The sequence below is a fragment of the Sphingopyxis sp. C-1 genome (genome assembly GCF_001047015.1).
GTDB lineage: Bacteria > Pseudomonadota > Alphaproteobacteria > Sphingomonadales > Sphingomonadaceae > Sphingopyxis.
On sequence record NZ_BBRO01000002.1, the window covers coordinates 1,245,005 to 1,302,675 of the forward strand.

Genomic DNA, 57,671 nt, shown 5'->3' on the forward strand with positions numbered 1-57,671 from the left:
GCTGCGAGCGGCGCGCTGCCCGAGCAGGACGAGGCCTGCGTCGCCGCGGGGATCGAAGCTGCAATGTAGTATCGGCTCAGTCGGCCGGATTATGCTTTGCGAGGAAGGTTTCGATCGACGTCAGTAATGTCATGCGATCGGCCTGACGTGTGAAATAATGGTCGGCAAGCGGCACCGATACGAACTCGACCGACTTGCCGGCCTTCGTCATCGCCCCATACATGCGCGACGACTGGCCGTGATCGACGGTGACGTCCTTCTTGCCGTGGATCAGCAGCAGCGGGGTCTTGATCCGGGCAATCGCATTGATCGGCGACACTGCGGCGAAATCGGGGGTCATCTTCTGCCACTGGCTTCGATAGAGGCGTTCGCGCATCAGCCCACCGAAATCATTGACCTCGCGGCGCAGATTGGCGACGCCGTTGATCGAAATCGCGCAGCGATACAGGTCGGGATCCTTGGCGATCCCCCACATCGCGGCATAGCCGCCATAAGAGCCGCCGACGATGCAGACCCGTTTCGGGTCGGCGATGCCTTCCTTAACCGCCCATTGCACGCCGTCGGTGACATCGTCCTGCATCGCAAAGCCCAACTGGCCCTGCCCCGCCTTTTCGAATGCAGCGCCATAACCGGTCGATCCACGGAAATTGGGCTGGAGTACCGCATAACCGCGTTCGGCGAGGAACTGCGCCCAATAGTCATAGCTTAGCTCGTCATGCCCCCAGGGGCCTCCGTGCGGCATGACGATGAAGGGCAAATTCTTGTCGCGCCGACCGCGCGGCATCGTCAGCACGCCCTCGATCTCCAGCCCGTCGCGCGCCTTGTACTGGACCATCCGCCCACGCGACAGGCGCTTGCCGCCGATCGTGTCGTTCATCGCCGCCAGTTTGGACAGATCGCCCCTCGCCGCGTCGAAATAAAAGAGCAGGCCCGGATTGTCGGGCGTGCTGAACCGCACCAGCATCTTGCTTTGATCGGCGCTCAGGCTTTCGATCCGGACCTTCGATTGCGGCGATGCTTCCTCGAGCGACTTTTGATGCGCGGCAATCGCGGGGTCGATCCAGCGGAGCGGTGCCTCGCGGTCATTTGTCCTGACACCGAGCAGCTTCGACCCGTTCGATCCCAGCACGACACTTTCGACATCGGCCTTGTCGGCGGCATAGACCGTCCGCACATCCTTCCCGGTCGAAATGTCGACTTCGACGACCGCCGACCGGCCGTCCTCGATCTCCTTGATGACGAAGCCGTTGTTGCTGCCGGGGACGAAATGGAAGGGAACGGTCAACTCCTCTTCCGCGCTAAGCTTTGCGCGATCGATCACGCGCAACGACCCCTCGCCGTGCGGGCGGAACAACAGCGTCGATTGCGTGTCCGAATCGCGATAGCCGATGCCGAAACGCACCTGGCCCAGATGGTCGGCGCCCCAGTCCCCGATATTCGTGCGCGGCCTTTCGACGACCCGCTTGCGCGCCGTGGTGACATCGACGCGATAGACCGTCGGCCAGAAACCGGGATCTTCGCCATAAATCGAACTCTGCGCCGCGACCAGGATTTCGGTGCTGCCATCAGCGGGGATCCAGAGGACATCGGACGCATTCTGCCCACCGATGTCCCAGAGCAATTTGGTGATCTTTCCCGTGGCCCGGTTGATGCCGATCACGCGCGAGATGTACCAGCGATCGGCCTCGACCGGCATCAACGCATAGAGCCCCACGACGATATTGTCGTTTCCGACCCAGCGGATCCATGCGACCTGCGTCTGGTCTGGTACGGTGATGCCGACGGCTTTTGACCGGTCGCCCAAGAGGGGCATCATCATGATGCGCTGTTCGCCCCCGCTGCCGAACAGTCCCGCGATATGGGTGCCGTCGGGCGACAGGTCGACATCTTCGACAAAGGGAAGCTCGGCAAAGGCGCTGGTCGGTAGCGGAGTGAAAGCGGGCGTGGCCGGCGGGGTCTTCGGATCCGCCGCAGCGAGCGCGCCCGACGAAAAAAGAAGCAGCGCCGCCGCCAGAATATAGGCGCCCCGCGACGCTCGCGTCATGTCCCGCTTTTGCGGATATCCAAGCCCCAAAACATCCTCCCCCCGAAAGACGAACAGCAATATTGTCGGCCGATACTTTCTCCATGCGCGAAAAAAAATCAAATGTTACGGGTTACGTAGCCGTGTCCTTATGCGTGCGTACCGACTGGAGCGCATGAATCGACCCTCTTGGCCGCGTAGTCCGATTGACGCCGCGAAAGAAACTTTGACGACGCGCTGGAAACGCTTTGCGGTTCAATCAGATCTACCATCGGCGCGCGGCCGCCGAAGCAAGAAATTTTGACCGACATGCAGCAGACTTTCTTGATATATTAGTCAATTAGATGCGCCGCAGATTCGGTTTTGGTACGCATTGTTTTCATGATATTTTGCAGCTGCTGTTTCTGATCACCTTCGGGGAAGGGGGATTGTGATGCCGGGCCCATTCAAATTCGCAGTCATTGCAGGGATCGGCTTTTCCCTGACGAGTTTCACGCCGCTGCCCGCTTTTTCGAACGCCGCATTGGAAGCGCTCGATCCCACCCGTCTTGCGACCCTGTTTTGCGGCGCGCGGCGCCCGGGTTCGTCGCTGGCGCAAAATCTGTTGGTTGCGTCGGCGTTCGCGGCGCCCGCCAGCGAAGGCAGGCCGATACCGCTCTTTCCGGATCTGGCCACTTCGCGCTTTCCCGTCACGACGGACACGGACCAGGCCCGGCGTTATTTCAGCCAAGGGCTGCTCCTGACCTATGGCTTCAACCATGCGGGTGCGGTGCGTTCTTTTCGTGAGGCGCAGCGGCTCGACCGCGATTGCGCGATATGCTGGTGGGGCGAGGCTGTCGCCCTTGGTCCGAATATCAACGCGCCGATGGACGAGCGCGACCGCGACGCCGCGCTGGGCGCGATGGATCGCGCGATGGCGCTACGAAGCTCTGCCACGCCGATGGAGCGGGCGCTGATCGAAGCCGTCGCCAAACGATATTCGCGCGATCCCGCGAGCGACCGCGCCGCGCTCGACGCGAACTATGCCGACGCGATGCTCGATGTCGCGCGCCGCTTTCCCGCCGATGACGATGTCGCGGTGCTCGCTGCCGAAGCGGTGATGGACACCAGCCCCTGGAATTATTGGGAGAGCGACAAGAAAACATCGGTCGGCCGGAGCGGCGAAGCCGTGCGGCTTGTCGAAACGGTGCTGAACCGCAACCCCGCCCATGTGCAGGCGAACCATCTCTACATCCATCTTATGGAAGCGAGCGACCCGCAACGTGCAGAGGCGGCCGCCGACCGGCTGGCGAGCCCGGCGGCGCCCAGCGCGGCCCATCTCGTTCATATGCCGGGCCATATCTTCCAGCTACGCGGGCGTCATGCGGACTCGATTCGCGTCAACGTCGCGGCCGCGCGCGCCGACGAGGAATATATCCGCAGCGCCGGCGACAACGGGCTCGTGCGCTACGGCTATTATCCGCACAATATCCATTTCATCGTGACCTCGGCGCAGATGGCGGGCGATATGCGCACCGCGATTCGCGAGGCACAGCGGCTTAGAACCGTCCTCGATCCAGCAACCTCGGCGCAGATCGCGTGGATTCAGTCGATCGATGCGGCGCCCTATTTTGCGATGGCCCAATTTGCCGACCCGAAAGCCATTTTGGCGATGCCGGCCCCTGATCCGCGCCTCGCTTATCCTACTGCGATGCGGCATTTCGCGCGAAGCATTGCCTATGCCGGGCTTCGCAACCGTAAAGCGTTCGACCGCGAACTCGCGGCGATGGCAAAGATACGGGCGTCGGATGCGATGAACGCCATGATCGAACAGGGCGTACCGGCGGGGGATCTGGTGTCGCTCGCCGAATTCGTCGCGCGCGGGCGCTTCGCGAGCGCGATGGGCCGTACCGACGAAGCGATCGGCTTCTACCGGCAGGCGATCGCGATCGAGGCCGGGCTTCCCTATCAGGAACCATCTTATTGGTATTATCCGGTGAAGCAGTCGCTGGGTTCGGCACTTTTCCGCGCGCGGCGCTATGGCGAGGCCAGCGAGGCTTTTCGCGCCGCGCTGGCGCAGACGCCGAATAATGGCTGGGCGCTCTACGGACTCGGCCGCAGCGAGGCCGCCCAAGGGAACAGGCTGGAAGCGGCCGCCGCAGACAAGGCCTTGTCGAAAGCGTGGATCGGCGACAAGGCTTGGCTCCGTATGGACCGCCTATAAGTTGCGCCCCCGCGGAGCCGGCCGACCCTGCCGCTCCCATTTTTGCTGATGTCCCGCCGCCGGCCGGCACGATACTCTCCCCTCAAAATAGCGAGAGGAGGATGCGATGGACCTGGGTCTGGCCGGTAAGAAGGTGATCATCAACGGCGGTGCGCACGGGTTGGGGCTTGCCTCGCTCAAGATTTTCGCGGCCGAGGGCGCCGATGTCGCCTTTTTCTCGCGCGACGCCGACAAGGTTGCCGCGGCGGTCGCGGCGATCGACGCCGCGGGGCCGGGCAAGGTGCTGGGCGAACAGTTCGACATGACGGACAATCCCGACGGCTATCGCGCCTGGCTCGAAAAAGCGCGCGACACGCTCGGCGGGTGCGACATTTTCATCCACACCGCCAGCTCTTCGGGGCAGGGGGCGACCGGCGACTGGCAGCGCGGGCTCGACATGGACATCATGGGCGCGGTTCACGGCGTCGAAGTGCTGACCGAAGCGCTTGCGGCGTCGGGGTCAGGATCGATCATCTTCATGTCGTCGACTGCGGCGGTCGAGACCTTCATCGTGCCGCAGGCGTTCAATGCGCTGAAGGCCGCGCTCATCACCTATGGATCGCAGTTGAGCCAGGCGCTCGCGGCGCAGAATATCCGCGTCAATATCGTGTCGCCCGGCGCCATCTATTATCCGGGCGGCAATTGGGAGGTCATCAAATCGGCGGTCCCGGCGCTGTATGACGCAACGCTGGCGCAAATGCCGATGGGCCGCTTTGGTGAGGCGGAGGAAGTCGCGAAGGGCATCGTCTTCATGGCGTCGCCCGCCTGTCCTTATATGACCGGGGCGCACCTTGTCATCGATGGCGGCTTCACCAAGCGCGTTCAGTTCTAGGCCGCGGGCGATGAAACTTTATCAGTCGCTCGGCCCCAATCCGCGCGTGGTGCTGATGTATCTGGCCGAGACGAACGTGCAGGTCGATCGCCGGTTCGTCGACATCATGGCGGCCGAGAACCGCCAGCCCGATTTCTGCGCGAAGAGCCCGCTGGGGCATACGCCGGTGCTCGAACTCGACGACGGGAGCTGCATCGCCGAGAGCGTCGCGATCTGCGAATATCTCGACGAGACGCTGGGCAGGAATGCCTTGCTCGGAGCAACGCCTGAGGAGCGCGCGCAGACGCGGATGCTGGTGCGGATCGTGGACCAGCTCGTCGTCGTGCCAATGACCGCGGGCTTCCGCGGCGCCGAGGGGCTGCCGATGTTCCAAAGCCGGCTGCTCTGCCTGCCCGATGCCGCCGCCGACTTGAAACGGCTGGCCGCCGACGGGCTGGCGCAGGTCGACCGGATACTCGGAGCGGGACAATGGCTTGCGGGCGACCGCTTCAGCCTGGCCGACATCCTGCTTTATTCTTTCGTCGAGTTCGGCGCGATGGTTGGGCAACCGCTCGATCCCGCATTGACCAACCTTGCTGCCTGGCGTGGCCGCGTTGCCGCCCGTCCCAGCGCAGCCGCCAGCGCCAACCCCCAAATGGGCATCGGAGAGCCTGCATGACCGAGACGACGATCGACCGCGACACGCTGCGCGACATCTATACCCGCACGATGCGCGTTGCGCGTGCCGACGAGAAATTCCGCTCGCTGTTGATGACCGGCAAGCTGGCCGTGATCTATTACACCGTGCGCGGGCAGGAACTGGTGTCGGCGGCGGCGATGGCGGCGCTCAATCAGGATGATTATCTCGTCACCACCTATCGCGGTCAGCATGACCAGATCGCCAAGGGCGTGCCGCTGAATCCGCTGTTTGCCGAAATTGCCGGCAAGGTCGGCGGCACTTGCCGCGGCAAGGGCGGGTCGATGCATATCACCCACCCCGAAACCGGCGTGATGGTGACCACCGGCGTCGTCGGGTCGGGACTGCCGATCGCCAACGGGCTGGCGCTGGCGTCGCAGAACCGCGGCGATGGCAAGGTGACGATGGTCTGTTTTGGCGACGGCGCGACCAATATCGGCGCATTCCACGAGGCGATGAACATGGCGCAGCTCTGGAAGCTGCCCGTGATCTTTCTCTGTCAGAACAACCGCTATGGCGAACACACCGCCTTTGCCGACCACACCAAGGTCGATTCGATCGTCACGCGCGCCAAGGCCTATGGCATGAATGGCGTGAAGGTCGACGGGAACGACGCGATCGCAATGTATAACACCACCAAGGCGGCGGTCGAGCGCGCACGGGCGGGCGAAGGTCCGACGCTGATCGAGGCGATGTGCTACCGGATGCTCGGCCATTTCTTCGGCGCCGACTTCTCCTATATGCCGCCCGAGCATCTCGCCGAAATGGCGGCCGAGGACCCGTTGCCGCGCCTCCGCCAATTGATGCTCGACCATCAGTTTACCGAAGCCGAACTCGACGCGATCGTCGCCGACCTTGACGCGCAGATGGATGCGGCGGCCGAATTTGCCGCGAACAGTCCGCTGCCGGGGCCGGAGGAAATCCGCAAAGATGTCTTCGAAGAGGAGATTGCGGCATGAGCGCGCAGATCACGATGACGCAGGCGATCAACCGCGCGATCGACGAGGCGATGGCCGAGGATGAAGGCGTCATTCTGCTCGGTGAGGATGTCGCTGCGAAACAGGGCGGCGGCGTATTCAAAATCTCGGCCGGGCTCACCGAAAAATATGGCGAGAACCGCGTCCGTGCCACCCCGATCTCCGAACAGGCGATCGTCGGTGCGTGCGTCGGCGCCGCGCTCGCGGGGTTCCGTCCGATCGCTGAGATCATGCTGATGAACTTCGTCACGGTGGCGATGGATCAGATCGTCAACCATGCCGCGAAGCTGCGTTTCATGTCGGGGGGGCAGACGAATGTCCCGCTGGTGATCCGCACGACGACGGGCGTCGGTGTCGGCTTCGGCGGCCAGCATTCGGACATGCTCGAAGCCTGGTTCGCGCATGTCGCGGGGTTGAAGATCGTTACGCCGTCGAACGCCGCCGACGCCCAAGGGCTGATGCGCGCGGCGATCGCGTGCAACGACCCGGTGATCTTTATCGAGAATATCCTCTGCTACGGCCTGAAATCGGACGATCCGGGGCCGGGGCATATCGTCCCGCTCGGCAAGGCGGCAGTGACGCGCGAGGGCACCGACTGTTCGATCATCACCTATGGCCGCACCGTGCTCGACGCGCTCGAAATTGCGGGCAAGCTGGCCGAGGAAGGCATTTCGGTCGAGGTGATCGATCTCCGAACCATCGCGCCCTATGACGAGGCGACCGTGACCGCGTCGGTCGAAAAGACCGGCCGCGCGGTCGTGCTCCACGAAGCGGTGAAGCAATATGGCACCGGCGCCGAAATCGCCTCGCGCCTCAATGAGAAACTCTTCGGCAAGCTCAAAGCCCCGGTGACGCGTATCGGCGGGGCCTTTTCGGCGGTGCCGATGGCAAACGCGCTCGAACAGGCGTGGATCCCGAACAAGGATGCGATCGCCGACGCGGTACGCGCCGCGGTCAATTGGAAGGGGTGACGACGATGGCGGAGGAATTGCGCATCCCGAAGATCGGCATGTCGGCCACCGAAATGACGCTCAATGAATGGATGTTCGGCGATGGCGAGCGCGTCGAGATCGGCGATATCATCTACACGGTCGAGACCGACAAGACGACAGTCGAGATCGAGGCGCAGGTTGCGGGGACGATCCGCCCGACGGGGGTCGAGGGCGAAGTCTATCCGGTCGGCGCGCTCGTCGGCACGATCGAATGACGCCGCTCGAAGCCAGCAAGGCGATGTACGCTGCGGTCGCGCGCGGCGAGTGGGACACGGTCGCCGACTTCATGTCGGACGATCTCGTCATCCATGAGCCGACCTCGCTTCCCTATGGCGGCGAATGGCGCGGGCGCGATGCGCTTCAGAAACTTTATGCGCATGTCATGGGCTATTGGGAGGACCCGGTCGTCCAATGGCAGGAACTGGTCGGCGGCGAGAAATATGCCGTCGCGCTGCTCCATTTCACCGTCACCGCGAAATCGAGCGGCAAACGGTTCGAGACGCATATCGCCGAAGTCACCGAATTCGACGACGCGGGCAAGATGGCGTCGATGCGCATCCATTATTTCGACACCGCGCATATGGTCGAGCAGTTGAAGGCATAGATATGAGCGAAGCGCCGCACGTCATCGTCCTCGGCACCGGCGGGGCGGGCTTCACCGCCGCGATCGCCGCACATGAAGCCGGCGCGCGCGTGTCGCTGTTCGAAAAGGGCGATCAGGTCGGCGGGACCACCGCCTGGTCGGGCGGGATGATCTGGATTCCGAACAATCATCACGAAGCGACGCTGGGCGTCGAGGACAGCCGCGAAAAGGCGCTGACCTATCTGATGTCGATGTCGCACGGGCTGATGCAGCAGCATATGATCGAGGCCTTCCTCGATCATGGACCCGAGATGGTAGCTTTCCTCGAAGCGAATACGCCGGTGCAGTTCCGGCCGATCCCCGAATTTCCCGATTACCATGCCGAATTCCCGGGCGGGATGCCGCATGGTGGGCGTTCGCTCGATTGCCCGCTCTATTCGTTTCAAGAACTGGGCGACTGGGCCGACAAGGTCACGCTCTCGCCTTATTATCCCATGCCCTATTTCTCGATCTATGACACGCCGCTGGGGCAGGCGAAGCCGCAGCCGCTGACGGCGGAGGAGTTGCAGCGCCGGATCGACGCCGATCTGCGCGGCAGCGGGCAGGCGCTTGTCGGCCGCTTGCTGCGCGCCTGCCTCGATCGCGGTATCGAACCGAAAACCGGCCATCGCGCGGTGCGCCTACTGATGGACGAGGAGCGCGTCGCCGGGGCGGCGTTCGAGACGCCCGATGGGCCGATCGCGGTCGCCGCCGATGCGGTGATCCTCGCGACCGGGGGCTTCGAATGGGACAAGGATCTGCTCCGCGCCTTTCTTCGCGGCCCGATGACGCATCCGCTGAGCCCGCGGACGAATAGCGGCGACGGGCTCAAAATGGCGATGCGCGTCGGCGCGATGCTCGGCAATATGCGCGAGGCGTGGTGGATGCCGGTCGCCGAGGTGCCGGAAAGCGAAAGCTCGACGGGCAAGACGCTGGTCGCGGGGCAGCGCAGCCTGCCGCATTCGATCATGGTCAATCGCGCGGGCAAGCGCTTCACCAACGAAGCCGCCAACTATAATGCGATCGGCGCGGCGTTTCACGACCAGGACGTGAGCGCCTTCGATTATGCGAACCTGCCGTGCTGGCTGATCTTCGACCAGCAATATATCGACCGCTTCGGCTTTGGCATGATCAGCGGCGAGCGCGGGGTTGCGCCGCCGCAATGGGCGATCCGCGCCGAAAGCCTGCCCGAACTCGCCCAGCGGCTGGGCATCGATGCCGATGCGCTGGCGGCGACGGTCGAGCGCTTCAACGATCATTGCGCGACCGGGCGCGACCCCGATTTCGGGCGCGGCGATGCTGCGCATGACCAATGGTGGGGCGATCCCGGCGGTCGCGGCTCGACCGCTGCGACGCTCGGCCCGGTCGGCAAGGCGCCCTTCTTTGCCGTCGAGATAAAGAGCGGCGCGCTCGGTACGAAGGGTGGACCGCAAACCGACGTCAATGCGCAGGTTCTGAGTGTCGACGGCGGGCCGATTGCGGGGCTTTATGCCGCGGGCAACGTCATGGCCTCGGCCATGGGCATGACTTACGGCGGCCCCGGCGGGACGATCGCGCCGGGAATGGTGTTTGGCTATCTCGCCGGACGGCACGCCGCGCGCGTTTCGGCGAAGCAATTGGAGGGTGCGGCATGAAGAAAATTCTCGTTCTCGGCGCCCCGGCTGATCAGGGCATTCCCCTGCTGACCGCGTTGAAGGCGAGGGGGCTAGAACCGACCGCCGGCGTGCGCCGCGCGGGCGCGATGGCGGCGACACCGCATCCCGATGTGCTCGAGGTGGCCGCCGATCTCTATGATGTCGCCAGCCTGACCGCAGCCTTCAAAGGGCAGGACGCACTGGCGATGCATCTGCCGTTCGAATTCGACCGCGACCGCGCCGCGACGATGGGACGCAACATTGCGGCGGCGGCGCGCGCGGCGGGGCTGCAGAAGATCGTGTTCAACACAAGTTGCTTCGTTGCCGATCACGACCTCGACCTCTCAGCGCACGACGGACGGCGCGATATCGAGCGCGCGATCCACGACAGCGGCGTTCCTTACGTGATCATCGAGCCGATGGTGTTCATGGACAACATCACCCGCATCTGGTCGCGGCCCGCGATCGTGAACAGCGGGATCTTTGCCTATCCAGCGGCCGAGACGCTGAAGATAAGCTGGGTCTGCCTTGAGGATGTCGCGGCCTATATGGTCTCCGCGCTGCTGCACGAGGATCTGATTGCCGACCGGATCGCGGTGGGCGGGCCGGAGGCGCTGGTGGGGGCCGAGGTCGCCGAGCGGCTGAGCGCCGCGGCAGGGCGTTCGGTGCGGTTTCAGAGCCTGTCGCCCGATGAATTTGCGGCGCGGATGAGCGAACTCGTGACCGGCTCGCGCGAGGTGCAGCCGGCGAGCATCTATGACGGGATGGCGAAATTCTATCGCTGGTACAACGATCAGCCGGTGTCGCCGGTGTCGCTCGATACGGTGCCGGCGGCGCGGTTGCTCGGCGTGACGCCGACGCCTTTTGCGGAGTGGGCCACGCGGCAGGACTGGTCGCCGGTGAAGGTTCCCGCCTAATTCGTCATTGCCTCGCTACGCTCGCAATGACGCGGATGTTCACGGCAACTGCCCGCCCACATATTTCCCCAGCGTGCGATGGAAATGCCGGATCCGGCTTTCCTGATAATGGCCGAGTTCGATCACGCCATTGGGCGATGATTTCATTCCCTCCTGAACATAGGGGAGGTTTTCCATATCCTGATCGAACACACCCGCTAGCGCGGCGCCGATCAGGTGGCTGGCGCTGGCGAACGGCTGGTCATCAGGGATCAGGTGCATCGGTGCTGACTTGGGAGCCTTCTCGCCCTTGGGTGTGCGCATCAGGATGCGGACCTCCATCAGGCTGTGGTCCGTGTCGCCCCACGGCCGCCAGCGATAGACGATGTTCGGCACCAGCCCGCCCCACGGCGCCCAGTTCGGGAAGACGTTATAGGTGAAATTGTCGAGCATCTCGCTGTCGGTCGCGTTCGAATAATCATGCCCGTTCATCGCCGAAAAGGCGTCGCGGTTCGCCTGTGCGAGCACCTTGCGCGCGAGCATCGGATCGTCGGCGTCAAAACCCTTCAGGTCGGCCGGGTCGCCGGTCGCGCGCCGCGCGCGGCTGTCGCCGCCGCCGATGAACTCCTCGAGCGATTTCAGGACATAGAATTGATCCTTGCCCTTGATATGCGGCGACATCGCGCCTGCCGGCGTAATCGCGCGATTCAGGAAATCGCCATAAAGGTCGTAGCGCGTGTTGGCGTCGGCGGTGAAGCCCAGAATCTGTGGATGCGTGACGATGCTGTGCCATGCTTCCATGAACGCCTCGGCAACCGCCTTCCAGTTGGCGGGGATAACGCGGCCGACCCAGGCCGCGGTATGGCATTCGTCGAGCCGCCAATTGTCATAATGTTCGACGCCGGGGCCAACCCAGTCGCGGAAGCTCGGCAGATCATGGTTCTCGGTAACCAGGATGAAACCCTGCCAGCGGTCGACCTTCAACTCGGGCAGACTCATGTCCTTGTCGTCGAGATGTTTGAAGTCCCACGCGCACGGCGCTTCCTTGAAACGGCCGTCGTGGTGCCAGGAAAAGCCGTGGAATGGACAACGCAGGTGCACTGCGGGACCGCTTTCGGTACGCAGCTTGCGGCCGCGGTGGAGGCAGACGTTGTAGAAGGCCTTTATCGAGAGGTCCTTCTGACGGACGAGCAATATGCTCTTTTCGTTGATGTCATAGACGACCGTGTCGCCGGGGCTCGGCATATCCTCTTCGCGGGCCGCGAATTGCCAGATGTTCGGCCACATCTTCTCGCGCTCAAGCTTGGCCCAGTCCTCGCTGACATAACGCTCGATCGCGATCGGCTCGTCGCCGAGTTCCTGGTTGGACTCGGCGAACAGATAGTCGGGAACGCGCCGCGTATCGGCATTCAGCATGTCGGTGTAGCTGGTGCCCGGGCAGCGGTCGTCGCGGGTCTGGTCCTGGGGAGGCGAAAGGTCGTTCATCTGATACTCCGAAAGGGTCAGGCGATCTGGTCGAGCGGCATCTTGCATGCCGCGGCGATCGAGCGGTGGACGCCGTGCAGCGCGGGCTCATTCGCGCCGAGCACGACGCGGAAGTCGTCGGGCGCGGTCATCAGGTTCGAATAACCGCTGCTCGCGACGCGATAATCCTCGGTCTGCACGACCGTGGCGGTCGCGTCATAGGCCAGCTCGCACATCGCGCGGTGCTGCTCGTTCTCGACCCCGAAGGGCGCATAGACCGCGAACTGGCAGAACATCTTGCCCGCGCCGTCGGGGAACAGGCGAAAGACCTGCGTGAAATAGACGCCCGGCGTCACCGCGCCGAAGAAGATAACGGTGTTGGGGAAGAGATAATGGACCCCGCCATAATCGGTTTCGGGCCATTCGCTCTCGTCCTTGCCGACGAGATTGCCGATGGAAAGGTCGGGGAAACTGACGCGGTGGTGGCGGCCGATCGGTTCATAGACATTGCGGTCGCTATAGTGCGTGCCGCCGATGGTCGAGGCGTGGAGCATCTTGAAATGATAGCCCTCGCCATAAGTGTCGAGCGCGAATTTCCAGTTGGAATCGGCGGTCAATATGCCCTTCTTCACCGGTTCGGCGCGGTGAAGTTCGAGCTGCGCCAGCACCGGACCGAAATCACCGAGATGCGCCGCCGCGTCGATTGGCTCGCCATCGGGATTGGCACGGACGAAGATCAGCCCGAGATGCTCGGCGCAGGGGAGTTCGATCAGGTTGCGCGCGCCGATCTCGCAATTCGCGAAGCCTTCCTTGCCCGGTTGCCCGACAAGCTGCCCGGCGGGGTCGAAGGTCCAGGCGTGGAAGGGACAGACAAGGCGCGGTCGCGAGCCCTGCCACGGTTCCTTCTCCTCGACCAGCTTCGCGCCGCGATGCGTACACATGTTGAGGACGGCGCGCGCGACGCCGTCCTTGCCGCGCGTGACGAGGATCGACGGGCCGACCGAGTCGAAGACGAGCGTGTCGCCGGTCTTGGGAATGTCGCCTGAAAGTCCCGCGACGATCGGCTCGTTCCGGAAAATATGCTCCATCTCGGCGGCGTTGCGCGCTTCGCTCATATAGATGGACTTGTGCAGCGGCAGCGGCGCCTCCGCGCGGTCGGTGCGGTTCTCGGCGACGATCGCGACCAGCTTGCGCAGGCCCGCGCGCGCATTGCGCTTGCGGACGGCGAACCAGTCCTGCGGTGCGATCTTCGGATCGGACTCGGCCATGGCACTCCCTCACATTTTGCCCAGTATGACTCCGGGTCTCGAAAGGCTTATCGCACAAAGCCCGGCGCTTGTGCGCTATCGCTTTTGAGGGGACAGACATGTTCGAGGGGAGAGACATGGCCGGACCAGGAACGCTCGCATCGCTCGGCGACATCATGCAGCTAGCCTTTGTACCGTCCGATTTCGACGCGGCGGTCCGGCATTGGACCGAGGTGATGGGCGCCGGTCCCTTCTTTCTCCTGCCCAATGTGTCGCTTCCCGGCGGGCGCTATCGCGGCGAGGCAAGCGATCCGATGTTCACCATGGCGCTCGGCTATTGGGGCGACATGCAGATCGAGCTGATCCGGCCCGAGAATGACGCGAAATCACTTTATCGCGGTGAGTATGCGGTGGGCGAGGGGCTGCACCATGTGTGCGTGTTGGTCGACTCGATCGCCGAAGCACGGACGCGCTGCGGCGAGGTCGGGGCAGAGATTATTTTCGAGGCGCCGGTCGGCGAAACCGGCGGGGTGATTTATGCCGATCCCGGTACTGGGCCAGGGACGCTGGTCGAACTGCTCGAACCGCAGGCGGGCACGCGCGAACTGTTTGCAATGATGCGCGAGGCGGCGAAAGGCTGGGATGGCAGCGAGCCGCTACGGTCTTTGGGCTAAGTTCGGCGAAAAGCATCGTCATTGCGACCCCGGCGAAAGCCGGGGGAAGCAATCCAGGCGGTTTACGCCAATCTGGATTGCCGCGTCGCTTCGCTCCTCGCAATGACGCGTTTAAAAAGAAGCGCGTTTTAGCTGTTTGCGCCGAGATAGCCGAGTTGCCCGGCCTTGAAGATCGTTTGCGCGCGGTTGACCGAGTTCAGCTTTTCGCCCGCGCGGTGAACATGATAGCGCACGGTCGCGTGGCTCAACGAAATGATCATCCCGATCTCGCGGTCGGTCTTGCCGATTGCGGCCCAGCGCAGGCACTCGACCTCGCGCTTCGACAGTTCGCAGTCCGACGGAATACGCCGCTTGGTTCGCATCGCCGAGGCATAGCCTGCGATGAAGCGCCGCGTGCCTGCACCCAATATGTGCCCGATCTCGGCGAACTGGTCGGTCAGGTCGGTGATGGTATGATCCATCGGATGATAGCTGTTGGCGGAAATCTGCCCGAAAGGCAGGTGGACCGGGACGACGATCGCGGCCTTGTAGCGTTCGTTCGCGGCAAAATAGCGCGCGAGATTAATGTCGTCGAGATAGGGGTTGGGGTTCGCCGTACGGAACCCGTCGCCGTTGCACCAGAAAGGCTCGCTCTCATAGCGGCACGAGCGCGGTAGGGGCGAATGGAGGGCCAGCCTATGGTCCTCCCACCAGCGCTCGCCATCGCCGAGCCATCCGAAGAGGTCGGCGGCAAGTACCGCGCCATCGGCGTCGACCATCGTTTCCTTGGACGCGATATCGTCACAGAGCGCGGCGCGGAGGCCATGCGATGCGGCATAATCGCGCAGCACAACCGCCGCATCGTGGATATCCTCCACGCTGCGGACCGTTACCGCTTCGACGAGCGCCCGGGCATTCATTGGTGGTGCGAACCCGTCGTCCGGCAGTTTGACTGCCTTTTCTCCCATAGGCGGGACTATTTCACACTGATCGGCAAGTCGCAATGCATGTGTCATAGGCGTAGCACCGTCTTTGCTATGATGTTCTTCTGGACTTCGCTCGAACCGCCGAAGACGGTCCAGGCACGACTGTTGAGATAGCGGGCGGCCGCGACCTGCGCGTCCTCGTCGCCGATCGCGGGCGGCGCTTCGTTGCCATAGAGCGGGCGCACGGTCGGTAATTGCAGCCCGTCATAGCCGTGCAGGTCCATTGCGAGCCCGTCGATACGCTGATGGATTTCGGACGACAGCAGCTTGACGAGCGAGGTCTGCGGACCGGCCGGGCGGCCTTTCGCAATGTCGGCGAGGATACGAAGCTCGGTGGTTTCGAGCGCTTCGGCTTCGAGTCGCAGTTTCGCTATGCGTGTCGCAATCTGGATGTCGCCGCCGAGAGTGCCATTATGGCCGCTCGGCGCGACGCCCGCGAGCTGTTCGAGATGGTCGATCGCACGGATCAGCCGCGGCGCGTGGAATGATCCGCCACGCTCGTTTTCGAGCAGGAATTTCGCGATCGTCCAGCCTTGTCCTTCTTCGCCGATGCGATTGTCGACCGACGTGCGAGCGCCGTCGAGGAAGACCTGGTTCACCTCATGATCGCCCGCCATCGTGATGATCGGGGTGACGGTGACGCCGGGCTGGTCCATCGGGATCAGCAGGAAACTGATGCCCGCCTGTTTCTTCACCTCGCCGTCGGTACGGACGAGGCAGAAGATCCAGTTCGCGTGATGCGCGTGGGTGGTCCAGATTTTCGACCCGTCAACGACATATTCGTTGCCGTCGCGCCGCGCGCGGGTACGGAGCGAGGCGAGATCGGAGCCGCTCTGCGGTTCGGAATAGCCCTGGCACCAATAGTCGGTGCCGGCGCGGATGGCGGGCAGGAAACGGTCCTTCTGCTCCTGCGTCCCAAAGGCGCAGATCACCGGACCGACGAGGCGAAGGCCGAGTACCGACAGCGCCGGCGCGCCCGCGATCGCGCATTCCTTTTCAAAGATATAGCGCTGCATCGGCGTCCAGCCGGTACCGCCGCAATCCTGGGGCCAATGATAGGCGACCCAGCCCTTGTCGTTGAGGATGCGGTGCCAGACCAGGCCAATGTCGGGTTCGACGAACACGCCGGGCGTGCGCCTGGCGCCGTCGCGGACGTGGGCCGGGAGCGAGGTGCGGAGGAAGTCGCGGACCTCCTCGCGAAATTCCAGTTCGTCCTTGGTAAGGTCTAGATCCATAAGTCCACTAACGTTCAAGGATCGCCACCGCCGACAGGCCGGGCGCTCCATAGACATGAGAGTAACCGACCTTCGGGTCGTTCGGCACCTGCCGCCCGCCGCCGCGGCCTCGCAATTGCACCGTATTTTCGTAAACTTGCCTGAGGCCCGACGCGCCGATCGGTTCGCCGCACGCGAGGCAGCCGCCGTCGGTGTTGACCGGCATCTTGCCGCCGATTTCGCTCCAGCCCTCGGCCAGCCATTGTTCCTGCTCGCCGTCGGCGCAGAAGCCGTTCTCGGCCATGTGCATGATTTCGGCGCCGCTCTCGGTGTCCTGCAATTGCGCGACGGAAACATCTTCGGGGCCGATACCCGCCATTTCGAACGCCGCCTTGCTGGCAATCTGGGTCGGCTTGCCGCCGCCATTGACGCTGATCGACGGCGCGAACACCTCGAACGACCCTTCGGGGCGGGTACGGAAGGCGACGCTGGCGATGCGCACTGCGTCGGAGCCCAGTTCGCGTATCTTTTTGCCGCTGGCGAGCACAAGTGCGACCGCGCCCTCCGCGGGCGAGCAGAACATATATTTGGTCAGCGGATCGTTGACCATCGGCGCGTTCAGGATCGTATCGAGATCGACGGGCGATCGCCGCCAGGCATGGTCGCAGAGCGTGCCGTTGCGAAATGCCTTTTCGGCGACGAGGCCAAGCGTGCGGCGACTGATGCCGTGGAGCGCCATGTAGCGCTGGATCTTGAGCGCAAAAAATTGCGTCGTCAGCATCATGCCCGTCTCGCCATACCATTCGGGCAGGCCATATTCGGCGGGCTTGGCATTGAAGGCGCCGCGCGGATGCTTGTCGAAGCCGACCGCGAGCGCGATGTCGCACGCCCCCGCCGCGATGGCGTTGCGCGCAGCGGTCAGCGCGCTGCCCCCGGTCGCACAGCCATTCGCGACGTTGATGAAGGGCACGCTTGTCAGACCAAGTTCGTTGACCATGATGTCGGCGGACCCCGCCGCGGCCGATCCGCCATAGGCGAATTCGACGTCGCTCCATTCGATCCCGGCATCGGCAAGTGCTTCGCGTACGGCGAACACACCCTGATCGCGCCCCGAGCGACCGTCGGTACGGCCGAAGGGATGGATACCCGCCCCGATGATATGGACGTCGTCACTCATGGCAGGCGCTCCGGACGGAAGGCATAGGTCGACCGCGCGTCGTCGAAGGGGACGACGGCGAACTCCATCGGCATGCCGATGACGAGGTCGGCGGCAGTGGCATCGACGATCCGCGTTTCGACGATCACCTCGCCGGGCAGTTCGACATAGCCGATAAGGAAGGGCTGAAAGGGTTGCGGGCCGCTGTACGGCTCCTTCGGTTCGAAGCCTTGCGTGGTCCACGACCAGAGCGTCCCCTTGCGCGACAGCGCCACGGGCTCGACAAGTGCCGCGGCGTCGCCACCGGGAACGGGGAAGATGATCTCGCCATCGGCGCGGCGCGCGCCGATCAGCCGCGGTTCGGCCTCGTCGGTCCACAGGCCCGGCGCGATGGGGGCAAGCGCGCTCATGCGGCTCTCGCAAAGCTGCGCAGGCAATGATCCTGGTCGCCGAACAATTTGTCGAGCAGCATTACCCGCTTTAGCGCATGGCCGATCGCCAGCTCGTCGGTCTGGCCCATCCCGCCATGCATCTGCACCGCTTCGAGCCCGATCCGTGTCGCCGCTTCGCCGACGAAGGCCTTGGCACCCGCGGCGATCCGCGGCCAGTTCGCGTCCTCGGTCGTCGGGTCGAGCATCGCGGTGCGCAGCATCATCGAGCGCGCCTGTTCTAGCGCGGCATAGCATTCGACGAGGCGGTGCTGGAGTGCCTGGAAGCTGCCGATCGCGGCGCCGAACTGTTGGCGCTCGCCGACATAGGCGAGCGTGTCGTCGAACATCGTCTGCGCAAGCCCGACCATTTCGGCGGCGGCGAGCATGCGAACGTCCCCGATCACGCGCTCGAACTTGGCCTTCGGCAGGTCGAGGATTTCGGCCGGGGAGCGATGCAGGTCGAACGTGGCGGCGTTCGAACCGTCGATGACCGGATAGTCCTGCTGCACGATGCCGGCAGCGCCCTTCCTAATCCTGGCCACCTTGTTGCCGGCAAGGGTAACGAGCAGCGTATCGGCGAGCGGTGCGCCGAGGACGAAGGTCTTCGCCCCGACGATCTGGCCACCCTCCGCCCTGGTGCCTACGGCTTCGGTTTCATATCGGCGCGCGGGTTCGGCAAAGGCGACCGCAGCGAATTGCGTGCCGACGATCAGGTCGGCGACCAGAGCCGTATCGCCCGCAGCCGCGGCAAGCCGGACGGGCAGCACGCCGTTCTCAAGCCAGGGATCGATCGCGACCCCCTTGCCCAGCGCCTCGGCGACGAGTGCCAGATCGACCATCGTCCCGCCGATGCCGCCCATCGCTTGTGGAGCGGCGAGCGCGAGCAGGCCGAGATCGGCAATGTCCTGCCAACGCGCGCGCGAATAGCCGTTTTCGCCTTTGCGCATCGCGTGTCGCGCGGCGACGTCGACCGGGCCGAGAAAGCGCCCGATCATGTCGCGCGTGAGCTGCTGGTCTTCGTCGAGATCGAAATTCATACGCGGCGCCCGAATGTGATCGGCAGGGCGGTGAGCCCACGCAGCAGCATGTTCGGCGGCCAGCTCGGCGTGTGGCCGTCGGCGAGGCTGAAGTCGGTGAGGCGCTTCAGCAGTTCGGAATAAGCGACCGCCATTTCCTTCCTGCTCAACATATTGCCGACGCACATATGGATGCCCTTGCCGAAGGCGAGATGGCTGCGCGCATTGGCGCGTTCCATATCGAACCGGTCGGGGTCGGGATATTTGGCGGGGTCGCGGTTCGCTGCGGCATAGCGAAGCTGGACCATCGCGCCCTTCGGGATTTTGACCCCGCCAAGCTCGGCGTCCTTCAGCACCATGCGCCACATGCCCGCGGTCGGGCTTTCGATGCGCAGCACCTCTTCGACCAGGTTGATGATCGCGCGCTCATTTCCTTCATCTGCGGCGGCGACCGCCTTTGCCATCTGGTCGGGATTTTCGATGAGCTGGAGCAGCCCGCCCGCGAGCGCCGAAGTCGTCGTCTCGTTCCCCGCGACCATCAACTGCTGCATGATCGAAAGGATTTCGGCATCCTCGAGCGGTCGTTCGCCATCGACCTCGGCATGGACAAGGTCGGATAGCAGGTCGTCGGTGCGATTGGCGCGGCGTTCGTCGATCTTTGCCTTCACATAATGCTGGAACTCGACGACTTCGCGCGCGCATTCGAGCTCGCGGTCCTTGGGGATCATTCGGCCAAGCCGATCGACGAAGGCGTCGGACCAGCGCTTCACGCGGTCGAGGTCGCCCTCCATGCCGATTTGGCTCGCGATCATCGCGACGGGCAGGGGGATGCCGAAATCGCGGACGAAATCGGTTTCGCGCCCGGAATCCTTGGCGTCTGCCATCTTCTCGATCAGGTCGATGACGACACCGCGCATATCCTCCTCGATCGCGGCGACGCGCTTCATCGAAAAGGCGAGGTTGACGAGCTTGCGGAAGCGCGTGTGTGTCGGCGGGTCGGCGGTCAGCAGCGTATCGACCTGCGGCCAGCCCTCGGCGAGAATTGCGGCGACATCGCCGTCCTCGGCCATCGCGCCCGACAGCGTGCCCTGAAAATTGTTCGAGAATGTCTCGACGTCACCCGTCGCCTGCGCACAAAGATCATAGGAAAGGACGAGGAACATCCCCTCCGACAATTGCACGACGGGGCTTTTGGGCAACCAGGCTCGATAATAGTCGAACGGGTCCGCGATGACTTGCGGGTCGAAAAAACTGCTTGCGGCGATATCGTTCACGCGCCTCTTCCCTCGTTCTTCTCTTTATACGCGCAACTATATGCAGCCGCTCCGCGCGCGCGATGCACAATTTCGTTAGGAGTGGTTGGGGCCGGCGGCGACATGGGTGAGCGCATTCGCAAGCAGCCGTCGAAGGTTCGAATCGGCATAGGCGGCGGGTCCGTCGCCCGGCTGGAGATAGACGAGGCAGCCTGCGCCCACCGGCTTTTCCCATGCGATCACGTCGCTTTCGGGGCGATGATCCCAACCCGCGTTGCTGAACATACGGCCCGCGACGGCCTGCGCCGCCGAATAGAAATTGTCGCGGACGAAGGCGTGATCGGCGCGGAGCAGGGGTTTCGCGGCGCCCCAGACAGGCGCCAGATACAGCTCGTCGCAGAGCGGAAAGCGCGGCGGCAGACCTGCGGTCACTGGATGATCGGGATCGAGGACGACGGCGTCATAGCGGACCTCGTGGCGATAGCCCGAGTCGAGATGGGTTTCGCCATGCGCCTCGCCGGGATCGTAGAGGAAGCGTCCGCCGAGCATCTCGGCCCATTCGGGCCATTCGGCCCAGCCCGCGATCGCATGATGCATCGCGACCGCACCGCCGCCGCGCGCGAAATAGTCGGCGATCGCGCGGCGATAAGTGAAAGAAGGCGGCCGCGTTGCCGCTTTTCCGCCCTCGAAACGATATCCGGGCATATCGTAGAAGAGAATTGCATCGGCGTTGATCGCCGCGCCCTCGGCGACCGCTGTCTCGGCCTCGGGATGGATCAGGTGCGTGACCGCCCAGCCCTCGAAGCTCGCGAGCAGTTCGGCGAAGGGTTCGGCTTCGTAGGGATGGCCGCCCGACAGGACGAGAAGGCGGCGTGGCGCGCTCATGCGATTTTGAGGATCATCTTGCCCTGATTGCTTCCCGCGAACAGCCGCATGAAGGCATCGAAGCTATTCTCGATACCTTCGTCGATATGCTCGTCGGCGACCATCTTGCCCTGTTGCAGCCACGCCGCCATCTCGGCACCGCCTTCGGCGAAGCGCGGGATATAATCGGCGACGAGCAGCCCGCGGATAGAAGCGCGGTGGACGATAAGCTGCCAGATGTTGCGCGCACCGATCTTTTCGACGCTGTTATACTCGCTGATCAGGCCGCAGAGCCCGATGCGCGCGCCGTGGCGCAGATTGTTGAGGCCCGCGTCGAGGATGTCGCCGCCGACATTCTCGAAAATGATGTCGACGCCATCGGGGGCTTCGGCGCGGACCGCCTCCGTGAGTGCCTGAAGATCCTTGCCGCGATAATCGATCGCCGCGTCGAAGCCGTAGCGTTCGACCAGCTTGGCGCATTTTTCCGGTCCGCCCGCGATGCCGATGACCTTGCTCGCGCCCTTGATCTTCGCGATCTGCCCCACAAGCGATCCGACCGCGCCTGCCGCGCCGGTAACGAGCACGACATCGCCCGGCTTGGGTTCGCAGACGTCGATATAGCCGAAGTAAGCGGTCATCCCGACTGCACCGAGCACAGACAGATAATTGGTGACCGACGGCACGAGTGCGGCGTCGATCGGCTGGGTGAAGCCGCCGACTGTGCCGACCGAATAATCCTCGATTCCGTTGAGGCCCATCACCCACTGGCCGGGCGCGAAACCTTCGGCCTTGCTCGCTTCGACGATGCCGATGGTCGAGGCGCGCACCGGATCGCCGAGCGGGATTGGCGGCATATAGCTCGGCGCATCGTCCATCCAGCCGCGGATCGCGGGGTCGAGCGAGGCATAATGGTTGCGGATCAGAAACTGGCCGTCGGCAAGCTCGGGCGTGGGTTCACTAACGAAAGAGAAGTCTTCCGGCACAGGTTCGCCATTGGGGCGGCGTACGAGCAGGAAGCGGCGGTTGTCAGGCATATGGGCTCCTCAGGCCGGGACGATGGAGACCGGAATCGCGCTTTGCAGCGACTGGCCGGTGATGGGGTCGTAAGCGACGCTCTCGCTGACGAGGCGGTTGGTCGAGGCGCCATGTTCGTGGACGCCGTCGGGGCCGATGTCGGGGCCGCCGAAGGCATGCGCCATCGACACGACGCCGGGGCGCATGTTTTCGGCAGCGCGCGCGACCGCGACGACTTCGCCCGCCGCCGACCGGATGCGGACGGTGTCGCCGTCGGCGCAGGGGATCAGCGCGAGATCGTCGGGATGCAGGAAGGCGGGGTTCGTGGTGCGCTTGGCGCGGAGCGCGGGCAGATTCTGCCCCGTCGAATTGAAGCGATGCCGGCTGCGCCGCGATACCATGCGCCAGGGAAAATCGGGTGTCGGCTGGGCGGCGCCGGCGTAGGCGATCAATTGGTCGGGCATCGCGCCCGCGGTCAGGTCGAAGCGTCCCGGCGCGTCAGGATCGCCTGCCTCGACCACCGGGTGGCGGTCGGCATAGATCACCGCCTTGCCGTCCACGGTATCCGCCCGCACGATGCTCGGCGCGACGGAGCAGCCCGCGACCATCAAGTCGAGGAAAGTCTCTTTGCTGGGCCGCTGATCCATCGGGCAGGCTCCGCCCGCAAGCGGCATGCCGGTGCCCAGGCGGTGCGCGAGTTCCCAGAGCATCTCCCACTCCTCGAGCAGCCCATCGGGCGCTTCGATCATAGCTTCGGTATAGCGGGCGTAGGGAATCTCGTACCACCATTCGCTGAGATTGCTGATGTCCTCGCGTTCTAGGCACATTTTGGGGGCGAGGATGTAATCGGCGCGTTTCGCGGTTGCGGACTCGGCGTTGACGTCGATCGAGACGAGCAGCTCGAGCCCGTCGATCGCGCGCGTCATCTTGTCCTGATCGGGGAAGGCGACCACCGGATTGCCACCGATGACGATCAGCGCCCGCACCTGGCCTTCACCAGGCGTCAGCATTTCGTCGGCGAGGACATTGCACGGCATTTCCATGCCGAGGTGCGTCAGGCCGCGGATACGCGAGGCGGGGAAACCCTCGCCATAGAGCGCCATCGGCGGCGCGACCTGCGCGCGGCGCGGCGTCACCGGCGTGAAGACGCGGGGGATCGAGCTTTTCTCGCCCTCACGGCAGAAGCGCCCGCAGATGATGTTGATCGACGAAACCAGATATTGGGTGAGCGTGCCGTTGCCCGCCATCTCTGGCCCGGTGCCGGTCGAGACGACGCCCTTGGTCCCGTTCGCGAACATCCGCGCGGCGGCGATCAGTTGGCCTTCCTCGACTCCCGCACGCGCCGCGGCGACATCGGGGGTGAAGCCCGCGACCGCGCGCTGCAACTCGTCGAGACCGTCGACGTAACGCTGAACAAAGGCCTTGTCATAGAGCCCCTCAGACAGAATGACGTGGATGATCCCCGCGAGCAGCGCGGGATCTTCGCCGGGCCGCACGGGCAGGTGGATATGCGCGAGCGCGGCGACGTCGCTCTGCCGCGGGTCGGCAACGATCAGCTTCAGCCCGCCTTCGAGCGCATCGCGCAGGCGCCGCGAGGGCGAGAAGGGGGGCAGGCCGCCCGGCGGGCCATAGTGCGAGACGATCGGATTGTTGCCGATGAAAAAGGCGACGTCGGCCTCGCTGAACGTGTGCATCCCGCCCATCCAGCTCCCGTAACGCATCGTCGTATAGACCTTCGCAGGCTGGTCGAGCGTCACCGAAGTGTAGATGTTGCGCGTGCCGAGCCCCTGCGCGAAGGACATCGCGCTGCCGACCCCGGCGCTGTTCTGGAAGGCGTAGGTACCGCCATAGACGGCGACGGCGTGGGGGCCGTGCTCGGCGACGATCGCCGCCAGTTTCGCGCCGACCTCGTCGAGTGCATTCGTCATCGATATGTCTTCGAACACGCCCCCGACACGCTTTTGCGAAACCGTCAGCCGCTGCGGGCCATTGTGCGCCTCGGCGAGCTGGCGCCCCTTGATACAGGTATAGCCGCCGAACACAGGGTCGTCGGGATCACCTTGCACCTTGGTGACGCGGCCTTCGTCGACGGTGACGAGCATCGCGCAATTGGCGTGGCAGAAACGGCAAAAACTGCGGCGGACTTCGGGCATCGTCTCTCTCCCTGATCACACCCTACGCCTCGGCGCCCTTCAATCGACTGGCACTTTTGGCGGTGGTTGCAGGCCAAGCGCGGGCGCAGTTTCGGTGCAAATAATGGGGAGAGTATCGATGCCGACATCGCGCCAATGGCTGCTGAACGGACATCCGCGCGGGCGCGGAATCGAGGATGGCGACTTCCGGCTCGTCGAGGCCGAAGTCGGCGCGCCCGGCGAGGGCGAACTGCTCTTGAAGACACTCTATCTCGGCTTCGATCCCGCGCAGAAGGGCTGGATGGAGAATATCGCCGACTATGTCGCGCCGATGGCGATCGGCGATGTGATGCGCGGCAGCGGGATCAGCGAAGTGGTGGAGAGCAACCATGCGGGCTTTGCCGTCGGCGACCTGGTGATGGGCTCGACTGGCTGGACCGAATGGCATTTTTCCAGCGGCGAAGGACTGGTGAAGATCGATACCCGGTTGCCGCCGACCGCGATGCTATCGGTGCTCGGGACCACGGGTGTCACGGCCTATTGCGGGCTGTTCAAGGTCGGGCGGCCGGTCGCGGGCGACACGGTGCTGGTGTCGGGCGCCGCGGGGGCGACGGGGTCGGTCGTCGGCCAGCTCGCCAAGATCGCCGGATGCCGCGCCGTGGGCATAGCGGGGGGCGAGGACAAGTGCCGCTGGCTTGTCGAGGAAGCGGGCTATGATGCCGCGATCGATTATAAGGCTGGTAACGTCCGTGGACAGATCAAGGAACATTGCCCCGGCGGCGTGAATGTCATCTTTGACAATGTCGGCGGCGCGATCCTCAACGATATGCTCGGCGAGATCGCCACCGGCGCGCGCGTCGCCGTGTGCGGCGGGATCAGCCGGTACGAGATGGGGACGCTGCCGGCGGGGCCGCAGAATTACTTCAACCTGATCTTTCGCCGTGGGTCGATGGCGGGCTTCATCGTGCTCGACTGGGCGAACGAGTTTCCAGAGCTTCGCAAGCGGCTCGAAGGCTTCGTGCTCGATGGCCGGCTCAATTATCGCGAGGATTTGCAGCATGGGTTCGAGAATGCGCCCGAAACGCTGAAGCGCCTGTTCAGCGGCCAGAACCGCGGCAAGCAACTCTTGAAACTCTGAGGAGATCGCTATGGGCAGGCTGGCAGGAAAGCGCGCGGTCATCATCGGCGCGGCATCGGCGGGGAATATGGCGCAGATCACGGCGCGGATCTTTGCCCGCGAGGGCGCGACGGTGATGGTCGCGGGACGCAAGCAGGAACCCCTCGACGCGCTCGCCGCCGAAATCGGCGGCCATGCCGCGCTCTGCGACATCACCGACAAGGCCTCGGTCTTCGCGCTCGCCGATGCGGCGAAGGCGACGATGGGCGGGGTCGATATTGCGATGAACGCGAGCGGCTGGGGACTGCTCAAGCCGCTGCTCGACGTGACCGAGGACGAGCTTGCGGCGATCGTCGCTTTGCAATTCACCGGGGTGCATCATTTTCTGCAGGCGTTTGTCGGCGCGATGCTGACGAACGATCCGACCGGGGGCTCGATCATCCAGATTTCGTCGGCCACGACGCGGTCGCCGATCAGCAATCATGCGGCCTATATCGGCACCAAGACGGGGTCGGAGGCGTTGGTCCGCTGCGTCGCGAATGATTTCGGCGCTGCGGGTATTCGCGCAAATATCGTGTCGCCCGCGTTCACCGAATCGCCGATGACGCAGGGCGCCTTTGCGACGCCAGGGCTCGTCGACGCCTTCCTGCCGCGTTATCCGCTCGGGCGGCTCAACACGTCCGAGGATGTTGCCAATGCGTGCCTGTGGCTTGCGAGCGACGAGGCGTTTGTGACGGGAGAGAATCTCCAGCCCAACGGCGGGCTCGCGCTGCGCGGCAATCCGCAGGAAGGCGATATCGCCGCCGCGGTCGGCGCGGCGATGGCGAAGCTGCAGGCGCAATAAATCCCATCGTCATTGCGAGCGCAGCGAAGCAATCTAGGGCGGCTTGTCACGCTCTGGATCGCTTCGCTGCGCTCGCAATGACGGGGTTTTGTCTCGAGATTGGCTAGCTGATCTGCCGCTCGCGCCCTTCCCAATAGGGCGCACGCAGTTCGCGGCGGAGGATCTTGCCCGACGGATTGCGCGGCAGCGCGGGAATGAAGTCGACCGACTTGGGGCACTTGTAGCCCGCAATCCGTGTCCGCGCCCAGCCGATGATGTCGGCGCTATCGGCGCTCGCACCGTCGCGCAGCACGACGCAGGCCTTCACCGCTTCGCCCCATTTGTCGTCGGGAACGCCGACAATCGCAACGTCGGCGACCGCGGGGTGGCCGTAGATCGCATTCTCGACCTCGGCCGGATAGACATTCTCGCCGCCCGAGATGATCATGTCTTTCACCCGGTCGTGGAGGTAGAAATAGCCGTCCTCATCGGTGTAGCCGGCGTCGCCGGTGCGTAGCCAGCCGTCGCGGTCGATCGTCTCCGCGGTCGCTTCGGGGCGGCCCCAATATTCGCGCATATTGGCCTGCGTCCGGATCGCGATCTCGCCGATTTCACGCGGGGGCAGGGGGTTGCCGTCGGCGTCGATCACGCGCATTTCGACGCCGCGCAGCGGCTTGCCGACCGACCGCATCCGCTCGTTGCCCGCCGGGTCATGATCTTCGGGCGGCAGCGCGGCGATCGTTCCCGACGTCTCGGTCATTCCGTACATCTGGACGAAACCGCACTGGAAGATGTCGATGCACTGGCGCAGCAGGTCGAGCGGGATCGGCGAGGCGCCATAGGCGATATGGCGGAGGCGCGAAAAATCGACGTCGCGCGCGCGCTGCTGATTGACGATGATCTGCATCGCTGCGGGCACCATGAAGATTTTCGAGATGCCATAAGCTTCGATCAGGTCGAGTACCCCGCCCGGATCGAATTCGCGCGTGATCACCCCCGTCGCGCCATTGGTCATCACGGTGATGCCATAGCCGGTGCCGCCGATATGAAAGCAGGGCATCGCGACGAGCCCGACATCATCGGCTTCCCAGCGTTCCCAATCGGCTTGCAGCGCGGGGTCGCGGTCGAGTTTCGATCGCAAGACCGACCCGTTGGTGAGCACCGCGCCCTTCGGCTTGCCGGTGGTGCCCGACGTATACATCTGGATCACCGCGTCTGCTGTGCCGCGCGGCACGTCGGGGTCGGTGTCGGCGAAGCTGTCACGCCAGGTCCGATAATCGGCAAAGCCGCCTGCGGCGCCTTCGGTGGCGATCACATGCTCCACGCCCGGAAAAGCGTCGCGGTTTGCAGCGACTAGGTCGGTGAACTCGGGGCCGACGAACAGGATGCGCGCGCCGCAATTGTCGATGATCCACGCAATCTCGGGAACCGCGAGCCGCCAGTTGACTGGCGTCATCACGCCGCCTGCCTTGGCGACCGCCATCACCAGCTCGAAATAGATATCGCTGTTCTTGCCAAGATACGCGACGCGGTCGTCGGGTTTCAGCCCGAGCGCGATCAGCGCGTTCGCGCCCCGGCTGCTGTTCGCGTCAAATTCGTCGTAGCGCGTGGCGCGCCCTTCGAAATGGAACAGGATCTTGTCGGGCCGCTCGCGGGCGTTCCGTCGCGCGACATCGGCGACCCGTTCAAATGCTGCGACCTTGGGTTCCACCTGCTCTTAGCTCCTGCCTAACACCGTCATTGCGAGCGAAGCGAAGCAATCCAGAGCGGTTTACGCCAAGCTGGATTGCCGCGTCGCTTCGCTCCTCGCAATGACGACGGTGGTTTATGCTGCTTCGCCCAGCGCCTGCCGATAGAGACTGGAGTCCGCAGCATAGAAATTGCAATGGAAACCCGACGGCACGCGGAAGGGGACCTGGATCGTCGCGATCGGTCCCGCTGCAATGTCGAGCGCGGCAAATATCGCGAGTTCGCTCGTCGCTGCACCGGCACGGTGAACGAGCGTCATCGCATAGCCATCGCCTTCGCCCTGCGCGCCCACTTTGGGAGCGAAAATCAGTTCGCCGCACGAGGCGCCGTTGCCGAAGTGATAAACATCTTCGGTGCCGCTGACGGTGTCGAAACGCAGCACGCCGTCCATCCCTTCGGCACGCCCGTCGCGGCTGTTGAGGTTGATGTTGGCAAAGCTGTGCCGCGACGCGCGCGTGACGAAGCGGTCGTCGGGACGCGGAAACTGGATATCGCGGTCGTTGAGCGTCTCTTCCTTGATCCAGCTGCCCCCCGAATTGGTGCGCGGATCGATCGTCCAGCGGCGCAGGCTCTGCTGCGTGTCGCCGTGCGTCCGTTTCACGCCCGTTTCGTCGGGGAACAGCGCTGTCCCGTTTGCCGCTGCGACATCGGCGATGATCTTGCCATCCTGTTCCCAGACGTTGAGCTCGTGGAACATGTGGCGCGGCTCGTAATCGAACCAGCGCACATCGCTCGCCGATCCTTCGCGCGGCATCACGGCGAATTTGGTCGGACGATTGTTGACCCACGCGGTCATCGGGCCGCCCTTCATGAACCGGCCGAGATCGACGTCGATCGGAATCACCGGGAAGACGACCCAGTTTTCGGTCAGAAAGAACGTGTGCATCAACGCATTGTGCGGCATGTCGATCAGCTCGGCCTTGCGCACGCTGCCGTCGGCAGCAATCACGTCATAACGAATTTGCGCGGCGCCCATCGGGCCGTTGATCATCGCGCCGATATTGACGAGTTCGCCGGTATGATGGTCGATCTTGGGATGGGCGGAGAAGGTCGTGGTGATCGTCCCGCCATAATGTTCCTCGCCCAGCGTCTCGAGCGTGCGCGGATCGAGCTCGACCGCGGGCGCGCCCTCCATCAGCGCGAGCAGCTTGCCGCCATGCACGATGATATTGGTGTTGGCGGTGTTGTATCGCTTTCCCTGCGTCGACGGGTCGGCGGTCATCGGATTGCCGAACAGGCCGAAAAGGCGTTTGCCCGCGGCCTTCTCCATCTCGAACTTCTCGGTCCGCACCCAGCGGTTGAGCATCGACGCGCGGCCACCTTCGATATGAAAGGCATAGACCATGCCGTCGCCGTCGAACCAGTGATACTCGCCCTCGCGCGTCGGATAGAGCGGCTCGGGACCGTTGCGGTAGAAAACGCCGACCAGATCGTCGGGAATCTCGCCATCGACGATCAGGTCAGGGGCGGTCGCCTCGAACCGCACGGGCTGGTGATGCCCCGAAAGAAAAGGGTGGTCGAAAAAGGCCTGCGTCATCGTGAATCCCTCTGATCATCGAACAAGGGGCGGTGCATTGCGCCGCCCCCCGTCCCCCTTTTTTGGGTTCCCCCTTGCGATCCCGCCGTGCCCGTGGCGGGGCCGTATCTTCGTCAGAAACGGAAGCCGAGCTCGACCCCGTAGGTGCGCGGCGCCTGTGCTGCGCCGAAGGTGAAGAGACCCGCGACCGGCAGGGTCGACGACAGGCCCTTGTGGTTGGTGAGGTTGCGGCCGAACAACGCCAGGCTGACTTCGCGATCGTCGCCAAGCAGGAAGGTGTAGCCGATCTGCGCCGACAGATTTTCGCGATCCTCGGTGAAGCAGCGATTGTCGTTGGTCACCGCGCCCGGGACGACCGGGCGGTTCGGCGCGATGCAGGTCACATATTTGCTCTGATACCGCAGCAGCGTCGACGCATCGAAGCGGCCCGAGCCGATTTCCTTCGAATAGTTGAGCCCCGCCGACCATTGATATTTGGGCGCGCGGCGCAGCGTCAGCGTCGACACATCGTCCGCAATGCCGTCGGCCGGGCTGCCGGGCGTCAGGCCGACGATGTCGTTGAAGAAATTCTTATATTTGGCATCAGTGTAACTGAACGAAGCGTTGAAGCTGAAAGAATCCGTCATCTGCGCGATGATTTCGGCTTCAAACCCCTTGATGTCGGCCGAAGAGGCATTGCGCACGACCGTTTCCTGCGGGCTCGACGAACCCGGGGGCGAGGGCTGCACCACCTCTTCCTGCTTATTGTCATATTTGGTGTAATAGAAGGCGAGGTTGGTGCGCAGCGTGCGGTCGAGCCAGTCGGCCTTGAGCCCGACCTCATAGGCGTCGACCGTTTCGGGCTGATACGGCCCGAGCGACGTCGGCGATGCCGCGCGGCCGTTGAACCCGCCCGAGCGGAACCCGCGTGAGAAGGACGCATAGACGAGCTTGCCGGGTTCGATCGTATATTCGGCGTTGGCGCGCCAGGTGAATTTGTCGAAGCTGTCGCTGCCGGAGCAGTTGTTTGCCGCGCTATAAACCGGGATCACCACGCCCGGCGCGGGGCTTGTCGTTCCGGTCACCGCGACGCACGACATGCCGTCAAAAGTCGGCAGCGTGATGCGGACGAGCGCGCCGATCCGACCATAGTTGTTGAAGATTTCCTTCTTGTCCTTGGTGTAGCGCGCGCCGAGCGAAATTTTGAACGCGTCGGTCAGGTTGATCTGCGCATCGGCAAAGCCGGCGTAGGATTTGGCGCTGTGATCGACATATTGGCGCAGCACCGCGGTCGAACCCTGACCGAGAACGACGCCGAAATTGGTCGACTGGTCTAGCGTGTACGAGCTGTCGAAATAATAGCCGCCGAGCAGGACGTTGACCGTATCGAAGTCGGCGAGCAGGCGCAGTTCCTGGCTGAACTGCTTGTATTTCTGTTGGCGCCGCGTGTCGAAGAAATTGGCTGAACTGCCGTCGAAATCCTGCGTCACGGACTCCCGGTTCTTGATGTATCCGGTGACCGACGACAACGTCAGATTGTCGCTGAGGTCGATGTCGATATTGCCCGTGATGCTGTCGACATTGTTGCGGACCGGGGTCTCGATATTCTGGAACGTCGTGTAGAGGCCATGCGCTGGCAACGACCAGCGGTTGCATTCTGCGGCGGGCGAAAAGCCGGGCGCGCCAGGGGCGGCGCAGATGACATCGCGGCCGGTTTCGGACAGCGCCGATGCGACGGTTTCGCCGCGTTCGCGCGTGTGCTGATAGGTGACCTGCGCGGTGATCGCGTCGCTCGGCGTGATCAGCGCGGTGACGCCGCCCGTCAGCGTTTCATATTTGCCCTCGCGGCGGTCCTTGGTGACATTGTGATAAAAGCCGTCGGTCTTATCGTAATAGCCGAACGCCTTGAGCGCGATGAAATCGCCGAGCTTGCCGGTGTTGACGACAAGGCGCGCGCGCTTGGTGTCGAAACGGCTGTAGGCGAACTGGCCGCGCACGCCGAAATCCTCGGTCGGGCGGGTGCGGATGACATTGATCACGCCGCCGATCGTATTGCGGCCGAACAGGGTGCCTTGCGGCCCGCGAAGGACTTCGAGCCGTTCGAGGTCGAAGCTGTCGAGAAGCTGGCCGGTGTTGGTCCCGATGAACACACCGTCGACAACGACGCCGACTGCGGGGTCGAAGCTTTTTTCGATATCCTCGAAGCTGATGCCGCGGATCGCGATGGCGGCGGCGCTTGGGCCCGCGCCGACCGAGTCGACGACGAGGCTGGGGACGCGGCCGGCGATATCGCGGATATCGTCGATCGTCGCCGATTCCAGCGCCTTTTCATCGAGCGCGGTCACCGCGATCGGAATCGACTGGATGCTTTCCTCGCGCTTCTGCGCGGTGACGACGATCTCGCGGATGGCACCGCCGCTGCTTTCTTCGACGGGGGCCTCCTGGGCCGCTGCCGGGGTGGCGATCGCCAGTGCGGCGAGCGATACGGTGGCGTAAACAGCAGGCAGCATTCGGGCATGCGTGATCATCGCGTTCCTCCCTCCTCGCGCCGGCGCATAGGCTCGCCGGTCACGTTGGAGGGGAAGGTCCGCTTAATACCCCGATTCAACAATCATCAAAAATATCAGGCATGCCGTGACGGATCATAACATATTGATTTTATTGGCGTTGTGTTGCCCCGCCGTCGACGAAAACCCCATGTCCGGACATGAATCGCGCGTCGTCGGAGGCCAGAAAGGCAGCGACGTCGGCGATATCTTCGGGCTGTCCGAGCCGGCCCAATGCGGCCTTGTCGATCCAGCGTTGTCTGAATTCGGGCATCGCGGCAAAGGCGGGCGCGGTCATCGGCGTGTCGATCGCGCCGGGCTGTATGCAATTGACCGTGATCCCGAACGCACCGACCTCGGCCGCGACCGATTTCGTCATGCCGAGCACCGCATGTTTCGACGCGCTATAGGCGGTCATCCCGGCCTCGCCAAAGCTCGACATCACCGATCCAATCAGGACGATCCGGCCATATGACGAACGCTTGAGCAGCGGCAATGCGTCGCGCATCAGGCGAAATACCGCGGTGACGTTGACCGCCATCATCGCGTCGAAAAATTCGTCGCCGGCCCCGTCGAGCATTTCCAAGCCGGTGATCCCCGCGCAGGCGACGACGATGTCGAGCCGCCCGAAACGCGCCTCGGCGTCGGCGACCAGTCGGGCGTTGGCGCCGGGCGCGGTGACATCGGCGACAATGTCGACCTCACCCGCGCGATCGGTGGTAAGCACCTGCGCGCCGTCGGCAGTCAGGCGTTTGGCGGTCGCGAGGCCGATGCCCGACCCGGCGCCGGTGACGAGCGCGGCGCGGCCGGCGAGACGGCCCGCCGTCACAGCGAACTGCCGCCGTCGATGCGAAACTCGGCGCCCGTCGCAAAGGCGGACTCGTCGGAGGCGAGATAAAGGACGATCGCCGAAATTTCCTCGGGCTTGCCGAGCCTTCCCACAGGATGCGTCGCGACCCAGCTATCGTAGAGCGCCTGTCCGTCGGCGACCTGCGCCATCACCTTGTCGAGGATCGGCGTATGGATCGCGCCCGGGTGCACCGAATTGCAGCGGATGCCATAGCCCTTGCGTGCATAATGCAGCGCGACCGACTTGGTCAGGTGCGTCACCGCTGCCTTGGCAGCGTTATAGGCGGCAAGGTCGCCCTGCGCGCGGACGCCGCACATCGACGACATGTTGACTACCGACCCGCCATGATCCTTCATCTTCGGGATTACGTGCTTGCAGCCCAGAAAGACGCCGTCGACGTCGACCGAAAATTCGTGACGAAAGGCTTCGAGCGTCAGATCCTCGATCGACCCGTGCGTCGTAATGCCCGCATTGTTGACAAGGATGTCGATGCGATCGCAGGTGCCGAGTGCGGCGAGCCACTCCGCCTCCTTCGATACGTCGAGCCGGACGAAGCGCTGCCCGAGTTCGGCGGCGAGTGCCTCGCCCGCAGCGACGTCGATATCGGCGATGACGACGCTTGCGCCCTCGGCGACGAAGCGGCGCACGATGTCGAGCCCCAGCCCCGAAGCGCCGCCGGTCACGAACGCGATCTTGCCTGAAACGCGGCCTTGCCCTGTCATCCTGTCCTCCCTCTTTTTGCCCCGGCACTATCATGCTGCGCCGAGGACGAGGGGACTATTTATTGCGCTAGGTGCGGTGGATGGCCGCTCGGGATCACATCATGGCGGGACAGGAGAAATGCCATGGCGGAAAGCTGGGACTATATCGTCGTTGGGGCCGGATCGGCGGGCTGCGTGCTTGCCGAGCAACTCAGCGCCGATCCAGAGGTTCGCGTGCTGCTGCTCGAAGCGGGCGGCAGCAACGACAGCCGCTGGGTCGCGATCCCCAAAGGCGTCGCAAAGCTCGTCACCAATCCCGACCATATCTGGGCCTATGGCGTGTCGCAGCCGCGCGGCGACGGCGGCGCGCCGGGCGAAGTGTGGATTCGGGGCAAGGGGCTTGGCGGATCGTCGGCGGTCAATGGCATGATCTGGAGCCGCGGCGAGCCCGCCGACTATGACGAATGGGAAAAACTCGGTTGCACCGGCTGGAACGGCGACGCGATGACCGACGCCTTCCGCAGCCTTGAGGATCACGGCCTCGGCGCGAGTGCGATGCGCGGTGCGGGCGGACCCGTCGGCGTCGCGCCCAAGATCCATAGCTATCCTCTCGCCGAAACGATGGTGCAGGCGGGAGTCGAGATGGGGCTGAGGCCTGTAGACGATCTCAACGCCGCGACATCGGACCGGGTCGGTTTCTATTCGCACAATGTCCGGCGCGGCCGGCGCGAGAGCGCGGCGACCACCTTTCTCGCGCGTGCGAAGAAACGGCCGAACCTGCACGTCGTCACATACGCCATGGCCGAGCGGCTGATCGTGGCGGGCGGGCGCGTCACGGGCGTCGAGGCAAAGGTCGCGGGACAGACCCAGCATTTCGATTGCGATGGCGAGGTGATCGTGTCGGGCGGCACGCTGGAGAGTCCCCTGCTGCTTCAGCGATCGGGCATCGGCCCCGCCGATGTACTGCGCGCCGCAGGAGTCGAGCCCGTCGTCGACGCCCCCGATGTCGGCGGGGGGGGGGGCGAGCATCTCGGCTTTTCGATGCCGCACCGTCTGTCGCGCGACGTCGGCAGCAACCGTAGTTTTTTCGGGATCGGGCTGATGCGCGCGATGGCGCAATATATGCTGACGCGCGGCGGGATCATGGCGACCGGGCCGTTCGAGGTCGGTGCCTTTCTCAACTTGACGAGCCGCGACCTGCGGCCCGACCTGCAACTCTATCTCGGCGGTTACACTTTCGCGCTCGGTGACGACAAGCATCCGGTGCCGCTGAACAGCATCGACCGCAAGCCGGGGATGACCATCTATGGCCAGCTCCTTCGTCTGACGAGCGAGGGAAGTATATTGATCGCCGGCCCCGGCAGCGATGCGCCCGCCGACATCAAACCCAATTGGCTGTCGACGCGCGAGGATGAACGCACCGCGATCGCCGCGGTCCACGCGATGCGCCGCTATATGGCGCAGCCGGCCCTCGTCGGCCTCGTCGAACGCGAACTGCTGCCGGGCGCGGCGGTACAGAGCGATGCCGAGATTCTCGCGGCGTTCCGCCGCCTCGCCACATGCGGACTGCACGGGGTCGGGACCTGCCGGATGGGCAGCGACAATCGCGCGGTCACCGACGCGCGGCTGCGCGTCAATGGCGTGCGCGGGCTGCGCGTCGTCGACTGTTCGGTGATGCCGTCGCCGGTGACGGGGAACACCAATGCCCCCGCAATGGCGCTGGCGCTCCGCGCGGCTGGGCTGATCCGCGAGGACCGGCGACGGTTGAGGGCGGTGGCGTAACTTATGCGACGATGCCTGCTTGGGGGGTCGGGACCTGACGTCCATCTCCTCCACTTCCGTCATCCCGGGCTTGACCCGGGATCCCGCTTTTGAACGCGCCGGCAAGCTTCAAAAAAAGCGGGACGCCGGGTCAAGTCCGGGGTGACGAGGATAGAGGGGCCGCTCCCGGCCGATACCGGGCACCGCCGCTCACACGCGCTCGCGTTCCTTCAGCCAGCCGATCCCGCGGCGCAGCAGGTCGTAGAAGACCGGCAGGTCCCATGCACAGCGGTCGACCGTCGGCCACCAGTCCATCATCGGCTGCAGGTCGTAATGCCCACGGCAATGGCCGAGCGTGAGGTAAAGCACCGCGCCCGCGCCATGCTGCTTGATATAAAACACCGGATAGGTGCCGGGCGCATCCTCGGCCTCGACGAAGCCGGTGCCTGGCCCGCTGCATTCCGTATCGAGCAGGACGTGGAGCGCGCCATGCGTTTCGAGGTGATACAGTTCGTCGGTCGTCTCGAACGGCGCGATGCCTTCGACGAGCGGATGGTCGGGGTCGGCGACGCGGACGGTATAGGGTTCGATCGCGGGATGGCTGATGAACTGCGAGCCGAGGAGATCCATCATCAGCGGCGCCCAGCGCGGCGCGTCCCATACGCCCGTATCGAGCAGGCGCAGGATCGAGTTGGTGCCGTGCAGCGCGTACCAGCGCCCGCCCTTGGTCAGCCAGCGCTTCAGCGCCTCCTGCGCGGGCAGCGACGGGGTGACATCGCAGGTGTAGGTGATCAGGATATCGGCACCCTCGATCGCCTCGATATTCTCATAATTCTCGAACACGCGCGTCCGCACGCGCTGGTCTTCGGCGAGCAGTTTGAGCAGCTCGAGCCGCGCAAAGTCCATGTCGTGCCAGACGCCGCCGCAGATCAGCACGCAATCGATGCGGGGTGGATGCTCGCTCTCGCTCATCGCCGGTCCTCTCCTCCTGTTATCGGCGCAACATGCGTTCGCGGCGCGCCCGCGTCACCTTGCTGTATTGATAGGTTCACCGATGTAGCGAAACTGGCAAGAGGAACAGCGAGAGGAGAGGCGCGATGCAGCAGAGGCTCGGCGGCAAGGTCGCCCTGGTCACCGGCGGGACGAGCGGAATCGGTGCCGCGACGGTCGAGCGGTTGACGAACGAAGGTGCGAAGGTCGTGTTCACCGGCTCGAACGCCGAGGCGGCGGCCACGGTTGAGGACCGGACCGGTGCAATCTTCCGCGCCCACCGCGTCGAGGACGCAGCGGCTTGGGATGCGCTGATGGCCGAGATCGAGGCCGAATATGGCCGGCTCGACATCGCCTTCGCCAACGCCGGGACCGAGGCGGGCGATGCAAGCGTCGAGGATATCGGCATCGACGCATGGGACCATATCGTCGGGGTGAACCAGACGGGCGTCATGCTCACCGTCCAGCACGCGATCCGCGCGATGGCGAAGAACCCGCAAGGGCCCCAAGGTTCGATCATCGTCAATTCGTCGATGAACGCGCACCGCGCGATGGGCAATTACGTCGCCTATTCGGTGACCAAGGCGGCGGTCGTCGCGCTGGTCAAATCGGCGGCGATCCATTGCGCGGGGCAGGGATATGCGATTCGCGTCAACGCGGTGCTGCCCGGCGTCGTCGAAACCGACATGATCCGCGGCGTCATCGATCGCTCCCCCGATCCGGTCGCCGCGCGCGCGGCGTTCGAAGGGATGGCGCCGATGAAACGTATGGCGCAGCTCGGCGAGGTGAGCGCGCTCGTCGCCTTCCTCGCCTCTGACGAGGCGGCTTTTATCTCGGGCGCCGACTATGTGATCGACGGCGCGACGACCGCCGGTATGATGGGCGTGTAGGGCGCAGGCCCGTCACACCAAAGCGGAGCATATCGTGTCCTATCCTGCCCTGTTCACGCCCTTGCCGGTCGGCCGCCTTGCCTTGCGCAACCGCATCGTGATCGCGCCGATGTGCCAATATTCGGCGATCGACGGCTGCATGACCGACTGGCACCTCATTCATCTGGGCAATCTCGCGCTATCGGGGGCGGCGTTGCTGACGATCGAGGCGACGGCGGTGTTGCCCGAAGGGCGGATCAGCCACGCCGACGTCGGCCTATGGGACGACGCGACCGAGGCCGCGATGGCGCGCACCCTCGATTCCGTTCGCCGTTGGTCCGACATGCCGGTCGCGATCCAGCTTGGCCATGCCGGCCGCAAGGCGTCGACCGAAGTACCGTGGAAGGGCGGCGCACAACTGCCGCCGGGCGACCCGAACGGCTGGCCGACCGAGGCGCCGTCGGCGCTGGCCTTCGCCGAGGGGCAGGTCGCGCCGCACGAACTCGATCGCGCCGGCCTGGCCCGTGTTCGCGACGCTTTCGCCGCCGCCGCGGTGCGCGCGGCGCGTCTCGGCATCGACGCCGTCCAACTGCACGGTGCGCATGGCTATCTGCTGCATCAGTTTCTCTCGCCGCTCTCGAACCGGCGGACCGACGACTATGGCGGCAGCCTCGAAAACCGGATGCGTTTCCCGCTCGAGGTGTTCGACGCGGTGCGGCAGGCTTTTCCCGCGGACCGTCCGGTCACCGTCCGCGTGTCGGGGACCGACTGGGTCGACGGCGGCTGGACGATCGAACAGACGGTGGCGTTCGCGCAGGCGCTGGAAGCGCGCGGTTGCGCCGCGATCCATGTGTCGAGCGGCGGGCTAGATCCGCGGCAGGATATTCCGGTTGGACCCGGCTATCAGGTTCCCCTCGCGCGCGCGGTGAAGCAAGCGGTGGCCATGCCCGTCGTCGCGGTCGGACTGATCACCGATTATGATCAGGCGGAGGCGATCGTTGCGACGGGCGACGCCGATCTGGTGGCGCTGGCGCGCACGATCCTGTTCGACCCGCGCTGGCCCTGGCATGCCGCCGCGCATCTGGGGGCGCGCGTGACCGCGCCGCCGCAATATCTGCGGTCGCAACCGCACGGCTTTTCCGACCTGTTCGACATATAACTGCCGTCACACTGATCGCGGGCGAAATATTGGTGACCCCTACGGGAGGGGTCGGATGGGTTACAAGCCCACGGTTTTCCGTCATTTTCTGCGAAGTGAGACGACGCATGTGTACTCATTGGGTGTACTCACGATTGTGAGCAGGCTGTCGCAATAGCCGTTGCTAAGATAATCTGTAAAGGCCGTCTGCGCCTGATGGAGGAACCCGCTTCGCGGAATGGGCGCCAAAACTGAGGTAGCGGAGGATACACGGACGTTGAGCAAGGCGGCGTGGTAATGCCGATCATAGAGATCCTTCAACGATGAGGAGCATATGGTGACTATTGTTACGGTCCACGTTCCCGTCACCTCGCTTCGCCAGCGCACGCAGCATGATAAGATGATGCGCGGCTTGGGTCGGCACACCCAGCAAGACTAAATCAGCCGCGTCCGACGCTTGCTGCATTCCTCGGTCGCCCTCTTGATACGGCAACAACCGAAGATCTCGGGCGCCTGCAGCTATATCAGCACGAGAAGGGCGTCAGCGCGTCAACCGTCAACGGCGCTGTCTCAGCTTTGCGTTTCCTGTTCGCGGGGACTATCGGGCAGCGGGATCTCGCGCGTTCTCTCGTCATCACGCGTAATCCGCGCAAGCTGCCCGACGCGCTCCCGGCCATGGATCTTCGGAGAATACGGCTGAACATACGCCATCTGCTCGTCCGTCAGCTCGATAAATTGCTGAAATTCAGTCTCCTCGCAGTGCGCCTGAATCATAAATCGCTACCTCGAATCAATAGGTCCTGATTTTGCCGCCCGCATGCGGGGCCAAATGACCGCCGGCCCTCACGTTAAGACACTGACTGAAGGTGTTTCGAACTGGGACGAAGTTGCCAAGTGCACGCCGAAGTCACTTAACCTTTTGTTAAACGAGTTGCGAATCGACCCGCGCTCCGTTAACAAACGGTTAGCTTTTGAGGGCAGGGGGTTAATCCACCGATCGGAAGAAGCTCGAAGGTGCGAGGGTCGCGGCACCTTTTAGAAGGGGGCGCCTGCTAACACGGGCATTACCCACATTCCTGTAGCTTTGCTCATTTGGGCAGGCCGTCTCTTGGGCGCTTCGCTCAGGGCGATGTCGTGCGACAATTGAACGAAGCCGAAGGTTTGCGCCGGGAATACCGGCGTGAGAAATGGTGACGTCGCGCAGCTCTTCGGTGGCACGGCGTGCCTCGTTTAATCTGATGATTGGCAATCGTGCTGGTTCTTTGTGGAGATATAGTGATGAAGACTCTTTTTGCTGCTGCTTCGGTTCTTGCCGTGCTCGCTTCGACTCCTGCCATGGCTGACGACAAGGCGGACGTCTCGATCACGGGCAACATCGCCTTGGCCTGCACCGTGTCGCCTGACGTCCGTGACGTGACCGTCGACCTTAATAGCACCGCCGCTCAGTCGGCTGGCAGCCTGACCTACCGCTGCAACGGCGCCAACGGCTTCACCCGGACGATTGCTTCGGACAATGCCGGTCAGCTCAACAACGTAGCCGGTGCGAACAAGGGCTTTGTACCCTACACCATCACCCACGGCGGCGGTTCTGGCCTTGGCATCGCCACGCCTGTGTCGCTGGCCACTCCTACCACGACGAACTTGGGTTCGTCCGCCGCCTTCGTGAACGGCCAGACCGGCACCTTGAGCCTGATCCTCGCCAAGCCGGCATCGGCCAGCGCTGCGAACCCACTCTTCGCCGGTGACTACACCGACGTCATTCGCGTTTCGATCACCGCCAACTGATAGGCTGCCTCATAACGAGGTGATGGATGCAGGGGCGGCTTTCGGAAGCCGCCCCTGTTTTCGACTTGGTTGCAGGAGGGTTTGGGTGTGATGCGCGAGTACATCTTGCTAGGCTGCTTGTTGGCAATCACTTCTGCGTCGGCGCAGGCGCAGGTGGTCGAGCAGACGGTCCTGCAACCCCGCGATCAGACTTACTTCGAGCGTGATTTCGGCAAAGAGGCTGCGATTGCGATCAGAGCGATCAACCCCCTTCAGTGCAGCGTGATTTTTGACCAAGCGTCAGCCAACGTAAATCTTCTCGCTTCGCGCGTCGAAGAAGTAGGCGTGAGTCTGAACTGCAATACGCCCTTCCGGCTCAAGGCAACCGCCGCAAACGGCGCTCTTCGCCACACGGAACTGTATCAGTCGGGCAACGCACGGAGCTATCTCCCGTACTCGGTGGCTTGGCCATCAATGGTCAGCAATGGCGGTGAGCCGGTTGCGGCCAATTTTTCGGCGGCGGGTGCGCAATGGGCTGGGGGGCTGGATTTCGTATCCGGCACCTCAGTCATCGATCAGCACGGCGAAATGCGAATCAACTGGGGCAGCGCTCGAGAACTGCTCGCGGGAAATTACCGCGAGACATTTACTATTGAGATGGAACCCGTCGACTAGAGTCGGCGTGAGCCATCCAGCAAGGGTCAGACCATGTCAGTGTTTCGCAAGATCTTCGCATGGACCGCGGCTACCGCGGTTTTGATTGCCACGCCGGCTGCGGCGCATCGGGTATACCCTATGAGCTACGAGCTGGCCCCGACTGGTTCCGGCGCGTCAACCGTACTGAGAGTCGACAACACCACCGACCGGCCGATTACGCTTGAAGTCGTGGTAGAGAAACGGAGCTGGGACGAAGCGGGGCAGGAAACCCGCACCCCCGCCGAGGACGATTTTGTGGTGCTCCCACCCCAGATGGTAGTCGAGCCGGGGAAGACCCAGGCCGTTCGCGTTCAGTATGTGGGTGAGACCGTTGTGAACGACACTGCGATGTATGTGATCGGAATCAACCAGGTACCGGTTGTCGATCCGAACGCACCGACTGGCGTGCAGTTCGTGATTAATTTTGGAACCGCTGCCTACGTGGTGCCGGCGGGCGCAAAGACCGAACTCAAGGTTGTATCCGTCAAGGCGGCTAACGAGCCCGGGCAGATGGAAGTTCTGCTAGAAAATACCGGCTCGCGATATGCGCCGCTTGGTAACACGACCTGGACGTTCACCAACGCAGCGGGCGCGAAGATGGAAATCACTGGAGATCCGTTGCGAGAGACGCTGGTAGCGTCCGTTGTGCCGTCTCACGGCCGTCGGCTTTACAAGATCCCTGCCGCCAAGGACTTCGACTTGTCGGGGCCGGTGCAGCTGACGATCAAGTAGAAGCCAGGTGGGGGGGCATCGAAGACGGTTAGTGTCAGAGTTTTCTGCCAAGGCTTATTTCTTGGCTGGTGCGGCTGCTTGTGCTGCTGTCGCCGCCCCGCCAGCCAAGGCGCAGTACGCTCAGCCTCAGGCTTCTGATCCTCCAGCACAAGCGCAGCGCACCATCGATGTGAACCTCCCGCTCACCTTGCGAGACGTTTACATTGGCGACATCGCCGCTCGCACGACGACGGGCGGCGAAGTGATCGGGGTCGATGCCAAACGGTTCCGCGACCTGATAGGCCCTCGCGTCAACGACAGCGCGCGCGCAGAGCTCGAAGCGCGCATCGCCGCCGCCAATCCCCTGATATCGCTCGCGGCGTTGCAAGTGCCCGGGATCGAGGTCGCGTTCGATTCTGCCAATCTCTCTTTGTCGGTGTCCATTTCACCCGAAATCGCACGGGCGCAGGAACTGGCGCTAAGCCCCAATATCATCGACTCACCCAACAAGAATACGGTGCTCCCGGCGGCGTTCGCCGGAGGTATGAACTTCTTCGTTTCGAAGGCGTTTGTGCATCAGGATAAGCTCAATCCCACGCGAGAGGGTGCGAAGCCCACGACGGTTGGTATCGACGGTTTCTTGAACGTCGGTGGAATAGACGGCGCGTACCTGTTTCATCAGTGGACTTATAATGGTGGCAGAGATGCTCGCCTGACCCGTGGAAATATCACTCTTATCCACGACGATTGGCGTAACGCAATTCGGTATGCCGCCGGAGACGTGGATCCATTCGCGCTGCCGCTCCAGGGAGCGACTCCGCTCGGCGGTGTCGCAATTACACGCGCCTTTGCCGAACTTCAGCCCACGCGAAACGTCAGGCCCGCCGGGCGTACGAGCTTCACGCTTGACCGTGATGCGATTGTTGAGGTGGAAGTAAACGGGGTCATCACTCGCACCATCCAACTCAGTGCCGGCACCTATAACTTGCGCGACCTTCCCTTCACCGAAGGGCTAAACGAGGTGCGTCTCCTAATCCAGGACGAGGCCGGCCGGCGCGAGATCGCGTCTTTTTCTAGGTCCTTCACTACCACTCTCCTCGAGGAAGGTATCAACGAGTTTTCATTTGCAGTCGGCTTTCCTCGTTTCCCGACTGGAAAGGGTTTCCGCTATGGGGACAATCCGCAGTTCTCGGGATTTTTTCGGCAGGGTGTCACCCAGAGCGTCACGCTGGGCATCAATGCGCAAGCCGACAGACACACCCAGGTAGCAGGGGGCGAGGCTCTCCTAGCAACGACGCTGGGGACATTCCGAATGGAAGCGTCTGCGAGCACCTCTCGGGCGGGCGAAGGTTTCGCCGCAGCATTTGGCTGGATCAAGTCATTCAGCCTGCTTGATCAGCTGGGCGAGGTGGAGGCAATCTGGGACCATCGTAGTCGTGATTTTTCCGTCCTAAACGACGGATCCGTAGGACAAGATATCAAGAACGATGTCGCCTTTCGATACCGCCAGGCATTGCCAGGCCGAGTTTTCGCCAATGCTGCCTTCGGTTACACAGATCGGCGCGTCGGCAGAGACCGGACGCGCTGGTCAGGCGGCCTCAGTCGCTCCTTCGGGAAACTCAATGTGTCGGTCCTTTATGAGGGAGAGGACGAGCAGTTTCGCGGTGTCGATCACAGGGTGTTCTTCAACCTCAGCTTTCGCTTCGGATCGCGCGACGGCATTAACGCGCGTTACGAGACTGGAAGCGACCGCTACCGCGTCGAATACGAACGGAGTTTGACCAACTCTGTCGGCAGTCTAGGCTTTCGTGCCGGATTAAGCGGTGCAGACGGCGAACGCGGCTTTCAAGGCGAAGTCGATTACATCACCAATCGCGCAGAATTAGGTGGTCGGTTCGATTTGTTCGATGACACGGTATCGGGTGGGCGTGTGCGCCAAACAACTTTACGGGCAGCCACTGCAATTGGCTTTGCTGACGGCGCCGTCGCGGTCGGTCGCCCATATCGCGATGGCTTTGCAATCGTCGAGCGCCACAAGACTTTGGCCGAGAGTTCCGTGAAGGTTGCGGTTGGTGGCGCCGGGGAGGTTTACGCACGGGTCGATGCCCTTGGCCCGGCACTCGTCACAACCAATCGACCGTACCAGAGAAACTTAGTAACTGTGGACGTCGAGAACCTGCCAACCGGATATGACCTCGGTGCCGGCGTTTTCGAAGTGTTTCCGGGAAGTGGCAGCGGATTCAGGTTAACTGTTGGCTCCGATGCCGCGAGCACGGTTATGGGCGTTCTTGTGGACACCGAAGGGCAGCCAGTTTCTCTGATCGTTGGCACGCTCAAATCAATAGACCGTCCTGGGGACCCACCGATACCGTTGTTCACAAACAGGGCGGGCAGGTTCGCGGCAACCGGCCTGAAGCCAGGTCGTTATAAACTTGCTATCGGTTCTGATGAGGACACAGGGCTGGAGATTGTCATCCCGAATGACAGTGCGGGATTGGTCAATGTCGGAAAAGTCCAGATGTCGGGAGCGAACAAATGAAAGTTCTTTTGGCCGCGGTAATGGTCGTTGCTCTTTTGGTAGGAACCACATCAGCACAAGCCTGCGATCCGCAGATCAGCAGAGTAGCTGCACCGCGTAACGACGCGTATGAGCCATTCTCGCCTGATGCCACCATTTACCCGTTAGAAGTCACGATAAGTAATCGTGCAGACCAGGCTTGTGAACTAAAGGCTCTCGCGATAGGTACATCGTCTGGCAACAGGAAAATGACCGGTTCCGCATCTGGCGCCCCCCTCGTTTACGAAATCTTGGGCGCGCACGGTGTCCGTCTTCCGAACGAGCAGGACAGCGGGTTCGGAGTACCTGTTGCGCTGGGTCCGAACGCAGAGACGATCCTTCGTCTTCAGGTGAGGGTCCCCGCTGGTCAAGTAGTCCCATCTGGGCATTACGACGAAAACATCCAACTGCGCTTGGTCGGCCAGACCGGAGGTGTTCGTGCGGACCGCCGCCTACCCTTAAGTGTACAGGTTCAGTCACGCGCGCAGGTCAATTTAGCGGGCACTGCTGGTGTGTTCAATGCAGGCGTACGCAGCGCAGTGTTGTCGCTGGGAGAACTGACTGACGGCTCAACGAACCAGATCTTTATCCAACTAAGGGCCAACGAACCCGTGCGTGTTCGGCTGGATTCGAGAAATCGCGGTATGCTCGCGCACGTGGGGATGAAGTCGGAGGTCATCCCGTACACTCTGGTTTTGGATGGGACACCCGCGAACCTGGCGGGCCCATTCTTTCTTACGCGGTCACCTCCTCGAACCCTAGAAGGAGCGTCGTATAGGGCTGTGGCAACCGTCTCAAAAGTCGGTAATAAATTTGCGGGTGAGTATCGCGACTTGATAGTGATCAGCATCGACGCGATATGAGCGTCGCCCCGGACCAGACCTCGTTAAGATCGCGCGATCGCTTCGAGGCGCAGAGTTTTAAGGTCCTCAGCTGCCCCTGCTTCGCTAAACTCTACACGAAATTCAGACCCCGTCGTCGCTGATCCGGAAAATGGTGTGCGCGCAATAAGCGCGGTTCCGTCCCGCACCGGGTAAGACGTTCCATCCACTGAGACCCCGCTCACACGGCTGCCCTCTGGGAAAGCCATTCGAAGATTGTACCATGTGTTACAATCCTCCGTGATCACAACTTGGAGCGCTCCTTCGCGTAGATCGGCGTGGGCGACAGAAGCACTACAGGACACAGGCACGCGACCTATCAGCTCAAAACTCGCGGCCGCCGCATGGACGGGCAAGGACATCGGCACAAGCGTCGCCACTGTCAGCGTCGTTAGAACCTTCATCTCCAGGCGCTCCTTTCCCTCTTAAAAGATCGCATAGAGCCTGAAGGTAAATATTTTGGAACTGTGGATCGGCGTGCAAAATGGGTCTGACTCAAATTCCGTGCAATTGGGACAATGCAGGCGCCATGACCCTTGCCCTAGGCTCAGGGCTTCTGTGGTTGCTGCCCGTGATGCAAGAGGGTTCTTTTGAACTGGTGATCGAGTGCGGTCTTCTGTCAGGCCTTGATTGCGGCGCTTTCAAAAGCCGCTGGCCGGTATGGTGATCCGCTGATCAGGTCCAAATCTCATTGGCGAGCTTATCACTGAGAGTCCTGAACTGGTTTTCCTGATCCAGATCTGTTCGATCATTCTGCCCATTCGGGTCGTCGTGATCTGCCCTCTTCTGAGTGATCCAGAATTGACGATATTTTGGATGACGAAGGAGACATGGAATGCCGAGCAAGAAGCATCGCGCGGAAGAGATTATCGGCAAGCTGCGTGAAGCGGAGGTCGTGCTGGCGCAGGGCGCCACGATCGCTGAGCCGGACTGTTGGGTGACATAGGCGGCCACCGGCGGATTACTGGTGGGAGCGTTTTCGACGCTTATGGCTTTAGTTGTTTTAAGCTAGGTATTTAGCCCTTGCCGGCCAATCCCACTTTGCCACCTGATTATTGGCGACCTGTATTGCGCCATGTCGCATTCTGAGGGCGGGATCGCCGCTGTCCAGTTCCAATTCTCACGAACATTGCCCGTCAGGGTTGCGCTTTCAGCGTCCGCTCGAACCAGTCGACCACGCGCGTGAGTGAATCAATCTGGTTCTCGCGGCGCGAAAAGCCGTGGCCTTCTTCGGGATAATAGACTGCTTCTACTGTCCGTCCTCGTTCATTCAGTCGGGCTTGCAGCGCCGTCGCTTCGCTCTTCGGGGTTCGAATGTCGTTTTCGCCTTGCAGGATCAGCAGCGGCGCCTCGATCCGATCGATATAGGTGGACGGGCTGGAGCGCTCATATTGTTCGGCGTTCGTCACCGGATCGCCGAGCAGGTTGCGGACATAGACCTGCAGTACCGGCTCGGTGCTGGCCAGTAGGGTCTGCCAGTTGAGGATGCCGAACAGATCCACCCCAGAAGCAAAGACCTCGGGACGGCGCGCCAGCCCCATGACGGTCAGATAGCCGCCATAGGATCCTCCCATGATGCCAACGCGGCGACGGTCGACAAAGCCGGTCGCCACAAGAAAATCGACGCCGGCAACCAAATCGTCGAGATCGCCGCCACCCAGATCACCTACATTGGCGCGCTGGAAATCCATGCCATAACCGGTCGAGCCACGAAAATTCGGCGCAATGACCACGAAGCCGCGGCTCGCGATAGCAATCGCGTCGCGGTTGAAAAAATCAGAGATTTGCGCCGTCGGTCCGCCATGGGCCATGACCACCGCCGGGGCCGTGCCGTCGCGCGCCAGATTGGGCGGAATCCATACAAAGGCGCTTATGACGAGTCCATCCTTGCTAGGGTAATGGACAAGTTCGGTGCGCGGCAGTCGGTTGCCGTCCAGCGCCGCCGGGCTGAGTTCGGTGATCTTGGCTGCGCTTTTCGAAACCATGGAGTATGTCCAGAAATCGTTCGGCTGATGACCGGCCTGATGCCGGAACAGCAGCGTTGCGCCATTGGCGGTGAAGGGGGATTGGCCGGAAGATGCGAAGCGGTTCATCCCTTCGGGCAGCGGCAGCGGTTTGCTCTCGTCGCGCGCGGCATCATAGAGAAAGATGCCGCTGCGCCCCGATGCGTTCTCCTCGAATGCGATATCCGACCGACCGGGGACGAACCAGCCGCCGCTCTGTGGCCACGGGCTGGAGCGCAGCCAGCGGATCGCGCCGGTGTCGAGGGATAGCAGGCCGCTGCGTCGGTTCTGGCTGGGTCCGCTGGCAAAGAAGGCGATCCGGTCCCCTTCGTCGGAAAGGTCCGATGCAATTGCATAGACACCCTCGCCGCTGGGTCCGATGGGGAGGGGCGCCGACCCGTCGAGCGGTACAAGCATCATCGTGCCGTCGGTTTGCAGTACATTGAGACGATTGGCGAGCAGCGCTTTGCCATCGGGCGTGAACTCCACCGGCACCCAACGATAGCCGGGTGATTCCTCCGCAACGAGTGTCCGGCGCTCACCTGTCGTGATGTCCAGGATCGCCAGATCAAAGTTCGAGGCATTCGCCTCGCGGCTGCTGAACGCCAGAAGGCGGCCGTCATAAGAACCGATGGCGCCGATTTCGGATGTGTCGGGGCTTGCAGTCAGGTTGCGCTCTGCCCCGGTTTCAAGGTCAAGTAATATAAGGTCGTACATTTCGCGGCCGCCGCTATCCGTCTCGTAGACGATTCGCTTCCGATCCGGCAGCGCGACCGGATTGAGTTGTCGATCAGGCGAGCGAGACGCCGGTCGGGGTCCGTCGCCAGCGCGGTCGAGCATCCAAAGGTTAAATGGCCCATCAAGATTAGCGGTCGCGAGGATCGTCTCGCCGTCATCGATCCAAATCGCGCCAAACGCATCCTTGGCCGCGAAGAGTTCCTCGACGGACGGAACCAGCGGCCGGGAGAGCGACTGACTCTTGACCAGCAAGGGGTCGGTCAACGGCCGTGGAGGTGGCCCTTCCTCGCCGGAGGCGTTTCCGGCGATGAAGAGGAGGATGAGCGAAAGGGTGATGGGCCATTGGCGAGGAAATCGGCTGTGCATCCACTCATGATGATCGCGCAGAGTTTTTCCGCCATTAAGTCTGTTGTAGGGTCAGTGATCGAACTAGGCGCTACATAGAAGCGCGCGCTCGATTGAAATCCTAGATAGGCATTACGGAAGCCGTCTCCTCATGCATCGATGCAAGGTGGAGCTTTAGCTGAGGGGGCATTCTTGATGATCGCGCGACGAAATGTCCTGCAGGCCGGTATATTTGGTTCTGCCTTTCCCTTACTCGATAGTTCGGTTGCAGTTGCGACAACCGGAACCGACCAAAAATCGGCCCAGGATCGCTTGGAGACGGGGATTATATACGACACACCTAGCGGCAGAGTGCGCGGTGTACGCAAGGGTGGTGTCCGGATCTTCCTCGGCCTCCCCTATGCTGGACCCCTTACCTCGGCACACAGGTTTTCTCCTGCGCCTCCTCTCGCGCCTTGGGCCGGAATAAGGAATGCGTATAATTATGGGCCGATCTGCCCAAGTGAAGAGCGTCAAGGCGATGAGAGCGCCGGTGAATGGCCATTCCTCCTTCAGCGCGGACCTGTAACGCTGGCGGGCGACGATTGCCTGCGGCTCAACATTTGGGCACTCGCTTCGGGTGATCGACCAAAGCCCGTGATGGTTTGGCTGCATGCCCAAGGATTCGGCGGCGGATCGAGCCAGCATTTCCTTGCGACGAACGGGGAAAATCTCGCGCGCGAGCAGGATGTCGTTGTCATTAGTCTGAATCATCGGGTGGGCGTATTTGGCTATGCCGATTTGTCGCAGGTTGCTGGCGGAGACGAGGATTCGGGAAACGTCGGCATGTTGGACATCATTGCCGCGCTCCGCTGGATACGGGATCATATTTCAAGTTTCGGCGGCGATCCTGATAATGTCACGATCTTCGGCCAGTCGGGTGGCGGGTTCAAGATCAGCGTCCTCTTGGCAATGCCTGCGGCGCAGGGCCTGTTTCACAAAGCGATAGTTCAAAGTGGCGCACGGCCCTTTGTGCATGATCGGGACAGTGGGGCGGCGCTTACGAAAGCATGGCTTGCGGCTTTGGGAGCGCCTGCCGCCAGTATTTCCGAGTTGCGCGCCATGCCGGTATCCCGGTTACTTGAGGCGGCCGGCAGGGCGGCCGCTACCATCCAGCGCAGCGCTGGTCGGCCGGCGGATTTTCATCCGCCCGCCTGGTATTGGCAACCCTTGGCGGGTGTGCCGAGTCTGCCGGATCAGCCCTTTGGTGACAAGGCGCCTGCATCATCGGCAAGTGTCGCGTTGCTGATCGGCCGCACGCATCACGAGTTTCCGCGAAGCGTCGACGCGCCGGAGAATGAAATGCTGAGCTGGGAACAGCTCGCAAAAAGCCTCTCCGCCGAGCTTGGGGCACGTACTGAGATCGCCATCGCTGCGGCTTGCGCTGACAATCCGGCAGCTTCGCCGGTTGAAATCGCAGCGATCTTGTCTGGACGACATTTCCAGATGGGCAGCGAACGCATGGCAAGGCTTCGCGAGGCGGCCGGCCAAGCGCCGACCTGGATGTATCGTTTTGATTGGAAAACCGGGTTGTTCGACAGTCGACCAAGGGCATATCACGGCGCCGACGTGCCCTTTGTCTTTGCCAACACTGACCTGTGCGACCAGGCGACTGGCGGCGGCGATCGCGCACGCCGTTTGTCGCGCGTGATGGCCAGCTGCTGGGCCCGGTTTGCTCGGACCGGAAATCCCAATGGTCCGGGCCTCCCGCATTGGCCGCCGTTTGCCGGATCGGCTCCGTCGACGATGATTTTCGATGATGATTGCCGCGTGCGCGCCAACCTCGAGCCGGCGCAGCGGCGATTGTTTCGGCCATGATCGACTTGGTCCACACCGACCGGGCTATATGGATATCGCGGCATGTGCTCCCACATGAGCGAGCCTTGCGCGGTTGGCTGGCCAAATATTCGGCCAGCGCCATAAACATCGACGACATTGTGCAAGAAAGTTACGCGGCAATCTTCGATCTTGCGACCGTTGATCATATTCGCAGGCCGCAAGCCTATTTGTTCGAAATCGCACGTTCAATCATATTGCAGCAACTCCGGCGGGCACGAATTGTCCCTATCCATAGCGTGGCCGACGTCGCCCTTCTCGACCGGCCTGACGATCAGCCCAGCCCGGAAGACATTGTGGCGGGCCGGCAAGAGTTGCGTCAGCTGGCGGACGCCGTCGCACAGCTCCCGCCACGCTGCGCGGAGGTTTTTCGGCTGCGAAAGATCGATGGTCTGTCACAGCGTGACACTGCAAGCGCGCTCGGTATCTCGGAGAATACCGTCGAAAAGCAGATAGGGAAAGCCATCCGCGTTCTGTCCGACATACTCGGACGTGGCGGAAAACAAAGGCTCGATGCATCTAAGGCGCGAAAAGGAAACAGGAAAGATAATGAAGGAACCCCGCGAGACCAGTTCGGCGATTGAGGCCGCCGCAATCGCCTGGGTTGCCAAGCTCGATCGCGGGCCGTTGTCGGACAACGATCGCGCCGCGCTCGGCCTTTGGTTGGGTGGCGATCCGCGTCGCCGCGGCGCCTTTGCCCGCGCGCAAGCCGTCATGGCATTCGCCGACCGGGCGCGGGCGCTTCGGCAACCTGACGTTCAAGGCGAAGCCCGACGGCAGTATTTGCGTTCGTGGTTTTCGATACGCGCGCGACGCTGGGCAGGTGGAGCGGTTGCCGCTTGCGTTGGCCTATTGATCGGCTGGGCAGCACTAACAAGTACTGAAACGATTGCAACGCAGCGCGGCGAAATCCGCATGGCCGTCTTGTCTGACGGTTCACGTGCAACGCTCGATACCAAGAGTAATCTTGTAGTGCGGTTTCAGCGTTCCCGCCGTGATGTTGAGCTGGTCGAAGGCACAGCGCTTTTTGACGTCGCGAAGGATCGCGAGCGTCCGTTCGTCGTTCACGCCGGGCCGATCGATGTGATTGCGGTCGGAACAAGCTTTAGCGTGACGCGCGACAGGAGCAGGGAGGCTGTTGTAACGGTCCGCGAAGGGCGTGTTGCCATCCGCGACCGGAAAGGGCGGATAACCCATATGCTGACAGCCAATATGACAGCGAAAGCAGATGACGAGGCGGCGACGAGCGTAGCGAAATTGACGACAGAGGACGTGAATCGCGAACTCGCCTGGCGTTCGCACATGATTGCCCTCGATGGCGACACCTTGACCGAGGCGGCTGAAAAATTTGCCCGCTATGGCGGTCCGCCTATTGTGATCGCCGATAAAGCGGTCGGTTCGCGGACGCTTTCCGGCTGGTTCGCAGCCGACGATCCGCGCGGCTTCGCTCGCGCGGCCGCGTTGTCGCTTGGCGTACGCGCTCGCGAGAAGGAAAATTCGATCATCATCGAGTGAAGATATGGCGGAAGCTTCTGCGCCATGCATCGAGAGATGTATGGGTCGTGACTTGGCCCGCAAATGGGGGGCATATGGCGAAATATCAGACAGCTTTTCTGGCAGGCGCAGCAATTTCAGCAGTCGCGATTGTGGCGCCAGCGGCCGCACAGGAGCGCGATTTCAACATTCGCTCGCAGTCTGCGGCAACCGCCATTCCTGAGTTTGCGCGACAAGCCGGCATCCAGATCGTCGCTCCAGCGGATACGCTGGCCGGGGTAGTCACCCCGAGCATCCGCGGCTCGCGCGACATCAGGGTCGCCTTGGCTGAGCTGCTGCGGGGTAGCGGTCTTGAGATTGTGTCGGATAATGGCCGGGTCATCGTTTTGCGCCGTGTCCCACAGGGCTCGGCGGCGGAATTCTCCGCCGCCGAGCCCGAAGCGGAAATTATCGTGACGGGATCGCGGATACAGGGAGCAGGATCGGTAACCGCCGCGCCGGTGGCGCAGCTTCGAGGCGATTCGGTTGTCACGCGTAGCGGTAGCATTTCGATCGGGGACCAGCTGAGCCTTCTGCCTCAGTTCCGGACTTCGGGCACTCAGGCGGCATCGACAGCGCTAGGCACGCAAGCGCCAGGACAAGTCGGGATCAACCTTCTCGACTTGCGCGGCCTCGGGCCAACGCGAACGCTGGTTCTCCAAAATGGTCGTCGGCTGGTCTCGAGCACGCAGCAAATCTCGCAGCCTGACACCAACACGATCCCCGCGGAGTTGATCGACCGCGTCGATATTCTGACCGGCGGCGCGTCGAGCGTCTATGGCGCCGATGCAATCGCAGGGGTCGTTAATTTCGTTCTGAAGCAAGATTATGAGGGGCTGTCGCTCCATGGGCAAGCGGGGATCAGCGATCGAGGCGACGCAGGCGCTCGGACGATTGGCCTCGTCGCCGGGCATAACTTCGCAAGCGACAGAGCGAATGTGGCAATCGCGCTCGAATATGCGCAGCGCGACGGATTCCGATACACGGATCGCGAATTTTCCAATGGTCAGTCGGACTTTATCCAGAATCCGCTGGTCGCCCAGGCTGGTCAACCTTTGACCATCCCGATCAATGATATCCGCTTTTTGTCCTATTCCAACGGTGGAACGCTACCTTATGGTCCACCCTTCTATCGCTTTCAGCCAAACGGTACCCTCGCGCCAGCAAACACCGGGACCGCAAGCTATCCCAATCTCGGCATCAGCGACGGGGGCGATGGCTATGGTCCGATTGAAGCCGGCTCCTTGCTCCCGGACAATGAGCGCTTCTCGGGGACTTTGCTTGCGCATTTCGGCGTCACGGACGCGATCACCCTGTTCGGGCAAGCTGATGTTATCTGGCAGCGCTCATCCGCATTTAGCGGACCGCTCATACAGCAGTTCGTCTTTTCGAAAACCATTCCCTATCTTTCATCGCAGGCGTTGGGCGTGCTCAACGCTTATGGCCCGACGGCGGCTGGACCGGATTTTGTCGCCGTCCGAGCTCTTACCGACGTCGGAACCTTTGGTGAGCGCGATACGCGCGAGACCTATCGCGGCGTCATTGGGGCGAAGGGTGAGCTTAGCGACCATTTGCGATACGAACTTTCCTACAGCTACGGTCGGACGAACGTCGAGACCAATTTCTTCAACAATGTCATCATCCCGCGCACGACCTTGGCCGCGGATGCGGTCATCGACACGGCTGGCGTGCTTGGCACCGTCGGTGCGATTGTTTGCCGGTCCCGCCTGAATGCGCCCACGAGCACAAACCCTGATATTGCCGGCTGTGTGCCCGCCAATTTCTTTGGAAATGGCGCCGTCACCCCGGCAGCGCGCGATTATCTGGCGATTACAACCACGTCTCGGGGCAGATTGCAGCAACATCTTGCCGGGGGCTTTCTCGCTGGTGACACGGGGGGATTTCTAACTTTGCCGGGCGGCGCGATTGGGTTTGTCGTTGGCGCCGAGTTTCGCCGGGAATCGACCCGCTATACACCTGATCCCCGTGACACGCTCGGTCGGACACAGTCCGGCGGGGCCGGTGTCGCAGGTTCGGTCGAAGTGGTCGAGGCTTATGGCGAGCTCAAAATTCCCGTTTTGGCTGACGTTCCTTTTGCCAGGCGGCTCGAATTAGGTGTTTCGGGGCGCCTCAGCGATTATAACTTGTCGAGGGTCGGAACCACGACATCCTGGGGTGTGAGCGCCTTATATCAGCCGGTGCGCGATGTGACGCTTCGCGGATCCTATCAGCGAGCCGTGCGCGCGCCCAATGTCACGGAGCTGTTTCAACCCACGCTGACCGGAACGACGCAGATCACCGATCCTTGTGATGCGCGTTTCATTGCGCAGGGTACATCTACTCGGCGCGCCAATTGTGCGGCCCTCGGCATCCCCACGAATTTTCAGACGCCGACCATTCCGATCACAATCGCTACCGTCACGAGCGGGAACCCCGATCTCGATGTCGAGCGGGGTACCACCTACAGCTTTGGTGCGGTCCTGCAGCCAAGCTTCATCCCGCGTTTCAGCCTGTCGGTCGATTATTACAACATTGAACTCAAGGGAGCGATTGCGGGCGTGAATAGCACGACGATCAGCCCATTCCGCGTGCCGTCGCAATGCGTGGACGCGCCGACCCTCGACAATCCCTTTTGCCCGCTCGTGGAGCGCGACGCGGGGTTCAACATTACGCGCGTCACGCAATATCCGATCAATCTGACGCGGTTGACGGCGTCGGGCATCGATGCTGACTTGAGCTATCGGATGCCATTATCGAGCGATGCAGGTATTTCGTTTCGTGGCCTCGCAAGTTATGTGATCAAGCGTGACGACTATCGCTCACCGGCTCTTCCCGACTTCCGCACGCAAATCGTCGAAACCCCGAGTTCGCCCCGGTTTCAAGCAACTTTGGCAACCACGCTAACGCTGGGGCCGGTGGAATTAACCCATCGAGCCCGGTATTTCTCGAGCGTATATTACAAGAATGATGACGTTGCCTTCTTTGAAAGTGTGAACGGCGCGGCACCCTTAAATGTCAATCGCCGTGCACCGGGTTGGGTGAAGACCGGCTCCTACAACTATCACGACCTTCGGCTTGGCTTTGATTTTGGCGAGGGACGCAGCTTCTATCTCGGCGTCGACAATCTTGCCGACAAAAAACCACCCTTCAGCATATACGGTGCTGGCTTCGGCGGTGCCCAGTTCGATAGCGTGGGTCGGCTGTTCTATGCCGGTTTCAGGGTGGCGATGTGATCACCGCGCTATTGTTGGCGGCAGCTTCGCCGGCCGTGCCCGACTGGTCGGGGCATTGGGAGGGGACGCTCATCAACTTCCCCGAACGGGGGCGCGCTCCGCCCATAACGATCAGTCGGGACATCGGGCCTTGGCCGACGCAGGACGCGACCTGCACGCCTTTTGTGACGACTTATCGTGAGGCTGGCGTAGTAAAGGGGGTCAAGGACTACAAGCTTTGTCGCGGAACGGGCGCCGACGATCTTTACATCGACGAAGGTGCGGTGCCCGAAGGTCCGGACGTTCGCCTCCCTGCGCGCCTTTTCGGCGACACGCTCGTCAGTATCTTCAAATATCGCGACCTTTTGCTTCTCGTATCGACGCGAACGGTGGGCGGCATCATGACCGAGGATATCGTCACTGCGAAGGACGTGCCCACCGGTGATGCCGTCGTGCAATTGAATGGCCGGTCGCTGCAGCGCCTCGAGTTTCGGCGTAGCGAGAAGGGTGACGCCCCATGATCGGTGTCGGGCAGGCCCACCGCTTCAGGGGCTCGACCAAGGCGGCCGTGATGCTGGCCGCCATCGGTTGTGCCGGCACTTCTCAGCCATTCGCGCTTGCCAAAGAGTCGAACTCTACCGCATTTCTTGAGCGTAACGCCCGCAAGCAAGGCGTCGTCGTGCTCCCCGGGATTCAATACAGGATTCTGGCATCGGGATCACAGGATGGCGAACATCCAAAACTGTCCGGTAATGTGACCGTTCATTATGAAGGCAGCTTGCCCTCCGGCGAAGTTTTCGACTCCTCTTTCGCGCGGGGTGGCCCGGATACATTTAAGGGGCGTGAAGTAATTCCGGGATGGCAAGTTGCTCTCAGGTTGATGCGCCCCGGCGATGAATGGATGGTCTATATCCCGGCGGAGCTTGCCTATGGGGCAAAAGGTGCGGGGCCGATTCCCCCTGACAGTGCGCTCATATTTCGCATTCGTCTGATGTCTGCGGCTGCGGAGCAATGATTGCTCCACCATTCCTCCGCAGTTTGGGTGCTGTGCTGCTTGCGCTTGGAGTCTCGGCCCCCGCACTCGGCATTTCGCAGCAGTCCAGGTCGCCGGGGCCCGATATTCAACAGGTGGGCGCGGCGCGCCTGGAGCATCTGCCTCTGATTACAGAGGCAGATCTCGAAGCTGCTCGCGAATATGAATCGCTTCGCGGCGTCAGCCTGCTCGATTGGTTTGACGACGGCTCCTTGCTCATCCACGCGCGAGACGGCGCGGTGAACCAGCTTTTTCGCTTGGCTGCGCCCAAAGGAATGCGGCAGCAGCTTACCACCGCGGCTGATCCCCCTGTTATTGGCTTTCCCCTGGCGGGCGGCGGGTTCGCCTACATCCGCGATGCGGCGGGAGACGAATGGTACGAAGTCTTGCTCGCTGGAATTGGTGCGGCCCCGCTGCGGATCAGCGAGCCCGATACGCGAAATCTTCTGACAGCGGTCAGTCCCGACCGACGGCATGTAGCTTGGGCGAGTGTCGCACGCGGTTCCGCCGAACATACGGTCGTTGTTGTCGATGCGTCCAAGCTCGACACGCAAAAGCGCGTCTACAAGGACGTCGGCTCAGCCTTTCCGGCGGCTTTTTCGAACGATGGCAATCGCCTCATTGTCTCGCGCCAAATAGCGCCAACCGAACGCTCGATGGTACTGGTCGATCTGGTCACGGGGACGGCAACGCCGCTCGCCGGCGAGCAAGGCGCGATGCTCCGCGATCCTCAATTTCTTCCCGATGACCAATCGATAATTTATGTTAGCGATGCGGGATCTGATGCGATGCGGCTGGTCAGTCTTGACCTGCGGAGCGGCAAGCAGCGCGACCTTACGCGGCGCAGCGGATGGAATGTCGAGCTATTCGACTTGGCGCCTGATGGGAGATCGGTAGCCTATACTGTCAACGCCGACGGCTATTCCGAGCTTTATCTGATCGATCTTGCAAGCGGTCGCGTGCATCGTGGCCCGAAACTGCCACGCGGCGTGATCTCTTCCTTGCGCTATTCTCCCGACGGCAGTCGAATCGCCTTCGGGCTCGCGACGGCGACGTCGCCTGGCGATGTGTGGGTCTTGAAGCTCGCAGGCCGAAAGCTCGAACGCTGGACAATGCCGGGCTCGGAAATCGCGTCGACGGATGGGTTTATCGAACCAAAGCTGATCCGATTCCGGTCATTCGACGGTCTCCAAATTCCGGCATTTTTATATCGTCCCGAGGCCGCAGAGGCGAACGTACGATTACCGGTCATCATCGACTTCCACGGCGGTCCGGAGGATCAAGCTAGGCCCGTTTACAGGCGCGACCTCCAATATTATGCTCGGTCGCTCGGCGCGGCTGTCATTCAGCCCAATGTTCGGGGAAGCGCAGGCTATGGCAAGCGCTTCATGAGCCTGGACAACGGAAGTAAGCGCGAGGACGCGGTTCGCGATGTCGGCGCATTGCTTGATTGGATTGCCAGTCAAAGCGATCTCGACCCGAAGCGCGTAATTGTGTCCGGCGGTTCCTATGGCGGCTATCTCACTCTTGCCAGCCTGATCCATTATCCGGATCGCCTTGCCGGCGGGGCCGATGCCTATGGTGTATCCAATTTCATAACGTTTCTCGAGAGTACGGCCGAGTATCGACGGGCACTCCGGCGGCCTGAATATGGCGACGAGCGTGATGCGGAAATGCGGAAATTTCTACAGGCGATTTCTCCGCTCACGAACGTGGAGCTTATGCAAAAGCCATTGCTTGTGATGCAAGGGGCCAATGATCCGCGGGTCCCGCGATCGGAATCAGATCAAATCGTCTCGGCATTGCGGGCGCGAGGAATTCATGCGCCATACATCCTGTTCGAGGACGAAGGTCACGGCTTCCGCAAAGAAGCCAATCAGGCGCTTCATATCGCCGCGCAAGCGGCATTCATGGCCAAGTTATTCTCAACAGTTCATGA

Annotated in this window: 48 protein-coding genes (2 of these 48 running past the window's edge); 28 read left to right on the forward strand and 20 right to left on the reverse strand. The window is 62.6% G+C overall.

The annotated features are described in order from the left end of the window. Nucleotides 1-69 carry the 3' end of a heme-binding protein gene (locus SC1_RS20585; protein WP_062186509.1) on the forward strand. Its footprint begins 390 nt before the window's first position, so 69 of the gene's 459 nt are visible here — the last part of the coding sequence; the start codon falls outside the window, past its left edge; it ends in the stop codon at nt 67-69. A 7-nt stretch (nt 70-76) separates the two neighbouring features. On the opposite strand, the gene SC1_RS20590 is transcribed toward SC1_RS20585, so the two are convergent. Next, nucleotides 77-2,044, reverse strand: coding sequence for a S9 family peptidase (locus SC1_RS20590; protein ID WP_062186511.1), 1,968 nt, complete (start codon nt 2,042-2,044; stop codon nt 77-79). A 412-nt stretch (nt 2,045-2,456) separates the two neighbouring features. On the opposite strand from SC1_RS20590, the gene SC1_RS20595 reads away from it, so the two are divergent. The 9 genes from SC1_RS20595 to SC1_RS20635 all read left to right on the forward strand — a co-directional run bounded on the left by SC1_RS20595 (nt 2,457) and on the right by SC1_RS20635 (nt 10,915). Next, on the forward strand, nt 2,457-4,226 hold the full coding sequence (locus tag SC1_RS20595; RefSeq protein ID WP_062186513.1) for a tetratricopeptide repeat protein: 1,770 nt from the start codon (nt 2,457-2,459) through the stop codon (nt 4,224-4,226). 106 nt (nt 4,227-4,332) lie between these two features. Continuing rightward, nucleotides 4,333-5,097 (forward strand): SDR family NAD(P)-dependent oxidoreductase, encoded by a 765-nt coding sequence (locus SC1_RS20600; protein ID WP_062186515.1) that lies wholly within the window; start codon nt 4,333-4,335, stop codon nt 5,095-5,097. A 10-nt stretch (nt 5,098-5,107) separates the two neighbouring features. Then, nucleotides 5,108-5,755: a glutathione S-transferase family protein gene (locus SC1_RS20605; protein WP_062186517.1), complete on the forward strand. Its 648-nt coding sequence runs from the start codon at nt 5,108-5,110 to the stop codon at nt 5,753-5,755. After that, entirely contained in the window at nt 5,752-6,732 is a 981-nt protein-coding gene (locus SC1_RS20610) for a thiamine pyrophosphate-dependent dehydrogenase E1 component subunit alpha (RefSeq protein WP_062186519.1), read from the forward strand. The genes SC1_RS20605 and SC1_RS20610 overlap by 4 nt, the downstream gene beginning before the upstream one ends. Then, complete coding sequence (locus SC1_RS20615) at nt 6,729-7,721, forward strand: alpha-ketoacid dehydrogenase subunit beta (protein ID WP_062186521.1); 993 nt, start codon at nt 6,729-6,731, stop codon at nt 7,719-7,721. The genes SC1_RS20610 and SC1_RS20615 overlap by 4 nt, the downstream gene beginning before the upstream one ends. A gap of 5 nt (nt 7,722-7,726) precedes the next feature. Beyond that, the gene (locus tag SC1_RS20620) at nt 7,727-7,957 is read left to right on the forward strand and encodes a biotin/lipoyl-containing protein (RefSeq protein ID WP_062187094.1); all 231 of its coding nucleotides are present in this window, start codon (nt 7,727-7,729) and stop codon (nt 7,955-7,957) included. Next, nucleotides 7,954-8,346, forward strand: a complete 393-nt coding sequence (locus SC1_RS20625) for a nuclear transport factor 2 family protein (RefSeq protein ID WP_062186523.1) — start codon at nt 7,954-7,956, stop codon at nt 8,344-8,346. Before SC1_RS20620 ends, SC1_RS20625 begins: the two co-directional genes overlap by 4 nt. 2 nt (nt 8,347-8,348) lie before the next feature. After that, nucleotides 8,349-9,998, forward strand: a complete 1,650-nt coding sequence (locus SC1_RS20630; RefSeq protein ID WP_062186525.1) for an FAD-dependent oxidoreductase — start codon at nt 8,349-8,351, stop codon at nt 9,996-9,998. Beyond that, a complete protein-coding gene (locus SC1_RS20635) occupies nt 9,995-10,915 on the forward strand; it encodes an SDR family oxidoreductase (RefSeq protein WP_062186527.1) in 921 nt (306 codons plus the stop codon). Before SC1_RS20630 ends, SC1_RS20635 begins: the two co-directional genes overlap by 4 nt. 39 nt (nt 10,916-10,954) lie before the next feature. Here the strand turns inward: SC1_RS20635 and SC1_RS20640 are convergent, their stop codons facing one another. Further along, nucleotides 10,955-12,379 (reverse strand): SRPBCC family protein, encoded by a 1,425-nt coding sequence (locus tag SC1_RS20640; RefSeq protein ID WP_062186529.1) that lies wholly within the window; start codon nt 12,377-12,379, stop codon nt 10,955-10,957. Between the two features lie 17 nt (nt 12,380-12,396). After that, entirely contained in the window at nt 12,397-13,626 is a 1,230-nt protein-coding gene (locus tag SC1_RS20645) for an aromatic ring-hydroxylating dioxygenase subunit alpha (RefSeq protein WP_062186531.1), read from the reverse strand. 116 nt (nt 13,627-13,742) lie between these two features. Between SC1_RS20645 and SC1_RS20650 the strand changes: the two genes are divergently transcribed. After that, the gene (locus SC1_RS20650; protein WP_062186533.1) at nt 13,743-14,279 is read left to right on the forward strand and encodes a VOC family protein; all 537 of its coding nucleotides are present in this window, start codon (nt 13,743-13,745) and stop codon (nt 14,277-14,279) included. Nucleotides 14,280-14,407: 128 nt separating this feature from the next. Here SC1_RS20650 and SC1_RS20655 read toward each other — a convergent pair whose 3' ends face one another. The 9 genes from SC1_RS20655 to SC1_RS20695 all read right to left on the reverse strand — a co-directional run bounded on the left by SC1_RS20655 (nt 14,408) and on the right by SC1_RS20695 (nt 24,345). Then, a complete protein-coding gene (locus SC1_RS20655; protein ID WP_062187096.1) occupies nt 14,408-15,178 on the reverse strand; it encodes a helix-turn-helix transcriptional regulator in 771 nt (256 codons plus the stop codon). A 92-nt stretch (nt 15,179-15,270) separates the two neighbouring features. Next, on the reverse strand, nt 15,271-16,479 hold the full coding sequence (locus SC1_RS20660) for an acyl-CoA dehydrogenase family protein (protein ID WP_062186535.1): 1,209 nt from the start codon (nt 16,477-16,479) through the stop codon (nt 15,271-15,273). A gap of 7 nt (nt 16,480-16,486) precedes the next feature. Further along, complete coding sequence (locus tag SC1_RS20665; protein WP_062186537.1) at nt 16,487-17,635, reverse strand: thiolase family protein; 1,149 nt, start codon at nt 17,633-17,635, stop codon at nt 16,487-16,489. Further along, nucleotides 17,632-18,024 (reverse strand): Zn-ribbon domain-containing OB-fold protein, encoded by a 393-nt coding sequence (locus SC1_RS20670; protein ID WP_062186539.1) that lies wholly within the window; start codon nt 18,022-18,024, stop codon nt 17,632-17,634. The genes SC1_RS20665 and SC1_RS20670 overlap by 4 nt, the downstream gene beginning before the upstream one ends. Next, nucleotides 18,021-19,082, reverse strand: coding sequence for an acyl-CoA dehydrogenase family protein (locus tag SC1_RS20675; RefSeq protein ID WP_062186541.1), 1,062 nt, complete (start codon nt 19,080-19,082; stop codon nt 18,021-18,023). The genes SC1_RS20670 and SC1_RS20675 overlap by 4 nt, the downstream gene beginning before the upstream one ends. Next, nucleotides 19,079-20,335 (reverse strand): cytochrome P450, encoded by a 1,257-nt coding sequence (locus SC1_RS20680; protein WP_238586796.1) that lies wholly within the window; start codon nt 20,333-20,335, stop codon nt 19,079-19,081. The genes SC1_RS20675 and SC1_RS20680 overlap by 4 nt, the downstream gene beginning before the upstream one ends. Before the next feature lie 75 nt (nt 20,336-20,410). Beyond that, complete coding sequence (locus SC1_RS20685; RefSeq protein ID WP_062186543.1) at nt 20,411-21,199, reverse strand: ThuA domain-containing protein; 789 nt, start codon at nt 21,197-21,199, stop codon at nt 20,411-20,413. Beyond that, nucleotides 21,196-22,212 carry an NADP-dependent oxidoreductase gene (locus tag SC1_RS20690; RefSeq protein WP_062186545.1) on the reverse strand — a complete coding sequence of 339 codons (1,017 nt, stop codon included), beginning with the start codon at nt 22,210-22,212 and terminating at the stop codon, nt 21,196-21,198. Before SC1_RS20690 ends, SC1_RS20685 begins: the two co-directional genes overlap by 4 nt. A gap of 9 nt (nt 22,213-22,221) precedes the next feature. Beyond that, on the reverse strand, nt 22,222-24,345 hold the full coding sequence (locus SC1_RS20695; protein ID WP_062186547.1) for a molybdopterin-dependent oxidoreductase: 2,124 nt from the start codon (nt 24,343-24,345) through the stop codon (nt 22,222-22,224). A gap of 118 nt (nt 24,346-24,463) precedes the next feature. On the opposite strand from SC1_RS20695, the gene SC1_RS20700 reads away from it, so the two are divergent. Both SC1_RS20700 and SC1_RS20705 read left to right on the forward strand, forming a co-directional pair. Next, nucleotides 24,464-25,462 carry an NADP-dependent oxidoreductase gene (locus SC1_RS20700; protein ID WP_062186549.1) on the forward strand — a complete coding sequence of 333 codons (999 nt, stop codon included), beginning with the start codon at nt 24,464-24,466 and terminating at the stop codon, nt 25,460-25,462. Between the two features lie 10 nt (nt 25,463-25,472). Further along, on the forward strand, nt 25,473-26,285 hold the full coding sequence (locus SC1_RS20705) for an SDR family NAD(P)-dependent oxidoreductase (RefSeq protein ID WP_062186551.1): 813 nt from the start codon (nt 25,473-25,475) through the stop codon (nt 26,283-26,285). A 103-nt stretch (nt 26,286-26,388) separates the two neighbouring features. Here the strand turns inward: SC1_RS20705 and SC1_RS20710 are convergent, their stop codons facing one another. The 5 genes from SC1_RS20710 to SC1_RS20730 form a co-directional block, all read right to left on the reverse strand. Beyond that, nucleotides 26,389-27,975 carry a fatty acid--CoA ligase gene (locus SC1_RS20710; protein ID WP_062186553.1) on the reverse strand — a complete coding sequence of 529 codons (1,587 nt, stop codon included), beginning with the start codon at nt 27,973-27,975 and terminating at the stop codon, nt 26,389-26,391. A 114-nt stretch (nt 27,976-28,089) separates the two neighbouring features. Beyond that, nucleotides 28,090-29,550 (reverse strand): carotenoid oxygenase family protein, encoded by a 1,461-nt coding sequence (locus SC1_RS20715; RefSeq protein WP_062186555.1) that lies wholly within the window; start codon nt 29,548-29,550, stop codon nt 28,090-28,092. A 113-nt stretch (nt 29,551-29,663) separates the two neighbouring features. Continuing rightward, nucleotides 29,664-32,057 carry a TonB-dependent receptor gene (locus SC1_RS20720; protein WP_062186557.1) on the reverse strand — a complete coding sequence of 798 codons (2,394 nt, stop codon included), beginning with the start codon at nt 32,055-32,057 and terminating at the stop codon, nt 29,664-29,666. A gap of 130 nt (nt 32,058-32,187) precedes the next feature. After that, nucleotides 32,188-32,904, reverse strand: coding sequence for an SDR family NAD(P)-dependent oxidoreductase (locus SC1_RS20725; RefSeq protein ID WP_062186559.1), 717 nt, complete (start codon nt 32,902-32,904; stop codon nt 32,188-32,190). Beyond that, the gene (locus SC1_RS20730; RefSeq protein ID WP_062186561.1) at nt 32,901-33,647 is read right to left on the reverse strand and encodes a glucose 1-dehydrogenase; all 747 of its coding nucleotides are present in this window, start codon (nt 33,645-33,647) and stop codon (nt 32,901-32,903) included. Before SC1_RS20730 ends, SC1_RS20725 begins: the two co-directional genes overlap by 4 nt. 123 nt (nt 33,648-33,770) lie before the next feature. Here SC1_RS20730 and SC1_RS20735 point away from each other — a divergent pair, with 123 nt between their 5' ends. Then, nucleotides 33,771-35,408 (forward strand): GMC family oxidoreductase, encoded by a 1,638-nt coding sequence (locus SC1_RS20735; protein ID WP_062186562.1) that lies wholly within the window; start codon nt 33,771-33,773, stop codon nt 35,406-35,408. Between the two features lie 189 nt (nt 35,409-35,597). Here SC1_RS20735 and SC1_RS20740 read toward each other — a convergent pair whose 3' ends face one another. After that, nucleotides 35,598-36,359 carry a ThuA domain-containing protein gene (locus tag SC1_RS20740; protein ID WP_062186564.1) on the reverse strand — a complete coding sequence of 254 codons (762 nt, stop codon included), beginning with the start codon at nt 36,357-36,359 and terminating at the stop codon, nt 35,598-35,600. A gap of 125 nt (nt 36,360-36,484) precedes the next feature. Between SC1_RS20740 and SC1_RS20745 the strand changes: the two genes are divergently transcribed. Together SC1_RS20745 and SC1_RS20750 are read left to right on the forward strand one after the other, a co-directional pair. After that, entirely contained in the window at nt 36,485-37,267 is a 783-nt protein-coding gene (locus tag SC1_RS20745) for an SDR family NAD(P)-dependent oxidoreductase (RefSeq protein WP_062186566.1), read from the forward strand. Nucleotides 37,268-37,301: 34 nt separating this feature from the next. After that, a complete protein-coding gene (locus SC1_RS20750; protein ID WP_062186568.1) occupies nt 37,302-38,405 on the forward strand; it encodes an NADH:flavin oxidoreductase/NADH oxidase in 1,104 nt (367 codons plus the stop codon). Between the two features lie 549 nt (nt 38,406-38,954). Here the strand turns inward: SC1_RS20750 and SC1_RS20760 are convergent. Then, a complete protein-coding gene (locus SC1_RS20760; RefSeq protein ID WP_062186572.1) occupies nt 38,955-39,158 on the reverse strand; it encodes a hypothetical protein in 204 nt (67 codons plus the stop codon). A 504-nt stretch (nt 39,159-39,662) separates the two neighbouring features. Between SC1_RS20760 and SC1_RS20765 the strand changes: the two genes are divergently transcribed. From SC1_RS20765 to SC1_RS20785, 5 genes are all read left to right on the forward strand, one after another. After that, a complete protein-coding gene (locus tag SC1_RS20765; protein WP_062186574.1) occupies nt 39,663-40,169 on the forward strand; it encodes a hypothetical protein in 507 nt (168 codons plus the stop codon). A 90-nt stretch (nt 40,170-40,259) separates the two neighbouring features. Continuing rightward, nucleotides 40,260-40,823, forward strand: coding sequence for a hypothetical protein (locus tag SC1_RS20770; RefSeq protein WP_062186576.1), 564 nt, complete (start codon nt 40,260-40,262; stop codon nt 40,821-40,823). Nucleotides 40,824-40,943: 120 nt separating this feature from the next. Further along, nucleotides 40,944-41,576, forward strand: coding sequence for a molecular chaperone (locus tag SC1_RS20775; protein WP_193749238.1), 633 nt, complete (start codon nt 40,944-40,946; stop codon nt 41,574-41,576). Between the two features lie 31 nt (nt 41,577-41,607). Continuing rightward, nucleotides 41,608-44,094: a fimbria/pilus outer membrane usher protein gene (locus SC1_RS20780; protein WP_152682502.1), complete on the forward strand. Its 2,487-nt coding sequence runs from the start codon at nt 41,608-41,610 to the stop codon at nt 44,092-44,094. Further along, the gene (locus SC1_RS20785; protein ID WP_152682503.1) at nt 44,091-44,975 is read left to right on the forward strand and encodes a hypothetical protein; all 885 of its coding nucleotides are present in this window, start codon (nt 44,091-44,093) and stop codon (nt 44,973-44,975) included. Before SC1_RS20780 ends, SC1_RS20785 begins: the two co-directional genes overlap by 4 nt. Before the next feature lie 1,154 nt (nt 44,976-46,129). Here SC1_RS20785 and SC1_RS20790 read toward each other — a convergent pair. Continuing rightward, nucleotides 46,130-48,100 carry a S9 family peptidase gene (locus tag SC1_RS20790; protein ID WP_062186580.1) on the reverse strand — a complete coding sequence of 657 codons (1,971 nt, stop codon included), beginning with the start codon at nt 48,098-48,100 and terminating at the stop codon, nt 46,130-46,132. Nucleotides 48,101-48,274: 174 nt separating this feature from the next. On the opposite strand from SC1_RS20790, the gene SC1_RS20795 reads away from it, so the two are divergent. The 7 genes from SC1_RS20795 to SC1_RS20835 all read left to right on the forward strand — a co-directional run. Continuing rightward, complete coding sequence (locus SC1_RS20795; protein WP_238586816.1) at nt 48,275-49,936, forward strand: carboxylesterase/lipase family protein; 1,662 nt, start codon at nt 48,275-48,277, stop codon at nt 49,934-49,936. Further along, nucleotides 49,933-50,538: an RNA polymerase sigma factor gene (locus SC1_RS20800; RefSeq protein ID WP_062186582.1), complete on the forward strand. Its 606-nt coding sequence runs from the start codon at nt 49,933-49,935 to the stop codon at nt 50,536-50,538. Before SC1_RS20795 ends, SC1_RS20800 begins: the two co-directional genes overlap by 4 nt. Beyond that, nucleotides 50,504-51,469 carry a FecR family protein gene (locus SC1_RS21675; protein ID WP_193749240.1) on the forward strand — a complete coding sequence of 322 codons (966 nt, stop codon included), beginning with the start codon at nt 50,504-50,506 and terminating at the stop codon, nt 51,467-51,469. The genes SC1_RS20800 and SC1_RS21675 overlap by 35 nt, the downstream gene beginning before the upstream one ends. Nucleotides 51,470-51,543: 74 nt before the next feature. Further along, the gene (locus tag SC1_RS20820) at nt 51,544-54,720 is read left to right on the forward strand and encodes a TonB-dependent receptor (RefSeq protein WP_062186590.1); all 3,177 of its coding nucleotides are present in this window, start codon (nt 51,544-51,546) and stop codon (nt 54,718-54,720) included. Continuing rightward, a complete protein-coding gene (locus tag SC1_RS20825) occupies nt 54,717-55,220 on the forward strand; it encodes a hypothetical protein (protein ID WP_152682505.1) in 504 nt (167 codons plus the stop codon). The genes SC1_RS20820 and SC1_RS20825 overlap by 4 nt, the downstream gene beginning before the upstream one ends. Beyond that, nucleotides 55,217-55,714 (forward strand): FKBP-type peptidyl-prolyl cis-trans isomerase, encoded by a 498-nt coding sequence (locus SC1_RS20830; protein WP_062186594.1) that lies wholly within the window; start codon nt 55,217-55,219, stop codon nt 55,712-55,714. Before SC1_RS20825 ends, SC1_RS20830 begins: the two co-directional genes overlap by 4 nt. A gap of 32 nt (nt 55,715-55,746) precedes the next feature. Then, nucleotides 55,747-57,671, forward strand: partial view of a S9 family peptidase gene (locus SC1_RS20835; protein WP_238586817.1) — the 5' portion only. 13 nt of this gene lie beyond the right edge of the window; 1,925 of the gene's 1,938 nt are visible here — the first part of the coding sequence; the start codon lies at nt 55,747-55,749; the stop codon falls past the right edge of the window.

Bases quoted from the DNA above. Each gene is read 5' to 3' on its own strand.
- SC1_RS21675 (WP_193749240.1), top strand. From the start codon at position 50,504: ATGAAGGAACCCCGCGAGACCAGTTCGGCGATTGAGGCCGCCGCAATC.
- SC1_RS20670 (WP_062186539.1), bottom strand. From the start codon at position 18,024: ATGAGCGCGCTTGCCCCCATCGCGCCGGGCCTGTGGACCGACGAGGCC.
- SC1_RS20740 (WP_062186564.1), bottom strand. From the start codon at position 36,359: ATGAGCGAGAGCGAGCATCCACCCCGCATCGATTGCGTGCTGATCTGC.
- SC1_RS20790 (WP_062186580.1), bottom strand. From the start codon at position 48,100: ATGCACAGCCGATTTCCTCGCCAATGGCCCATCACCCTTTCGCTCATC.
- SC1_RS20820 (WP_062186590.1), top strand. From the start codon at position 51,544: ATGGCGAAATATCAGACAGCTTTTCTGGCAGGCGCAGCAATTTCAGCA.
- SC1_RS20595 (WP_062186513.1), top strand. From the start codon at position 2,457: ATGCCGGGCCCATTCAAATTCGCAGTCATTGCAGGGATCGGCTTTTCC.
- SC1_RS20590 (WP_062186511.1), bottom strand. From the start codon at position 2,044: ATGACGCGAGCGTCGCGGGGCGCCTATATTCTGGCGGCGGCGCTGCTT.
- SC1_RS20715 (WP_062186555.1), bottom strand. From the start codon at position 29,550: ATGACGCAGGCCTTTTTCGACCACCCTTTTCTTTCGGGGCATCACCAG.
- SC1_RS20605 (WP_062186517.1), top strand. From the start codon at position 5,108: ATGAAACTTTATCAGTCGCTCGGCCCCAATCCGCGCGTGGTGCTGATG.
- SC1_RS20625 (WP_062186523.1), top strand. From the start codon at position 7,954: ATGACGCCGCTCGAAGCCAGCAAGGCGATGTACGCTGCGGTCGCGCGC.
- SC1_RS20695 (WP_062186547.1), bottom strand. From the start codon at position 24,345: ATGCCCGAAGTCCGCCGCAGTTTTTGCCGTTTCTGCCACGCCAATTGC.
- SC1_RS20675 (WP_062186541.1), bottom strand. From the start codon at position 19,082: ATGAATTTCGATCTCGACGAAGACCAGCAGCTCACGCGCGACATGATC.
- SC1_RS20665 (WP_062186537.1), bottom strand. From the start codon at position 17,635: ATGAGTGACGACGTCCATATCATCGGGGCGGGTATCCATCCCTTCGGC.
- SC1_RS20610 (WP_062186519.1), top strand. From the start codon at position 5,752: ATGACCGAGACGACGATCGACCGCGACACGCTGCGCGACATCTATACC.
- SC1_RS20775 (WP_193749238.1), top strand. From the start codon at position 40,944: ATGAGCTACGAGCTGGCCCCGACTGGTTCCGGCGCGTCAACCGTACTG.
- SC1_RS20730 (WP_062186561.1), bottom strand. From the start codon at position 33,647: ATGACAGGGCAAGGCCGCGTTTCAGGCAAGATCGCGTTCGTGACCGGC.
- SC1_RS20760 (WP_062186572.1), bottom strand. From the start codon at position 39,158: ATGATTCAGGCGCACTGCGAGGAGACTGAATTTCAGCAATTTATCGAG.
- SC1_RS20600 (WP_062186515.1), top strand. From the start codon at position 4,333: ATGGACCTGGGTCTGGCCGGTAAGAAGGTGATCATCAACGGCGGTGCG.
- SC1_RS20645 (WP_062186531.1), bottom strand. From the start codon at position 13,626: ATGGCCGAGTCCGATCCGAAGATCGCACCGCAGGACTGGTTCGCCGTC.
- SC1_RS20830 (WP_062186594.1), top strand. From the start codon at position 55,217: ATGATCGGTGTCGGGCAGGCCCACCGCTTCAGGGGCTCGACCAAGGCG.
- SC1_RS20745 (WP_062186566.1), top strand. From the start codon at position 36,485: ATGCAGCAGAGGCTCGGCGGCAAGGTCGCCCTGGTCACCGGCGGGACG.
- SC1_RS20765 (WP_062186574.1), top strand. From the start codon at position 39,663: ATGAAGACTCTTTTTGCTGCTGCTTCGGTTCTTGCCGTGCTCGCTTCG.
- SC1_RS20705 (WP_062186551.1), top strand. From the start codon at position 25,473: ATGGGCAGGCTGGCAGGAAAGCGCGCGGTCATCATCGGCGCGGCATCG.
- SC1_RS20640 (WP_062186529.1), bottom strand. From the start codon at position 12,379: ATGAACGACCTTTCGCCTCCCCAGGACCAGACCCGCGACGACCGCTGC.
- SC1_RS20685 (WP_062186543.1), bottom strand. From the start codon at position 21,199: ATGAGCGCGCCACGCCGCCTTCTCGTCCTGTCGGGCGGCCATCCCTAC.
- SC1_RS20735 (WP_062186562.1), top strand. From the start codon at position 33,771: ATGGCGGAAAGCTGGGACTATATCGTCGTTGGGGCCGGATCGGCGGGC.
- SC1_RS20660 (WP_062186535.1), bottom strand. From the start codon at position 16,479: ATGGATCTAGACCTTACCAAGGACGAACTGGAATTTCGCGAGGAGGTC.
- SC1_RS20635 (WP_062186527.1), top strand. From the start codon at position 9,995: ATGAAGAAAATTCTCGTTCTCGGCGCCCCGGCTGATCAGGGCATTCCC.
- SC1_RS20785 (WP_152682503.1), top strand. From the start codon at position 44,091: ATGAAAGTTCTTTTGGCCGCGGTAATGGTCGTTGCTCTTTTGGTAGGA.
- SC1_RS20700 (WP_062186549.1), top strand. From the start codon at position 24,464: ATGCCGACATCGCGCCAATGGCTGCTGAACGGACATCCGCGCGGGCGC.
- SC1_RS20615 (WP_062186521.1), top strand. From the start codon at position 6,729: ATGAGCGCGCAGATCACGATGACGCAGGCGATCAACCGCGCGATCGAC.
- SC1_RS20800 (WP_062186582.1), top strand. From the start codon at position 49,933: ATGATCGACTTGGTCCACACCGACCGGGCTATATGGATATCGCGGCAT.
- SC1_RS20795 (WP_238586816.1), top strand. From the start codon at position 48,275: ATGATCGCGCGACGAAATGTCCTGCAGGCCGGTATATTTGGTTCTGCC.
- SC1_RS20630 (WP_062186525.1), top strand. From the start codon at position 8,349: ATGAGCGAAGCGCCGCACGTCATCGTCCTCGGCACCGGCGGGGCGGGC.
- SC1_RS20720 (WP_062186557.1), bottom strand. From the start codon at position 32,057: ATGATCACGCATGCCCGAATGCTGCCTGCTGTTTACGCCACCGTATCG.
- SC1_RS20690 (WP_062186545.1), bottom strand. From the start codon at position 22,212: ATGCCTGACAACCGCCGCTTCCTGCTCGTACGCCGCCCCAATGGCGAA.
- SC1_RS20770 (WP_062186576.1), top strand. From the start codon at position 40,260: ATGCGCGAGTACATCTTGCTAGGCTGCTTGTTGGCAATCACTTCTGCG.
- SC1_RS20650 (WP_062186533.1), top strand. From the start codon at position 13,743: ATGGCCGGACCAGGAACGCTCGCATCGCTCGGCGACATCATGCAGCTA.
- SC1_RS20620 (WP_062187094.1), top strand. From the start codon at position 7,727: ATGGCGGAGGAATTGCGCATCCCGAAGATCGGCATGTCGGCCACCGAA.
- SC1_RS20655 (WP_062187096.1), bottom strand. From the start codon at position 15,178: ATGAATGCCCGGGCGCTCGTCGAAGCGGTAACGGTCCGCAGCGTGGAG.